At 51.6% G+C, this 57,671-nt stretch carries 57 protein-coding genes (2 of these 57 running past the window's edge); 24 read left to right on the forward strand and 33 right to left on the reverse strand.

Annotation, left to right across the window (positions count from 1 at the left end; genetic code table 11):
• A protein-coding gene (locus tag EDM56_RS11285) for an APC family permease (RefSeq protein ID WP_122918002.1) crosses the window boundary here: on the reverse strand, window positions 1-135 show its 5' portion. It extends 1,203 nt beyond the left edge of the window; 135 of the gene's 1,338 nt are visible here — the first part of the coding sequence; the start codon lies at window positions 133-135; the stop codon falls past the left edge of the window.
• A gap of 141 nt (window positions 136-276) precedes the next feature.
• Between EDM56_RS11285 and EDM56_RS11290 the strand changes: the two genes are divergently transcribed.
• A complete protein-coding gene (locus EDM56_RS11290; RefSeq protein WP_122918003.1) occupies window positions 277-1,515 on the forward strand; it encodes a MerR family transcriptional regulator in 1,239 nt (412 codons plus the stop codon).
• Between the two features lie 36 nt (window positions 1,516-1,551).
• Here EDM56_RS11290 and EDM56_RS11295 read toward each other — a convergent pair whose 3' ends face one another.
• From EDM56_RS11295 to EDM56_RS11320, 6 genes are all read right to left on the reverse strand, one after another.
• Window positions 1,552-3,117 carry a TolB-like translocation protein gene (locus EDM56_RS11295; RefSeq protein ID WP_122918004.1) on the reverse strand — a complete coding sequence of 522 codons (1,566 nt, stop codon included), beginning with the start codon at window positions 3,115-3,117 and terminating at the stop codon, window positions 1,552-1,554.
• Window positions 3,118-3,321: 204 nt separating this feature from the next.
• Window positions 3,322-4,116 carry an undecaprenyl-diphosphate phosphatase gene (bacA, locus tag EDM56_RS11300; protein WP_122918005.1) on the reverse strand — a complete coding sequence of 265 codons (795 nt, stop codon included), beginning with the start codon at window positions 4,114-4,116 and terminating at the stop codon, window positions 3,322-3,324.
• Between the two features lie 197 nt (window positions 4,117-4,313).
• Window positions 4,314-4,577, reverse strand: a complete 264-nt coding sequence (locus EDM56_RS11305; RefSeq protein WP_183192393.1) for a YokU family protein — start codon at window positions 4,575-4,577, stop codon at window positions 4,314-4,316.
• 174 nt (window positions 4,578-4,751) lie between these two features.
• Window positions 4,752-5,012, reverse strand: coding sequence for a metal-sensitive transcriptional regulator (locus EDM56_RS11310; RefSeq protein ID WP_122918278.1), 261 nt, complete (start codon window positions 5,010-5,012; stop codon window positions 4,752-4,754).
• A gap of 60 nt (window positions 5,013-5,072) precedes the next feature.
• Window positions 5,073-5,270 carry a rhodanese-like domain-containing protein gene (locus tag EDM56_RS11315; protein ID WP_425456296.1) on the reverse strand — a complete coding sequence of 66 codons (198 nt, stop codon included), beginning with the start codon at window positions 5,268-5,270 and terminating at the stop codon, window positions 5,073-5,075.
• Between the two features lie 359 nt (window positions 5,271-5,629).
• The gene (locus EDM56_RS11320; protein WP_122918007.1) at window positions 5,630-6,583 is read right to left on the reverse strand and encodes a nucleoside hydrolase; all 954 of its coding nucleotides are present in this window, start codon (window positions 6,581-6,583) and stop codon (window positions 5,630-5,632) included.
• A 95-nt stretch (window positions 6,584-6,678) separates the two neighbouring features.
• On the opposite strand from EDM56_RS11320, the gene EDM56_RS11325 reads away from it, so the two are divergent.
• The 5 genes from EDM56_RS11325 (at window position 6,679) to EDM56_RS11350 (ending at window position 11,606) form a co-directional block, all read left to right on the forward strand.
• Entirely contained in the window at window positions 6,679-7,317 is a 639-nt protein-coding gene (locus tag EDM56_RS11325) for a Crp/Fnr family transcriptional regulator (protein WP_122918008.1), read from the forward strand.
• A 48-nt stretch (window positions 7,318-7,365) separates the two neighbouring features.
• Entirely contained in the window at window positions 7,366-7,743 is a 378-nt protein-coding gene (locus tag EDM56_RS11330; protein WP_122918009.1) for a hypothetical protein, read from the forward strand.
• A 411-nt stretch (window positions 7,744-8,154) separates the two neighbouring features.
• Complete coding sequence (locus EDM56_RS11340) at window positions 8,155-9,105, forward strand: ABC transporter ATP-binding protein (RefSeq protein WP_122918011.1); 951 nt, start codon at window positions 8,155-8,157, stop codon at window positions 9,103-9,105.
• A complete protein-coding gene (locus tag EDM56_RS11345) occupies window positions 9,102-10,202 on the forward strand; it encodes an ABC transporter permease (protein WP_122918012.1) in 1,101 nt (366 codons plus the stop codon). The genes EDM56_RS11340 and EDM56_RS11345 overlap by 4 nt, the downstream gene beginning before the upstream one ends.
• 174 nt (window positions 10,203-10,376) lie before the next feature.
• Complete coding sequence (locus tag EDM56_RS11350) at window positions 10,377-11,606, forward strand: MFS transporter (RefSeq protein WP_122918013.1); 1,230 nt, start codon at window positions 10,377-10,379, stop codon at window positions 11,604-11,606.
• A gap of 68 nt (window positions 11,607-11,674) precedes the next feature.
• Here EDM56_RS11350 and EDM56_RS11355 read toward each other — a convergent pair whose 3' ends face one another.
• The 6 genes from EDM56_RS11355 to EDM56_RS11380 form a co-directional block, all read right to left on the reverse strand.
• Window positions 11,675-12,760, reverse strand: coding sequence for an ABC transporter ATP-binding protein (locus EDM56_RS11355; RefSeq protein WP_122918279.1), 1,086 nt, complete (start codon window positions 12,758-12,760; stop codon window positions 11,675-11,677).
• Window positions 12,761-12,775: 15 nt separating this feature from the next.
• Entirely contained in the window at window positions 12,776-13,585 is an 810-nt protein-coding gene (locus tag EDM56_RS11360) for an ABC transporter permease (RefSeq protein ID WP_122918014.1), read from the reverse strand.
• Window positions 13,586-13,603: 18 nt separating this feature from the next.
• Window positions 13,604-14,524 carry an ABC transporter permease gene (locus EDM56_RS11365; protein WP_246009364.1) on the reverse strand — a complete coding sequence of 307 codons (921 nt, stop codon included), beginning with the start codon at window positions 14,522-14,524 and terminating at the stop codon, window positions 13,604-13,606.
• 171 nt (window positions 14,525-14,695) lie between these two features.
• Window positions 14,696-15,808, reverse strand: a complete 1,113-nt coding sequence (locus EDM56_RS11370) for an ABC transporter substrate-binding protein (RefSeq protein ID WP_122918015.1) — start codon at window positions 15,806-15,808, stop codon at window positions 14,696-14,698.
• A gap of 93 nt (window positions 15,809-15,901) precedes the next feature.
• Complete coding sequence (locus EDM56_RS11375) at window positions 15,902-17,374, reverse strand: aldehyde dehydrogenase family protein (RefSeq protein ID WP_122918016.1); 1,473 nt, start codon at window positions 17,372-17,374, stop codon at window positions 15,902-15,904.
• A 1-nt stretch (window position 17,375) separates the two neighbouring features.
• Window positions 17,376-18,197 carry a carbon-nitrogen hydrolase family protein gene (locus EDM56_RS11380; protein WP_122918017.1) on the reverse strand — a complete coding sequence of 274 codons (822 nt, stop codon included), beginning with the start codon at window positions 18,195-18,197 and terminating at the stop codon, window positions 17,376-17,378.
• A gap of 271 nt (window positions 18,198-18,468) precedes the next feature.
• Between EDM56_RS11380 and EDM56_RS11385 the strand changes: the two genes are divergently transcribed.
• The 3 genes from EDM56_RS11385 (at window position 18,469) to EDM56_RS11395 (ending at window position 21,668) form a co-directional block, all read left to right on the forward strand.
• Window positions 18,469-19,776, forward strand: coding sequence for a sigma-54 interaction domain-containing protein (locus tag EDM56_RS11385; RefSeq protein WP_246009349.1), 1,308 nt, complete (start codon window positions 18,469-18,471; stop codon window positions 19,774-19,776).
• A gap of 14 nt (window positions 19,777-19,790) precedes the next feature.
• Window positions 19,791-20,663, forward strand: coding sequence for a carbon-nitrogen hydrolase family protein (locus EDM56_RS11390; protein WP_122918018.1), 873 nt, complete (start codon window positions 19,791-19,793; stop codon window positions 20,661-20,663).
• Between the two features lie 345 nt (window positions 20,664-21,008).
• Window positions 21,009-21,668, forward strand: a complete 660-nt coding sequence (locus EDM56_RS11395; RefSeq protein ID WP_148040378.1) for a hypothetical protein — start codon at window positions 21,009-21,011, stop codon at window positions 21,666-21,668.
• A 68-nt stretch (window positions 21,669-21,736) separates the two neighbouring features.
• Here EDM56_RS11395 and EDM56_RS11400 read toward each other — a convergent pair whose 3' ends face one another.
• Both EDM56_RS11400 and EDM56_RS31165 read right to left on the reverse strand, forming a co-directional pair.
• On the reverse strand, window positions 21,737-22,957 hold the full coding sequence (locus EDM56_RS11400; protein ID WP_122918020.1) for a M20 metallopeptidase family protein: 1,221 nt from the start codon (window positions 22,955-22,957) through the stop codon (window positions 21,737-21,739).
• A 183-nt stretch (window positions 22,958-23,140) separates the two neighbouring features.
• A complete protein-coding gene (locus tag EDM56_RS31165; RefSeq protein WP_148040379.1) occupies window positions 23,141-23,386 on the reverse strand; it encodes a hypothetical protein in 246 nt (81 codons plus the stop codon).
• Window positions 23,387-23,584: 198 nt separating this feature from the next.
• Between EDM56_RS31165 and EDM56_RS11405 the strand changes: the two genes are divergently transcribed.
• Complete coding sequence (locus EDM56_RS11405) at window positions 23,585-24,142, forward strand: DUF3267 domain-containing protein (RefSeq protein WP_246009350.1); 558 nt, start codon at window positions 23,585-23,587, stop codon at window positions 24,140-24,142.
• A gap of 66 nt (window positions 24,143-24,208) precedes the next feature.
• Here the strand turns inward: EDM56_RS11405 and EDM56_RS11410 are convergent, their stop codons facing one another.
• Window positions 24,209-25,492, reverse strand: a complete 1,284-nt coding sequence (locus EDM56_RS11410) for a transcriptional regulator (protein ID WP_122918021.1) — start codon at window positions 25,490-25,492, stop codon at window positions 24,209-24,211.
• Window positions 25,493-25,715: 223 nt separating this feature from the next.
• Between EDM56_RS11410 and EDM56_RS11415 the strand changes: the two genes are divergently transcribed.
• Window positions 25,716-26,930 (forward strand): MFS transporter, encoded by a 1,215-nt coding sequence (locus EDM56_RS11415; protein WP_122918022.1) that lies wholly within the window; start codon window positions 25,716-25,718, stop codon window positions 26,928-26,930.
• Window positions 26,927-28,357 carry a M20 family metallopeptidase gene (locus EDM56_RS11420; protein ID WP_122918023.1) on the forward strand — a complete coding sequence of 477 codons (1,431 nt, stop codon included), beginning with the start codon at window positions 26,927-26,929 and terminating at the stop codon, window positions 28,355-28,357. The genes EDM56_RS11415 and EDM56_RS11420 overlap by 4 nt, the downstream gene beginning before the upstream one ends.
• Before the next feature lie 89 nt (window positions 28,358-28,446).
• Here the strand turns inward: EDM56_RS11420 and EDM56_RS11425 are convergent, their stop codons facing one another.
• Window positions 28,447-28,782: a DUF6173 family protein gene (locus EDM56_RS11425; RefSeq protein WP_122918024.1), complete on the reverse strand. Its 336-nt coding sequence runs from the start codon at window positions 28,780-28,782 to the stop codon at window positions 28,447-28,449.
• Window positions 28,783-28,947: 165 nt separating this feature from the next.
• Window positions 28,948-29,580 (reverse strand): hypothetical protein, encoded by a 633-nt coding sequence (locus tag EDM56_RS11430; RefSeq protein ID WP_122918025.1) that lies wholly within the window; start codon window positions 29,578-29,580, stop codon window positions 28,948-28,950.
• A 334-nt stretch (window positions 29,581-29,914) separates the two neighbouring features.
• Here EDM56_RS11430 and deoD point away from each other — a divergent pair, with 334 nt between their 5' ends.
• From deoD to EDM56_RS11445, 3 genes are all read left to right on the forward strand, one after another.
• A complete protein-coding gene (gene deoD / locus EDM56_RS11435) occupies window positions 29,915-30,619 on the forward strand; it encodes a purine-nucleoside phosphorylase (RefSeq protein WP_122918026.1) in 705 nt (234 codons plus the stop codon).
• Window positions 30,620-31,133: 514 nt separating this feature from the next.
• Entirely contained in the window at window positions 31,134-32,765 is a 1,632-nt protein-coding gene (locus EDM56_RS11440) for an ABC transporter substrate-binding protein (RefSeq protein ID WP_122918027.1), read from the forward strand.
• Window positions 32,766-32,894: 129 nt separating this feature from the next.
• On the forward strand, window positions 32,895-34,277 hold the full coding sequence (locus tag EDM56_RS11445) for a M14 family zinc carboxypeptidase (RefSeq protein ID WP_122918028.1): 1,383 nt from the start codon (window positions 32,895-32,897) through the stop codon (window positions 34,275-34,277).
• A 280-nt stretch (window positions 34,278-34,557) separates the two neighbouring features.
• Here the strand turns inward: EDM56_RS11445 and EDM56_RS11450 are convergent, their stop codons facing one another.
• Window positions 34,558-34,995 (reverse strand): VOC family protein, encoded by a 438-nt coding sequence (locus tag EDM56_RS11450; protein WP_122918029.1) that lies wholly within the window; start codon window positions 34,993-34,995, stop codon window positions 34,558-34,560.
• Window positions 34,996-35,362: 367 nt separating this feature from the next.
• Here EDM56_RS11450 and EDM56_RS11455 point away from each other — a divergent pair, with 367 nt between their 5' ends.
• Together EDM56_RS11455 and EDM56_RS11460 are read left to right on the forward strand one after the other, a co-directional pair.
• Window positions 35,363-35,959, forward strand: coding sequence for a TetR/AcrR family transcriptional regulator (locus tag EDM56_RS11455; protein ID WP_122918030.1), 597 nt, complete (start codon window positions 35,363-35,365; stop codon window positions 35,957-35,959).
• Window positions 35,960-35,973: 14 nt separating this feature from the next.
• Entirely contained in the window at window positions 35,974-36,285 is a 312-nt protein-coding gene (locus tag EDM56_RS11460) for an EthD family reductase (protein ID WP_122918031.1), read from the forward strand.
• 73 nt (window positions 36,286-36,358) lie between these two features.
• Here the strand turns inward: EDM56_RS11460 and EDM56_RS11465 are convergent, their stop codons facing one another.
• Genes EDM56_RS11465 through EDM56_RS11500 form a run of 8 tightly spaced genes read right to left on the reverse strand, consistent with a single transcriptional unit; the run spans window position 36,359 to window position 45,052 of the window.
• Entirely contained in the window at window positions 36,359-37,600 is a 1,242-nt protein-coding gene (locus tag EDM56_RS11465; protein WP_122918032.1) for a Zn-dependent hydrolase, read from the reverse strand.
• A 47-nt stretch (window positions 37,601-37,647) separates the two neighbouring features.
• On the reverse strand, window positions 37,648-38,334 hold the full coding sequence (locus tag EDM56_RS11470) for a DUF1028 domain-containing protein (protein WP_122918033.1): 687 nt from the start codon (window positions 38,332-38,334) through the stop codon (window positions 37,648-37,650).
• 34 nt (window positions 38,335-38,368) lie between these two features.
• The gene (locus EDM56_RS11475; RefSeq protein WP_122918034.1) at window positions 38,369-38,809 is read right to left on the reverse strand and encodes a RidA family protein; all 441 of its coding nucleotides are present in this window, start codon (window positions 38,807-38,809) and stop codon (window positions 38,369-38,371) included.
• Window positions 38,806-39,378 (reverse strand): FAD synthetase, encoded by a 573-nt coding sequence (locus tag EDM56_RS11480; RefSeq protein WP_122918035.1) that lies wholly within the window; start codon window positions 39,376-39,378, stop codon window positions 38,806-38,808. The genes EDM56_RS11475 and EDM56_RS11480 overlap by 4 nt, the downstream gene beginning before the upstream one ends.
• A 48-nt stretch (window positions 39,379-39,426) precedes the next feature.
• Window positions 39,427-40,881, reverse strand: a complete 1,455-nt coding sequence (locus tag EDM56_RS11485; protein ID WP_122918036.1) for a 4-hydroxyphenylacetate 3-hydroxylase family protein — start codon at window positions 40,879-40,881, stop codon at window positions 39,427-39,429.
• A gap of 31 nt (window positions 40,882-40,912) precedes the next feature.
• Window positions 40,913-42,088 (reverse strand): flavin reductase, encoded by a 1,176-nt coding sequence (locus tag EDM56_RS11490; RefSeq protein WP_122918037.1) that lies wholly within the window; start codon window positions 42,086-42,088, stop codon window positions 40,913-40,915.
• A gap of 30 nt (window positions 42,089-42,118) precedes the next feature.
• Window positions 42,119-43,591, reverse strand: coding sequence for an aldehyde dehydrogenase family protein (locus tag EDM56_RS11495; RefSeq protein ID WP_122918283.1), 1,473 nt, complete (start codon window positions 43,589-43,591; stop codon window positions 42,119-42,121).
• A 36-nt stretch (window positions 43,592-43,627) separates the two neighbouring features.
• Window positions 43,628-45,052: a class-III pyridoxal-phosphate-dependent aminotransferase gene (locus tag EDM56_RS11500; protein ID WP_122918038.1), complete on the reverse strand. Its 1,425-nt coding sequence runs from the start codon at window positions 45,050-45,052 to the stop codon at window positions 43,628-43,630.
• A gap of 202 nt (window positions 45,053-45,254) precedes the next feature.
• Here EDM56_RS11500 and EDM56_RS11505 point away from each other — a divergent pair, with 202 nt between their 5' ends.
• From EDM56_RS11505 to EDM56_RS11525, 5 genes are all read left to right on the forward strand, one after another.
• Window positions 45,255-46,340 (forward strand): endospore germination permease, encoded by a 1,086-nt coding sequence (locus EDM56_RS11505; protein ID WP_122918039.1) that lies wholly within the window; start codon window positions 45,255-45,257, stop codon window positions 46,338-46,340.
• A complete protein-coding gene (locus tag EDM56_RS11510) occupies window positions 46,337-47,755 on the forward strand; it encodes a spore germination protein (protein ID WP_122918040.1) in 1,419 nt (472 codons plus the stop codon). The genes EDM56_RS11505 and EDM56_RS11510 overlap by 4 nt, the downstream gene beginning before the upstream one ends.
• On the forward strand, window positions 47,752-48,906 hold the full coding sequence (locus EDM56_RS11515) for a Ger(x)C family spore germination protein (RefSeq protein ID WP_122918041.1): 1,155 nt from the start codon (window positions 47,752-47,754) through the stop codon (window positions 48,904-48,906). The genes EDM56_RS11510 and EDM56_RS11515 overlap by 4 nt, the downstream gene beginning before the upstream one ends.
• A gap of 152 nt (window positions 48,907-49,058) precedes the next feature.
• Window positions 49,059-49,973: a TIGR01777 family oxidoreductase gene (locus EDM56_RS11520; protein WP_122918042.1), complete on the forward strand. Its 915-nt coding sequence runs from the start codon at window positions 49,059-49,061 to the stop codon at window positions 49,971-49,973.
• Between the two features lie 66 nt (window positions 49,974-50,039).
• A complete protein-coding gene (locus EDM56_RS11525; protein WP_122918043.1) occupies window positions 50,040-50,264 on the forward strand; it encodes a hypothetical protein in 225 nt (74 codons plus the stop codon).
• A gap of 75 nt (window positions 50,265-50,339) precedes the next feature.
• Here EDM56_RS11525 and EDM56_RS11530 read toward each other — a convergent pair whose 3' ends face one another.
• The 4 genes from EDM56_RS11530 to EDM56_RS11545 all read right to left on the reverse strand — a co-directional run bounded on the left by EDM56_RS11530 (window position 50,340) and on the right by EDM56_RS11545 (window position 54,961).
• Window positions 50,340-50,909 carry a TetR/AcrR family transcriptional regulator gene (locus tag EDM56_RS11530; protein WP_122918044.1) on the reverse strand — a complete coding sequence of 190 codons (570 nt, stop codon included), beginning with the start codon at window positions 50,907-50,909 and terminating at the stop codon, window positions 50,340-50,342.
• A 29-nt stretch (window positions 50,910-50,938) separates the two neighbouring features.
• On the reverse strand, window positions 50,939-52,258 hold the full coding sequence (locus EDM56_RS11535; RefSeq protein ID WP_122918045.1) for a helix-turn-helix domain-containing protein: 1,320 nt from the start codon (window positions 52,256-52,258) through the stop codon (window positions 50,939-50,941).
• Window positions 52,259-52,414: 156 nt separating this feature from the next.
• Window positions 52,415-53,752: an APC family permease gene (locus EDM56_RS11540; RefSeq protein WP_122918046.1), complete on the reverse strand. Its 1,338-nt coding sequence runs from the start codon at window positions 53,750-53,752 to the stop codon at window positions 52,415-52,417.
• Window positions 53,753-54,064: 312 nt separating this feature from the next.
• Window positions 54,065-54,961: a DMT family transporter gene (locus EDM56_RS11545; protein WP_122918047.1), complete on the reverse strand. Its 897-nt coding sequence runs from the start codon at window positions 54,959-54,961 to the stop codon at window positions 54,065-54,067.
• A 116-nt stretch (window positions 54,962-55,077) separates the two neighbouring features.
• Here EDM56_RS11545 and EDM56_RS11550 point away from each other — a divergent pair, with 116 nt between their 5' ends.
• Window positions 55,078-55,944: a LysR family transcriptional regulator gene (locus tag EDM56_RS11550; RefSeq protein ID WP_122918284.1), complete on the forward strand. Its 867-nt coding sequence runs from the start codon at window positions 55,078-55,080 to the stop codon at window positions 55,942-55,944.
• Between the two features lie 63 nt (window positions 55,945-56,007).
• A complete protein-coding gene (locus EDM56_RS11555; protein ID WP_122918048.1) occupies window positions 56,008-56,340 on the forward strand; it encodes a DUF2834 domain-containing protein in 333 nt (110 codons plus the stop codon).
• Between the two features lie 68 nt (window positions 56,341-56,408).
• Here the strand turns inward: EDM56_RS11555 and EDM56_RS11560 are convergent, their stop codons facing one another.
• The gene (locus tag EDM56_RS11560) at window positions 56,409-57,038 is read right to left on the reverse strand and encodes a malonate decarboxylase holo-ACP synthase (RefSeq protein ID WP_122918049.1); all 630 of its coding nucleotides are present in this window, start codon (window positions 57,036-57,038) and stop codon (window positions 56,409-56,411) included.
• Window positions 57,029-57,671, reverse strand: partial view of a biotin-independent malonate decarboxylase subunit beta gene (gene mdcD / locus EDM56_RS11565; RefSeq protein ID WP_122918050.1) — the end only. Its footprint extends 1,055 nt past the window's final position; 643 of the gene's 1,698 nt are visible here — the last part of the coding sequence; its start codon lies off the right edge, out of view — the gene reads right to left on this strand; its stop codon occupies window positions 57,029-57,031. Before mdcD ends, EDM56_RS11560 begins: the two co-directional genes overlap by 10 nt.

Consider the following 57,671-nt stretch of genomic DNA (forward strand, 5'->3'; position numbering starts at 1 on the left):
AACGGGAACCATCCCTTGCGTCAGCTGGGCAGCAATGCCATACGTGCTGAACACTGTACCGAGCGCCATGAACGAGATGCCGAATAGGACTAGCGGTGCAAGAGTCAGCGAACGTTCCAAGCGAGTGTTTTCCAATACGTATTCCTCCTCTAAGAATGTAAACGGTTTCGCGTTTCCTGACTCCATAGTAGAGTGAAGACTTATCTATAGGGCAATCGCCGATTTTGGACGTTTTTCAATAAAAGCACGGAGTATACTCCATGGAGGCGAGGACATATGAAAATCGGATTGTTTGCCAAAAAATTCAATGTTTCTATCGATACGATCCGCTATTATACGAACCTCGGATTTTTAATCCCAGTGAAAAAATACGCCTATTATGACTATGACCAAACGTGTGAAGATGATATGACGTTTATTACTCAATTGAAATCTCTTCACTTTACGTTAAATGAAATCGGCGGCATCTTGAAAATCAAACGCGTGACCTTGCTGAGTGACCTGGAGGATCTGGAAAATTTCGTACAGCTCCTGGATACCAAGAAGGAAGAGCTGCGCCGGGAAATTGCCAATCGCTATGAAGCCATCGCAAACATCGACGCAATCATCGATACTGTCCATCAAAAAAAAGAAGAAGAAACCGAAACCGGCATCTCCATTTCGTTCCTCCCTCTGCTTCGCTGTCCCGTCTGTTCAGGTTCACTTCAATTGAAAAACGCCCGCATTCACGGAGAGTCGATCATGGATGCTGACGTGACCTGTTCATGCGGCTTTCAGGCCGAAATTGCAAGCGGAATTCTGTATGCCCCCAATCTAGACAATTCGATTCAAAACAGAGCCTACTTCTATGAACCAAAAACGTTGGGTGAAGTAAGCACCGAATTGATAGAGCTGATGACCAAAAGCGGGCTGTTTATTTATCAACGGCTGAAAAGCTATCCGCTGGCAAACAAGGTGATTCTGGAGCCCAGCATTGATACATTTGTAATGCTGCCAAAATTCCTGCATTTGCTTCAAGACGACGCCATGTATATTTTTTGCGGCAGCAAACGGGAAATGGTAGAGAAACTGAAAGGAAAGCTGACGTTCATCAATCCCAAGCTAAAGGTTCTGTATATCGTAAACACGTCGCTGCATTTGCCGATTGCCGACCAATCTGTCGACTATATCATCGACAGTCTCTCCTTCAACGATTACTCCCTGTTCAATCCAATTTTCCCGCTCGCCAAGCTAAATCGGCATTGCAAGGAAGACAGCACGATTATCGGGATTTATTCTTACTACAAGAATGGCGCGAAATCACTGCAAAAAATGCGAGAGCTCTACCCAGAGGCCTACCCACTGAACTCGGAAAAGGCGTTTATCGAAACCCATATCAAAACTTGCCAGTTTGACCTGGTTGAAACGGTACCCATCGGAGATACCACCCAGCCAGGCATCTACATCGAGCATCACATCGGAGATGAACGCTTGTTTCTAGAGGGATACATTGCAAAAAAACAGCGCGATTTCTGAGAATCACGCTGTTTTTTTGCTTACGCCCCAAGGCACTCATTTTGTCCAATACACGGCAACCCATCCTGGCAAATAGTTGCCGTAATAGCCGTTTTCTCCCGTCACGTTGCGCAGCAGTTCACCCTCCTGTGATGCCCCGCTCTTCATATACAGCGATCCGCGTTCGGCGCTGTCTAGGCGCAAAAAGAGCATTGTCTTGCCATCAGGTGAAACGATCGGCGCGTAATCCGCCGTGTTCGCCGGACCTGTCGTTACGGCATGCGCTTTTCCATCCGCCGTCCGCTGCCAAATCCGTTGCCCCGGCACCAGGACGCGCGTCGAATCGTAGTTCCCCATCCATGACAGATTTTCTTTCCCTTGCTCAAAGCACAGCGTGCTGCCTGCCGCATTGCCCCATTCCGGCTGCAAGGAGAGAAGCTTCTCTTCCCCTGCTTGTGTCGGGCGGAAACCGGTGCGGCGCTCAGCGATCATCAGATGCTTGCCGGTCGTCGCCTCGCGTCCGCCTCCTTCCACGAATGCGAGCCGGCTGCTATCAGCAGACCATGCCAGCCACTGGTTGTACGCGAGTGATCCGCCCAGCTCGATCCGCTTCGCCGGCTGCTGCAGATCGAGAAGCATTAGCGAGACACCGTCTGCCGCAAGCGACGAGGAATTGGGCAGCTGGTAGTAAGCGGCATAGCGCCCATCAGGCGAAACCGCCATACCCGCCGCCTGTCTCATGTAGATCACGTCATTTGCCGTCGGCTTCTCGCCAATGCCAAAGCTTTTCGCGACATTGCCAGCCAAGTCCATTTTCACAAGTCGCGGCGGCACCCCGACGGTCGCTGGTGTCGCAACCAGCAGCGCCTTGCCGTCCGGCATCCAGGTGAAATCGCCTGCATTCACCTGATCGATCCGACTCTTTGCCGTCACTTTGCCAGCGCTGATGGTTGCGATGGTAAGCTGTGTCTGATTGTGCCCTTTCGGATTATTTGTCGCATAAGCGAGCTGCAGCGCGGTCGGCGACCATTTTGCCGTTTGGTACACCGGCATCGTCTCGATCGGATAAGCCCCCGTGCCATCCGCTCTGACTACCCACAAGACCGGATCCGAGCTGTACCGATCCTCGGTCTTGTATTGCTTGTACATCAGCCACTCCCCGTTGTACGACCATCCGACAATCTCCACGGTTCCTTGCGTTGTCACCTGCTTGGGAGCGGCTCCCTTTGCTTTTGCGTCCATTACCCACAGGTGATTTTGATTGGTGAAGGCGATGCGAGCGGGGACGGATTCTGCCGCCACGCGCTGCGGTGATGCTTGCTGTTTCGATGCGTTTGGCTTGGAGGCGGCTGCTGGTTTTGCTAGTGCTGCGCTCGGTGCCGGTTTCGTGGATGCCGCGCTCGCTGCTGGTTTCACAGGCGCTGCACTCGCCGCCGGTTTCACAGGCGCTGCACTCGCCGCCGGTTTCACAGGCGCTGCACTCGCCGCTGGTTTCACAGGCGCTGCACTCACCGCTGGCACAGGCACATTGCTCGCGACAGACGCATCCGCAAAACTCGAAGTCCCGACAGCCGCAGTCATGGCAAGAATCGAAACAAATGGAATTACACCGCTTTTCTTCATCCTGATCTTCCTCCATCAATGTACGATCATTCTGGTTTTCGCATAGTAGACGTCTGAGCCCTTGCAATGTTACAGCTGCGATTTTACAAGTTCAAAAATTAGGCAGCGTACGTTTCGTTCTAGCGTTTTTTCACAGCGAGCAGCCTTTCGTTTTGCACAAAAAAACGGCATGATTCCCAGGAATCATACCGTCTATCCATGTACTTAACGAAGAATAAAGAAATAAAACAACACCGCAATCACAAACCGATAGTACGCAAATGGCGTCAGCTTGAAACGCTGCAGCAGCTTCAGGAAGCTCACGATCGCGAACATTGCGACAACGAATGCCGTGATAAAGCCTGCAATGAAAAAGCCCAAATCATCCATCGACAGGTTTTGGTAGCTTTTCAGCAAATCGAGACCGCTCGCCCCGACCATCACTGGAACGGCGACGAGGAACGTGAATTCAGCAGCCGCTTTGTGCGTGGTCCCAAGCAAAAGTCCTCCGGCGATCGTCGCGCCAGACCGTGAGAAGCCTGGCCACAATGCCAGACATTGAAACAGACCAATTCCAAAAGCTTGTTTATAGCTGATCTCATCGAGCGATTGCGCTGTTGTCCGGCGGGGAAGCTTTTCTGCGACAATCATGAGAATCCCGCCTGCAATCAAACCGATGAGCACTGTTTGTGCACCGAATAAGTATTGCTTGATTACGCCGTGAAGCGCGACGCCCAGCACGCCTGCCGGAATCATCGCCAAAATGATGTGGAGCAGGTTCAACCGCGGCCGCTTGACCCGTTGACGCTCCCAGCCCAGCACGCTCAGGAAACGGCGCCAGTACAAGACGACGACAGCCAGAATCGATCCAAGCTGAACAACGATCTCGAATGTTTTGGCTTTTTCATCGGTGAAATTTAACAGATCAGCCGTCAAAATCATGTGGCCGGTAGACGATACCGGTAAAAATTCCGTGAGTCCTTCGACCATCCCCAGGATAATGGCTACCCAGTAATGCATGCTACGCCTCCATCTCTTTTCTTTCACATTGGTTCTAACATTCTACTATCGAATTGAAGCAGAAATATGGAATAGCTCAATCCACCTTCTACATTATGATGGGGACACTCGTTTTTGGCAATTGGCTTTTTCAAGGCACGAAAATGCCCCGATTTTCCAATAAGGAGCATCGGGGCATGTCAGCGGTATGCGATTGCTTATTTCAAATCGAACAGCCGGATCTTAGGTGCGTGCAAAATCTGGTCGTATGTCAATGTGTCCGGGTATCCGGTCAAGTCCGCGATGACCAGGTTTTCTTCAACCTTTTGATTCATCGGTTCCGATATATAGACGCCGCATTTCGGACAGTCTACCGCAGGGATTTGCAGGATACGCAGCGTACGTTTGCCATCTGGCATCGTCCAGTAGCAATCTTGCGTCGATTCAGTTGTATGTGTTTCATTACACCATTGGCATTCCATCGTATGATAACCTCCCTGTTTGCTCACGCGCATTGCTAGAAGAAGTAGCAAGGAGCATGCCAAACGAGAAATTCCCGAGATTCATGCATCGCAGTGCGTTCATGCCATCCATCAACGCTGAATATCCGGCAGTTTTGTGCCTGATTTCCGGCACTAAACAGCTTTTGTAAACGACTACCTGCTCTTCACCAGCAGCTCGACCGCTTCTTTGATCACCTGGTCAGGATCATTGCCCTTTTCCAGTTCTTCGCGAATGCACGCTTGCAGATGGTTGCCGATCACAAGTCCGATAGACCGGTCGATCGCGGTGCGGATTGCGGACAGCTGTGCGACGACCTCCCGGCATTCTTTGCCTTCCTCCATCATTTTCAGAACACCGCGTACTTGTCCTTCTGCGCGGCGCAATCGATTTTTTACATCCGTACCATATTCAATCATCAGCGGCCCCACCTTTTTTGCAGACTCTACGTTCTTCCCCTCTTTTGCCTAGCTTCTCTAGTCAGCCTTGGCCAAGAGCTCCTTCTCCCGTGCAGCGGCAGCATATGTCTTGTAGCCGCCATCGACATTTTTGACAGCAAAGCCGTTCTCAACCAAAATTCGTGCTGCTTGGTATCCGCGTAGCCCTACCTGGCAGGAGACATGAACGGTTTGGTTTTTGGGCAGGTCGCATAAACGTTCGCGAATTTCGCCCAAGCCGTCGGCGACGTTGGACGCGACACACCCAGCCAGGTTCTATTCTACCAATATACCCCTAAGGGTATTATTAAGAGGACAGGAAGAAAAGTCAAGAAACGATCTGGATTCTTCCGACGATTCGACGAATGTGACAGGTATACACCACGGACGGGTGCAAGTAGACTGAAGGGGAATCGCAACACCTAGGTGAAAGCAAGAAAAGTTTTAGACTGCTCCATTGAACTATCGAATCCCGTTAGCCACTCAAGCAGCGCTGCTCATCAGGAAAAGTGCTGTAATGATGGCGGAGTTATACCTATATCCACTATTCTGAGTGAATAAAACAATGGACATAGTTTTATAGACATGATTTCTCCTTACTGTACAAGCAAGCTGATCAATTTTTCTTTAAATAATTGATTATTAATCGTTTTGCAAACTTTGGCATTAGGGATGTGCCCTGCAAAGCCATCTGATATGGCAAGCTTACTGCCGTCATTGATAATCACTTGACCGTAGGCAGCAGCTTCTATTGTGCAGACATAACAGTAACACAATTTGTCTTCAACTACGATTTCATCCCAAAGTACAACACCCATTGCTACAGCATCAGGCAAGTCAACAATATGCTCATTACTTCTTTGTATATTGTATTCGAGCAAGGAACGGTTGCATCTTACGGAGAACTCGGCTTCCGACTTGCCACTCGATAGAAGCACATCCATATCAGCCTTATTCAAAGCAGCTTCTCCTAAACATACGTCAAATCCAATGATCGTAATAGGTATACCTGAGCACAACATAATACGATAAGCCTCTGCATCGACATACACATTAAATTCAGCAACAGGTGTAGTATTCCCGGGTCCGAAGCCGGAAGTGCCCATGGTATAGATATGTTTGACAAGTTTCATCGTTTCAGGCGCTTTTAATATGGCAAGGGCAATATTGGTAACAGGACCTATGGTTACAATTTCGATTTCTCCAGGGTTATTCTCAATGATCTCCAAGATCGCATCTACGGCATGCTTAGTCTCCGGCAAAAGAGTAGGATGAATTAAATCACAATCTCCCATACCATCTTCGCCATGAACATTCACAGCCGTAACTAAATCACGCATCAGCGGTTTGGCTGCTCCAACATAAAGAGGCGGCTTTTGAGCGTTAGCAACCTCGATGGTCATCAGTGCATTCTTTGTTGCCAATTCCAGCGGGACGTTGCCGCAAACGGTTGTGATTGCTTCCACTTTCACATCCGTTGATTTCAGTGCCATAATTAATGCTACGGCATCGTCGCTTCCGGTATCTGTATCAATAATAATTTTCCTCATAAATAAGACCTCCATTTCTAATTTGGCCTTATTATATCGTTCAACTATAATGATAAATAGGTCAAATGACCAAAAGGTAAAATGAAGGTGAGCATATGAATTTGAAAGATATCGTAAATGTCGCGCCCGAGCGGATTAAGAAAGAATTTATTTACAAAAGGCATAAAAAAGGCAGCCTTATCATTCATCCGCACGAGCACAATGATTATCTCTTTATTCTGACTGCAGGTATCGCCGAAGTGTATCGGCAAACTTACGCCGGAACGATGCTATCCCTCTATATCTATGAGGCGCACAGCTGCTTTGGGGAAATAGAGATTTTTAATGAAAAAATAAAAACGCTTGGCGTTATCGCGAAACAAAATTGCGAAACGATAGCGATCCATAAAGCAATGGTTTACGAATGGATGAAAACCGATTTTCAATTCAATTTTTACTTGATGAAACAGCTTGCCTCGAAATTAATTTTAAGCTCGGACACCGCGGCGCAATTATCCCTATTGACAGCTAAAGATCGCCTTCTGATAAGCATCCATAATCATTATAAAATCGGCGATTTAGATACCCTGACCAAGCAAATGCTATCAAGCGAGGTCTGCGCCCCGATTCGAAGTTTGAACCGTTCCATCGCCCAGTGCATAAATGAGGGTTTTATCAATTATAAAAACAAAAAATTCTCTATCACCTCCATTGAAGCGATTGAAAAACAACTTGAACATTTTTTGCCAAGTTAATGCTACTATGGAAAAGGCACCCTCCCTGGTGCTTTTTTCAGGGGCTGTTTGCTTTGGGCTTCCGGCACCTTGTCATCCGCCGCTGCTTCCGCTTCCTTCAGCATGGCCCGCCAAGCCGGCGTTGTGGAGCACGTTTTGCAGACGTTGCAAACGCCGGAAGCGTACAGCATCCGCGCCGATCCCGTGCTTCCTTCCCATGTGATGGTTGAGCAGCTGCTCTACTCTCGTTCCGCTGCACCATCAAGCCGCATCAACGGCCCTAAGATGCTGCGGGGCAGGAATGTCTTTTTATCTGTCCACAGCCATGCGACCATCCGAATGATCGCGAGTACGTCTTCAACCCGGCTGCATTTTGCCATGATTCAACACAACACCCTCTCGCAAAACATCGTTACCAATGTGCGTGCAGATAAAGCTGTTGGATAGCCCTGTCGACCTTCATCCGACTCACCCTTTTCCGAAATAATCAGATTTTTCTCTCGCCATTGCAAAAATGCATCCCTATCATATGAAAGATGATGTCTGGCAAGCTAGGGGATTTTGTTCAGGACGAAAAGCCTGGGCCGTGATTGCCACTTTCTTTTCCCCCATCCCATCGATCTCCCCCTCCATTCGCGTATTTCGAGCGAAAACAAACGTCCATAACCAACGCATTGTCAGCACGGAAAAAATACTGGACGGTAGAACATGCCGAAAAATCGGCATAGCTTCTTTAACAGCCTCCCCCGAATTTCCACTGCAGCTCATTGCGTTAGCAGGCAGGATAGTTTTACCTTTTTATGGTAATATAAATCCAGGTTTTTCTCAGGCAGGCATGTCGAAAGGGAGGGATCAGCCTTGAACAACGCCATCATAGAAGTAGACGGACTCGTCAAACGGTATGGAAAATTCACTGCAGTGAACGGAATTCATTTCAAAGTGCGTGAAGGGGAAGTGTTCGGATTGCTTGGGCCGAACGGGGCAGGAAAAACCACAACGATGGAAATGATCGAGGGTCTACGACGGCCGGACGAAGGGAGGGCACTTGTCGCTGGCTTCGATACGAAAAAAGATTTGAAAAAGGTTAAAGAAATAATCGGCGTCCAACTCCAATCGACATCACTTTTCGACCTGCTGCACGTTCATGAAATCATCCGTATGTATGCGAGTTTTTATCCAAGCGCAGTGCCAATCGAGCCGCTGCTAGACGATATGATCTTGCGCGAAAAAATGAATGAACGTGTAAAAAACTTATCCGGCGGACAGAAGCAGCGACTCGCTATTGCGCTAGCACTCGTGAATGATCCAAAAGTAGTTTTCCTCGACGAGCCGACAACCGGACTCGATCCTCAAGCTCGTCGTACGTTGTGGGATATCGTGCTTCGTCTAAAGGAGCGTGGTAAGACTGTGGTGCTCTCTACTCACTACATGGAAGAGGCTCATGTGCTTTGTGACCGCATCTGTCTCATGGATAAAGGTCAAATCGTTGCGCTCGATACGCCGGAGCAGCTCGTCCGCAGCCTGCAGTCAGACAGCGCCATCGAGTTTCGCTTGCCGGAGTGGGTTCGAGACGATAAAGCACGAGAGCAAGAGGTGCTGACGCTTGTCCAGTCATTGCCGGATGTGAAGCAAGTTGACCAGCGAAAAGACACGTTCGTTTTGTACACCGATCATTTGCAAAATGCGCTGACCGCTTTTATACAACAAACCGCTGAGCAGAACATCCGGATATCCGATTTGCAAACGCGCACAGCAACGCTCGAGGACGTGTTCATCCACATGACGGGAAGGAGCCTGAGGGAAGAATGAAGGCGTATCGTCAATTGGTTTTAGCCCAGCTACGACTTTTCGGGCGAAATCGGCAAGTATTATTTTGGTCGCTTTTGTTTCCGATCGTTTTTATGGTGATGCTGGGGACATTCTTCGGAAATGGGGACAGCACATCGCTCACCGTCAGTGTTATCGACCAAGATCAGACGACTGCATCGAAGGCGCTTCTCACATCGATGAAACTGCTATCCATTTTAAAAGTAACGGAAAGCGCCGATCTCGATGCGGAGATAAAAGATCTTAAGCATGGCGATCGGCAGCTTGTCGTCGCTATTCCTAAAGGATATGAAACTGCTGTAAACGCGAAATCCCCCTCAACTCAGGGCTCCAAACTCACAGTATACTACGATGAGACGAGCCAAACGACCAATCAGATCGGGCTCCCCATCATATCCCAGGTCGTCGATGGCATTAGCAAACAGATTGTTGGGTACACACCCATCATCACGATTCAATCTGAGGGTGTCCAATCCCTCAAACTGAAATATATCGATTTCCTCGTGCCGGGCATCGTCGCAATGATGATTATGAATAACAATCTGAACGGCGTCGCCGGCCAAATCGCATCTTGGCGCGAGCGTGGTATCCTTCGACGTCTTCAGAGCACGCCGCTCCAACCTGGAAGCTTCATCGCCGCGCAAATCACGGCCCGACTGATGTTAAACGGCGCTCAGGCGATAATCGTGCTGCTAATCGCCAGCATGATTTTCGGAACGCAGGTGAACGGTTCGTGGATACTTCTGCTACTGTTCGTCGTACTCGGTACACTGACGTTCATGTCGATCGGCTTTATCATCGCGGCGCTCACAAAAACGCCGGAAAGCGCTGGCCCGATTGCCGGTTTCGTCTCCTTCCCCATGCTTTTTCTGGGCGGTGTCTTCTATCCGATCAAGAACATGCCTGACTGGCTTCAGCCAATCGTCAATTTGCTGCCGATTTCTCATTTGTCCACAGCACTGCGCCAAATCATGAATGTCGGAGCCTCGTTTGCCGACGTGTGGCGTGAAGCTGCACTGCTCGGCGGCTGGATGCTTGTCGCTTTCCTTATTGCAAGCCTAACATTTAAATGGGAGTAACATATTGCAGCAGGCTGCAAAAACTGTTATGCTTTTAGTAGTGAATAAATCGTACGCCCACAAAAATCTCAGGGTCTGATTCGTTATGAAGGAAACTCCTTCATTTCTGATCAGGCCCTTTATGTTTTTTTATAAGGGACTTAACATGAAACCCTTAGAAGGAGAGACGATCACGTGAGAGAGGTTTTTGGGAATCGTAATTTTCGCAGGCTGTTCTTTTCAAATTTATTTGCCGGGTTTGGCCAGGGTATGACCATGATAGGGATTTCGTGGTATTTAGTGGAGATGACAGGTATGGCCAGATTACTCGGCTCCACGATGCTGATTTCCTCTATTCTTGTGTTTCTTATTGGGCCGTTTACTGGTGCAGTCATTGACCGCTTTTCCCGTAAGGCAATTCTCCAGATTGAGCAGATAGGAGGCTTCATCGTGCTCGCCGTGTTAGCAGCATGGGGATTTTGGGGCACGTATCATGAGTGGATGATGGTGCTCATTTATTTGACCACTACATTCATGCTTCAGATTCACTATCCAACGCAGTCAGCCCTCGTTCAGGAAACTTTTGACCAAAAACAATACAACGCCATCAACTCTTTACTAGAAATTCAGAACCAAACCGCTTTGGTCTCGGCTGGGGCGCTAGCAGGACTACTTTTGGTCAAGTTTGGACTGCAGATTGTACTACTGCTAAACGCATTGACGTATTTACTAGCGTTTGTGCTGTTATCAGGTATGGACTACGTTTTCACGGTGAAACAACCAGCAACAAAGAACATCCGCATATCTTGGAGGCAGCAATTTAATCAGGGGTGGATCTTCATCAGGGAAAGAAGAGGCTTCATGATATTTGGTGTTTCTGCTCTTGTGCCCTTCATTGCGGTTACGCTCGTGAACCTGCTTAACCCGATCTTTGTGAGACAGACATTGAAAGAGGATGTACACATCTACTCACTCGCGGAAGTTTCCTATTCAATAGGCGCGGTTCTGGCAGGAGCATGCATTGCCTGGATTAGTCGAAAATTTGGTGCATTTTCGTCCATGGTGTTCCATTTTATGTTGATGGCGCTCGTTCTTGCTCTCACAGTTGTTCTGCCAACAGGCTGGATTTTTGTGCTGCTGTCTGCCTTTTTAGGCTGGTGCAACGTTTCAACACGTCTTATTAGACAGAACGTTTACATGCAGCTGTTGCCCAATCACTTTATGGGCAGAGTGCTCAGCTCTTTAAATTCGGTGGGTACGTTGATGAGGCTACTGCTACTCGCCCTGTTCACTACAATTATCGACTCAACTGGTGCAGAAGTTGGCTTTCTAGTATTAGCTGGTCTTTTAGTAGTATCGGGGGCAGGGATTATGGTTTCCATGCGCATGTTGATGGAGCAAGTACCTTCGGCCGACGAGGTGTGAAGAATACCCGACCATAAAAAAACAGTGACCACCGCTTCCGAATGGTCACTGTTTTTTTACTCGCAATGCTATGCTGGCAACAATACCCCATGCGCGCCCTCCCACGAGATCGCGACACGCTCGCCTGGCGTGAAATGCTGGCATTGGTGCGCCGTTTCAAGCACCGTAATCCGTTCGTCTGATTCGCAGACGCGGATGATTTGGCGAACGAACGAGCCGACATACACGCGCTCTTCAAAAATGCCGGTAAGCTGGTTGTCCGCAACCTCCCCGTCCGTTTGCGCAGAGCAGCGAATTCGTTCCGGGCGAATTGACAGGTAGACTTTTTGCTCGGGTGTAACCGAGGCTTGCTTTTTTTGTACATGAACCCGCTGATTGAACAGATTGAGAATGACCGAATCACCTTCCACTCCCAGCACGCCTCCGGCGTACAGGTTGGTATCCCCGATGAAATCAGCCACAAACCGCGTTTGCGGCACTTCATATAGCTCCTCCGGCGTGGACAACTGCTCGATATTTCCGCCATTCATCACCGCAACCCGGTCGCTCATCGTGAGCGCTTCCTCCTGATCGTGTGTCACGTAGATGAACGTCATGCCCAGCTGCTGGTGCAGATGCTTTAATTCCACCTGCATTTCTTTGCGCAGCTTCAAATCCAATGCGCCCAGCGGCTCATCGAGCAGCAGGACTCGCGGGTTGTTGACCAATGCGCGGGCAAGTGCGACGCGCTGTTGCTGGCCACCCGATAGCTGCCTCGGCTTATGGTCCTTCAAATGCTCAAGCTGCACGCGCCGCAGCGCTTCGAGCGCCTGCTGCTCCCGTTCCACTTTCGGCACCTTGCGCATCTTGAGTCCGTATGTCACATTTTCAAACAAGGTCATATGCGGAAACAGTGCATAGCTTTGGAAGACGGTGTTGATGTCGCGCTTGAATGGCGGCAGATGCTTGACGTCCTGTCCGTTTACATAGATGCTGCCGCCGGTCGGCGTCTCAAAACCGCCGATCATGCGCAGCGTCGTCGTTTTTCCACAGCCGCTCGGGCCAAGCAGTGTGAGGAATTCGCCATGTTCAATCTGAAGATTCAGGTTATTTACCGCGATGAAACTACCATACGTCTTATTTAAATTTTCCAATTGTACGATCGGGACACCCATCATAGCCGCTCCTCCCTATTTCGCTCTCATTTTCGCTTCATCTTTTCCCAAGAACCATTGCGACATGACGATGATCACCACGGAAAACAGGAAGATGACCGTCGTAATCGCATTGATTTCCGGCGTAATGCCCGTCCGCAGCATGGCCCAGATTTCGAGCGGCAGCGTATTGTCCCGCCCCGTCAGGAAAAAGGTGACCGGCACTTCATCCAGCGAAATCGTGAATGCGAGCAGAGCCGCGCCAATGATGGAAGTCCGGATATTCGGCAGCACTACGTGGAAAAAGGTTTGTATCCGGTTGGCGAAAAGGTCCATCGACGCCTCTTCCAGGGCAGAGTCGATCCGTTCCAGCCGGGCATAGATCTGCGTGATCACAACCGGCACCAAAAACGTAATGTGTCCGATGATCACCGCGGTCAGCGACAGGCGTGCTCCCGCCAGGATGAAAAAATGCAGAAGCGAGACACCTGTAATGATGCCCGGCAGCATCAGCGGCATCGTCACCAATCGACGAAAAAATACTTTCCCGGGAAATTTGTATTTGTAAATGGCGAAAGCTCCCGGAATTCCGAGAATCAGCGCACACGTGACGCCGTAAAACGCAACCATCAGACTGTTTTGCAGCGACTTCCAAATGCTCGTGTTTTCCATCAGCTTTTCGTACCAGCGAATGGAGATGCCCTTCATCGGAAATGAATTGACGACATCCGGGTTAAAGGAGTAAAAAATGATGATCAGCACGGGTAAATAGATGAAGCACATGACGCAAAAGGCAACCGCCCACATCGCGATGGTCAAGCCATCTGTCCGCTGACCAGAAGTCATTGCAGCTTCCCTCCTTATTTAGCGCTGTGTCACGCTGCCATATCGTTTTTCCATCCGCTCCGTCACTTCAAGCACGCCGATGACCAAGAGCAGGATGATGATGCCGATCGCAGAGCCGAGCGGCCAATTGTACGCTGCCCCGAACAGACTGACGACGATGTTGGCGATCATGATTCCATCCGGTCCGCCGATCAATACCGGGGCAATAAAGTCACCCATCGACAGGACGAATGCCATTGTGCATCCCGCAAGCACGCCCGGCAAGCTCAATGGAAAAACGATATGGAAGAACGTCTTGAAGCGATTGGCCCCCAAATCCTTGGATGCCTCAATCAAATCTTTAGGCATATGCTCCAACGACGCATAGATCGGCATCAGCACAAATGGCACGAAAATGTGCGTGAGTGTGATGATGACGGCAAATGGGCTGTAGAGAAACAGCGTCATCGGCTGGTCGATTACGCCGAGCCACAGCAAAAAGTTGTTTAGAATGCCGTCTGTACCAAGGATTACCTTCCAGGCGAAGGCACGCACCAGGTAGCTGGTCCATAACGGGATGATCACCATGACATACAATATCATCTTCCAGCGCTGCCCGACCTTGAATGCCAGCACATAGGCAAGCGGATAGCTGATCAAAAGAGCAAGCGCGGTCACAAGGAGCGCGATGCCTAACGTTTTCAAGAGCGTCCCGAAATAGAGCGGATTCGTGAAAATCGTCACGTAGTTCATCACATTAAATACATGCGCGATCTGGCTGTTTTCGAGCTTCCAAAAGGAATTGATGAAAATGAGAATATACGGAATAAACAGAAAAAATAATGCCCATAAAGCCGCTGGCAGCAAGGCCATTAGCAGCCTGACTTTGTTTTTGTGAAAAAATCGAGCCAGCCGGTTTCGCTCCGCACCGACCCAGGTTGCTTGCTGATTCGTTTCCACTCTCAAACCGGACCGCTCCTTTCCACATCCAATTTGGTAAAAGCGTGCGATTGTGGCAGCCCCATGAGACGCTAGCCGGCTGACAAGCGGATTTTTTCCCCTTGCCCGCCGACTGCATCGTCTCTCATGAGCGGAACACATCGCTCGCAATTCGCGCCCGATGCGCGGACGCTATTGACCTGCCTTCACTTCATTCCAAACCTCGTTATAACGGTTGCGGTCAGGGACGAATTGCCAGAAGTTGATCTTTTTCATCATCTGGTTGTATGTATCTGGATTGTCCAGCATGTTGCGCTTCATTTGATCCGCATCCATGAACTTGGCTGCTTGCGGGTTGGAGACGTAGTAGTTGGTCACGTCATTGAATTTTTTCAGCGTCTCAGGCGAGATTAGGAAGTCGAGCAGCTTCTCTGCCATTTCCTTGTTCGGCGAATCTTTGGTGATCATCAGTAGGTCGATCCAGCCGCTCGTTCCTTCTTTCGGGATCGTTTCCTTGATATTGCGTCCCATCTTTTGCAAGGTATGCGTGGTCAGCGGCCAGCCGTTGGAAATCACGATCTCTTTATTCGCATACAGATCGTTCAGCTCCCCGCCTGTCGCCCAGTACTTACGAATGTTCGGCTTCAGCGCCAGCATGTCGGCTTTTACTTTTTGCAGCTGCTCTGGCGTCATGCTGTACAGCTCATCCGGTTTGGCGGAATCGAGGCTGCCGATCCCGTCTTTTTGCGCGGAAATGTACAACGTGGAAATCTCGTCCCACACCGCGACTTTCCCTTTGTATTGAGGATCCCACAGCACGCTCCAGGAGGTCGGCTCCTCTTTGAGCACATCGGCGTCATAGATGAGTGTGTTGGGGCCCCATGCCATCGGGATGCCGTAGAGCGATCCGTCAGCCTTTTTGGTGTTGACCTGCTTCAACGGCTCGGCGATGTCCTTGTAGTTGCTGATGTGCTCCAGATTGATTGAATCGAGCAGGTTGCTGTCATTCAGCGCCTTTGCCACATCGCTCGACGCGATGATCAGATCGTAGACCGAGCCCCCGCCGCCTTTCATTTTGGCGATGATTTCATCGGTGGAGCCGGCATACGTGGCACTGACCTCGACGTTGTATTTCGCTTCAAAATCTTTGATGAAGGACGGATCAGCATAACCTTCCCAGCCAAGCACGCTAATTTGTGTTTTTTTACCTGACGCCCCTTCGGAAGAACCGCCGCAACCAGCCACTGACAATGTCAAAAGTGAAAGAATGGCGACGCCGATCCCCCATTTGCGCCGTGCTCTCATGTGAACTCCCCCTTATCGTTTACGCTGATCCGATTCTATTTCCGCCTGTTCGGCTTTCTCTCTATCTGTTCACCGGTGTCTATGCCGCTCTTCTTATCCTTCAAACCAGCCTACAGGGCCCACTTGCAGGTTGATGTTGATCTGTTTGATTTCCATGAACTCGTCCAGACCGTATGTGCCAAGTCCACGTCCGATTCCGCTTTGCTTGTAGCCGCCCCATGGCGCTTCGTTGTAAGTTGGATGGTAGGCGTTGATCCATGTGATACCTGCGCGCAGCTTTTTGATTACGCGCATCGCTTTAGCGCCGTCTTGCGTGAACACGCCGCCAGCCAGGCCGTAGACGGTGCCGTTTGCAAGCTCGATCGCTTCCGCTTCGTCCTTGAATTTTTGGATCACGCACACAGGACCGAAGATTTCCTCCTGCACGATGCGCATGTCTTGCTTCACATCAACGAAAGCGGTCGGTTCGACGAAGAAGCCGTTCGCATGCGCTTCGTCTGTCAAGCGGTTGCCGCCGAACAGCAGGCGCGCGCCCTCTTGCTTGCCGATCTCGACGTAGCCGAGGATTTTTTCCATATGGGCTTGGCTGACCACAGGGCCCATTTCGGATTGCGCATCAAGCCCGTTGCCGACGCGAATTTTTTGTGCGCGCTCCGCAAACGCTTCCACAAAACGATCGTAAATGCTCTCTTCTACCAAGATGCGTGAACCTGCCGAGCACACTTGGCCTGCGCCGCAATAGATGCCGAACAGTGCATAATCAACTGCAGCGTCGAAATCCGCATCGGCAAAGATGATGTTCGGCGACTTACCGCCCAGCTCCAAGGAGATTTTTTTGATGTTGCCCGCAGCCGCGCGCATGATGTTGCGTCCGGTTGTCGTTCCGCCTGTGAAGGAAACCAGATCGACGTCTTGGCTTTCCGCCAGCTCGTTACCCACTGTCGCGCCAGCTCCCATGACCAGGTTGACGACGCCTTTTGGCACGCCTGCTTCCTCGATGATTTCAACCAGCTTGGTGCAGGTGATCGGTGTAATTTCCGATGGCTTAATGACGATCGTATTGCCCGCAGCCAATGCAGGAGCCACTTTCCATACCACCATCAGCATCGGGAAATTCCACGGCGTGATCAAGCCGCATACGCCGACAGGCTCGCGGACGACCATCGCTTGCATCGGATCGGCTACGCTATATGTTTGGCCGTGCGGCTTGGTCACCGCACCAGCATAGTAACGGAAGCAGGCAGCCGCATCCGCGATATCGAAGCCGGACTCGCGCAGCGTTTTACCGTTGTCCATCGTTTCCAGGCGGGACAGCTCTTCCTGACGGGACTCAATCAGATCAGCGATTTTGAACAGCACGCGCGCACGCTCTGCTCCTGGCAGCTCGGACCATACGCCGCTGTCAAACGCTTCCTTCGCAGCAGCAATCGCGCGTTTGGCATCCTCTACGTCACCTTCTGCTGCTTTTGCGATAACCTCGCCTGTTGCCGGATTGACCACATCGCGGGTTTTGCCGCTTTGCGCCTGCTGCCATTCACCATTCACATACATTTTCAGTTCCAACATTTCACATCAAGCCTCCTGTAGTTTGATTTGATGACCGTTTTGTTTGATGCAACAGCTGCTCGAACAAGTCCGCTTCCCCGTTCAGGATGCGGCGAATCTTGGGGTCCGTGCCGCGAAACAGCAGGACCGGAAAGGTGACGATCTCCTCTTTGTCACAAAGCAAAGCATGCGTTTTACCGTAGCCGTCCACGAAGGTGCTTTCACCGATAAACGTCATCTCGCCTTCGAATCCGATGCGATTGCACAAGGCGACGGGAATCTCGTTTTCCATCGCACGGCACTGCGTGTAGATGAGCTGATATTCCTTGTATGGCTGCATGTTGGAGGTCGGGATCAGGATCATGCTGGCCCCTTTCAGCCTCAAGATGCGCGCCACCTCGGGAAACTCCAGATCAAAGCAGCTCATGATGCCGATCGTGCCGAACTTGGTTTCGAACACCGGCAGCTCAGACCCGCTGCTGAAAAACACCCGTTCCTCATCAAACAGATGGGTTTTGCGGTAGATGCCGAGCACCTCGCCACGGTCATTGATCAAGGCAGTCGTGACGTAATAGCGCTCCTGCTCCCGTTCGGGAAACGAATACAGCACGTGGATGCCCTCTTCCCGACACAGCGCTTTCATATAGCTCATGCACGGGCCGCCCAGACTCTCCGCCGCTTCTGCGAGCCAGGGACCGATCGAGTAGCCGGTGAGACACAGTTCGGGAAATACGACCAGATCCGACTGCTGCCTGCGGGCTTCACGCACATAGCGCGTGATTTTTTCCAGATTGAAAAACTTTTGATTCAATTGGGTCTCGATCTGAGCAATGGATAATCGCATCGGTTTCTCCTTTCCACTGAAAGTGATTTCGCCATATTATACTTGCAAGCGTTGTGCCAATTCTAAAAACTTTGATTTTTCAATAAAAATGTAGTATTTTAGCTTCACGTCCGTCGAAAACCGATGAATTTTTTCATCGTTGAAAGAGCCAAATCGAGTTCAGTAGACTTTGAATACAGGTTCGGTGGAAACAGATGGAGGGTTATCGTAGTGATGATGATTTTTTTCATCGGGATGCATTTTTTCATCCCCTTCGAGGAGGCGTTTTTCATTGACTGAAAACGAATGGATGAGCAGAGAGGCCGTTTGCTTTCTACTCTTTGTATCCTCTACCTATCAAATCAATCTCGCCATCGGCGACTTTCATCGGGTGTTCCAAACGAAACGGCCTTGCATCTTTCGCTCGCAGGCCTCCATCACGGAGCTGGGCTGGTCCGAGCTGTTCACCGATGAGCCGCGGCTTGACCTGGAACAACAGATTCTTTATACGCATGATCAACAGAAAATGCTGTTATCGATTACGAAAGTGAATGAAAAGGAATATGAATTCGTGCTCGGCTTCACGAATTTGACCCGTTCCTCCAAAGAGCTGCTGGTGCGCGGCCAGCATCATCCTCCGCTCACCCAGCATGAGCTGGTGTGGCATTCGGATAAAATGAAGCAAATTCTCTATATCATCGAGCAGGTGACACACGTCGATTCGACTGTGCTCTTGCTCGGCGAATCCGGGGTCGGCAAAAGCGCGATCGCCAAGGCGATCCATCAGATGAGCCTGCGCAAGGATAAGCCGTTTCTAACGGTCAACTGCGGCGCTCTGCCGGAAAATCTGATCGAGTCCGAGCTGTTCGGCTATGAATCCGGTTCGTTCACCGGCGGCAAAAAAGGCGGACAGGCCGGCTTGTTTGAATCAGCCCACACCGGCACGCTGTTTCTCGACGAAATCGCCGAGCTTCCCTACAACGCCCAGTCCAAGCTGCTGGAGGTGCTGCAGGAAAACACGTTCCGCCGCGTCGGTGGCATCAAGAAAGTGGAGGTCGACGTCCGGGTCATCGCCGCCACCAACAAGGTGCTTCCGACCATGATCAAGCAGAACCGCTTTCGCGAGGACCTGTTTTATCGTCTGAACGTCGTCCCGCTGGAAATCCCGCCGCTGCGCGAGCGCAAGGAAGACATTCCGCTTTTGCTCCGCTATTTCCTCAACAAGTTCAATTTGAAATACAAAAAGGGAAAGCGGCTTTCTGAAGAGACGGTGCAGCGCTTTACCCAGCACCTGTGGCCGGGAAATATCCGTGAGCTGGAAAATCTGGTCGAACGGATCGTCGTTACGGATCAGGCAGAGGAAGTGACGTTTGCCGATGCGACGTCGCCGGCCCCACAGTCGCCAGATGCGCCTGAGCTGGTGATCAAGGGCATCATGCCGCTTAAACAGGCCAAACGCCAGCTGGAGAGGGAGCTCGTTACCCGCGCTTACAGCCAATTCGGCAGTACCTATAAAGCCGCAAAGGTGCTAGAGGTGGACCAATCCACGATCGTCAAGAAACTGAAGGACTACAATCTTGTCCAAGAAACCGAAGAATAAAGGGGAAAAACGAGATGGGGACGCTGCGTATAGCCATAGCCCAAATCAGAGGCAGCAAGGATGATGTGACGCAAAACAAAAAACGGATTATGGAGATGATCGAGCGCGCGTGCAATCTGCAGGCAGATTATCTGGTTTTTCCCGAGTGCTTTTTGACAGGCAGCTCACAGCTACCATGTGAGCTGCCCTCTGCCAGTGAGCTGCCTTCATCCTGTCAGCTGCCTGCTTCCAGTGAGCTCCCACGTGAGCTGCCCGCTTCCAGTGAGCTGCCCTCTGCCGACCTGCTGTCCGACATATGCGCGCATGCGAAGCGCTATGAGGTCGGCGTCATCATCGGGATGGTCGAATCGGACGGCGAGCATCTGTACAATGCGGCCGTCTTGATCGGCAAAGACGGCCGCATCGCAGGGTCATACCGCAAGATCCACCTGTTTGAATACGAACAGAGCCGATTTTCGCCGGGGCGCGAGCTTCCCGTATTCGAGCTGCCGGAAGTCCGCATGGGGATCATGATCAATCACGACATGGAATTTCCCGAGGTTGCCCGCATTTTGGCTATTCGCGGTGCGCAGCTGCTCGTGGTTTTGTCGTCCGGCACCATCCTCGATACCGAACGCGATACGCTTTACTTGCGCGGGCGAGCAATGGAGAACCATCTGTTCGTCGTCGTTGCCAATAAAGTCGGTTTGGAAGAAAATCAACTGTTTGCCGGCAATAGCAAATGGATCGATCCCACCGGGAGTATTCTCTGGGCCTGTAGCCAAAACGAAGAAGTATCGGTGCAGGACATCGATCTGAATGAAATCGAGCATACGAAAGGAGCGCTCGATTACTTGAAGAATCGTCGCCCCGATGTTTATGCCAAGGAAGGGTACCAGCCGATGTAGGATTTTGCGGATCGCAAGCACCGTCGCTTGTGTGGCCCTTAACTCAACGCTTGCAAAAAAAGAAGGTGCGTCTCGTCCCACAGCATGTAACCAGTGGGTCAAGAGACGCCCTTTCTCTTTTTTGGCGATAGTCGAATCGTGTCGGTGTTGCGGCTGGCGACAGGTTCGATCCCCATCACTATGATCGACAATAGGAGAAAAGCGTCACTAGACAAATCGGCACCCACAGAACTATACTAGCTCCATACGTCCAACCGGACATAACGAATCGGAGTAATCGATACCGCAACAACGCGTGCATGCGAAGAAACTATAAGATCCAATCAAATCGGGAGGTGAATCGATGTGGAGACAAGACTCATGGAAGAAGCGTATTTGTACACGGTGATGCAGCTGTTACCCCACGGGATCAATAAGGAGCACGTTTTGCAGGAGCTTCGTTCCCAAATCAGCGAATCGGTGAAACGAAAGCAGGCAAAAGGACTTTCCGAGCGCGACGCGATGCTCGAAACGTTCAAGCAGCTCGGCTCCCCCCGCGAAATCGCCAATCAGTATGCAGGCAACCATAACGTAACGCGGCTTCAGCTCGCTGTTCGGCTGTTTGCGATGAACGTCCTGCTTTTCTTGGTCGGCTCGGCTATCGTCATTTTGCAGGCGTATTTGTCTTCCCCGGCCAAACAGCAATTTTGGCTGTTGGCACAAGAGCACAAGTACCAGATTCTCGGGGTGTACAGCCTGCTGTGGCTCGTCTGCGGTTACGTGATCGGCAAGCTGTACGGCTTTTCCTTGCGGCGCTGGCTGGGCCGGATCATTCACGTGCCGCTCAGCCTCAATTACGTGTTCATGCTGCTTATCCTGTTTCGCTTCATCCCTACCGACTGGTTTGGAGGCGTGTTGAATACCGATTTCGTCATTATCTCCGTCGTCGTCACCGCCTTGCTGTCGGTCTTCTCACTGGTCGGGTTCCATGTGGGCGCCCGTTCCAAATCGGTGCGAAAAGACTAAGAACATAAAAAACCTGCCCCAGCGATTCCAAGTGGGAGCAGGTTTTTTTCGTATTTTTGGGAGATTGCTTAAAAGACGCTCGCCTCGGTTCCGACCCGTTCAGGCACTACCTCACCGTCGGTCAAATAATGCAGCACGGCCGCGATGAACAGTTGGCCAATGCCGCGCATGGAGCGCTCATCCACATCGAATTTGGGGTGGTGGTGCGGATAGGTCGCTTGAATATCCGGGTTCATCCCGCCCACATTGAAGAACGTTCCCGGCACTTTTTGCACATAGTAGGCGAAATCCTCCATCCCCATCGACGGTGGCAGCTGCATCACGTTTTCCTCACCGTACATCACTTTGGCCAGCTCCTCGACACGCTTCGTCTCTTCTGCATGGTTGAACAGTGCCGGATAGCCGCGCGTATACGTGTAGCGCACCGTTGCACCTGCCCCTTCGCATGTGGCTGCAGCCACCTGGCCGATCGCTTCCTCGATCAGATCGCGGACGTCTTCATGAAAAGTCCGCACGGTTCCTGTAATTTTGGCTGTTTCCGGGATGACGTTGTAGGCTTGTCCGCTCGTAAAGGTACCGCATGTGATAACCGCAGGCTTGAGTGGATCGACACGTCTGCTGACGATTTGCTGCAGATTAACGACAAGCTGACTGCCAAGCAGAAGCGGATCGACAGACAGATGCGGATAAGCACCGTGCGCCCCTTTGCCGATCAGCTCGATTTCAAACGAATCGCCCGCAGCCATCATATATCCTTCACCCACGCCAATCTGCCCCACCGGAATGCTGGACGCCACATGCGCACCGAAAATGACATCAACCCCATCGAGGCAGCCGTCTTCGATCATCGGTTTGGCGCCGCCGGGGATCACTTCCTCCGCAAACTGGTGGATAAAGACGATATTGCCGGGGAGCTCCTCGCGAAATTCGCTCAAAACCTTTGCCACACTGAGCAGCGCCGCTGTATGGATATCGTGTCCGCACGCATGCATGACGCCGGGAATCCGCGATTTGTAGGCGACGTCTTTTTCATCCTGAATCGGCAGCGCATCAAAGTCTGCGCGCAAGGCAACGGTCTTGCCCGGTTTGCCACCTGTAAGCAAGCCGACCACTCCTCTGCCGCCGACGCCCGTGCGCACGTCCAGCCCCAAACTGCGCAGCGTATCCGCGACTTTTTCCGGTGTATTCACCTCATGGAAGGACAGCTCTGGATACATATGCAAATCCCGGCGAAACTGCACGGCCTCTGGATATAACTCTTCCAATCTAGCAAAAAGCTTGGCAATCATGTTCATCATCCTCCCCGTTTCTCGCAAGATATGGTGCCGTCTACTACATAAAAACGCTTTCATCCAACTATTTCTCCAGTTCTCCCCTTATTCCTGTCATCGGTATTGTGCATGAAGAATTTGCACAAAAGAACCGCCATGCATTTGACTAGCACGGCGGTTCTTTTCGCTTTCCTGCCCTTCTTATCCGTGTTTCCGGCGACGTTTGAATACAAGCACATCGCCTCTGTGGAAGATCAACCGGAAGCCGTTGTTAAGCAAGCAGCGCTGCGCTGCACCCACACGACCGCCAATGAACAGGAATCGACGGCATGGAAAAGCCGTGCCGATTACCCGAAACGACGTAATGACTCTTACGCCATGTCTATTGCGGCGAAAGATGATTGTAACCACATCTGTTTTAAACCGAGATTTACGTATTGTAAACACCTCACTTCCTCTTGCGATATTGATAGATAATGCAGCAGAGGACAGAGAGGAAACGGACAACTATCAATGCTTGGTAAAATATGCGAATCTATTAATACTGGAGCGGGGCATGTGCGGGTTGAGCGGAAATCAGCCTTTACGCCCTCAGTTCACCGTGCTAACGTTTTCCATATTGAGGAAAGATCAGGGGGGGATTTCATGCTGGACAAAACGTATGAAAAAGTACCGGTGGAGCTAAAGCCATTGCGGGCAAATGTGTTTAGCGTGGTGTTTTCCGTCGTGTTTTTTCTGGCGGCCCTACTCTTCTACGGAAGCGGCGGTGCCATTTCTTTTTCAGTGGACATTTCCGATGTTCTCTTGTTTTTACTGCTCATGATCGCAGGCATCGTTGTACATGAAGCGCTGCATGGGGTTGGGTTCTGGTGCGGGGGAAAGACAGCTTGGAAGGACATTCATTTCGGCGTCGTTTGGAGCAAGCTGATTGTTTACGCCTGTTGCGTGAAGCCGATTTCCGTCGCGCACTATCGGTTTGCGGTGGTGCTACCCGCTATCGCACTCGGACTGGTTCCCTTTTTGCTCGCCTATTTCTCGCAGTCTCTCTTTTGGTATATGTGGGGCATCTTCATGATCATTGGCAGCTGCGGCGATTTTATCATTCTCTGGACGCTGCGCCGCTATAAGAAAGGGACGCTGATCGCGGATTCGCTCGATCGAATCGGCTACGACGCGTTTGTTCCGCGCGAGCGCACCATGTAACTTGAATCAAAAAAACCGACAGGCGATCCTTCCGATGCCTGTCGGTTTTTTTGATTGTCCGTAAAACTAGAACGTGCCGAAATCGATATGATATACCTTTTTTGGGCGTCCTTTCAGCTTCTCCTGTTTCTTGTACGACACTTTGGCCGCTCCGGTTTCCTCCAGCTTATTTAAGATGCGGTTCGCTTGCCGCAGCGTCAATCCCAGATGGTACGCCAATTCCTCTCCCGTTAGCTCGCTGCTTTTCATTTTGGCCAGGACGGCCAGAATCTTTTGGATCTGCAGCACAGAGACGCCGTACGTTTCACTAAGCCGTTCATAGTGCGGCTCGACTGTATTGGTGAAGTGAATGCAGGTCTCATCCCCGAGCGGTCCGATCACATCTTGGTTTTCCGTGATCACATAGGAACAGTCGAGCTCGTGGGAAATCGCTGCTTTGCTAGCATTTTGCGCAGAGGTTTTCGCCTGATACAGCGTGGAGCCGATCCCCCAGCCGATATTGACCGGAAACGGAAGCACCTGATCAAGATATTCATGAATCGCACAATGGGTAAACTGATCGGTCATCTGCTTCAGCTCGCCAAACGACGTAATCACTTCAAAATGACCGTTTTTCTTTTGAATGACCGACAGCGTTTTTTGTGCTTGATTGAATTCCAAGAGCGCCTTGTGCAGCAAAATCTCCTTGAAATCATCAGTTTCAGCCAGCGTGATGATGCCCATGGCCCATTGGTTTTCCAAGAGGCTGGTGATGCGCAGCTCGTTTGTAATCTGATTGATCCGCTCCACGATCGACTCGGTCGACGGCAGCAGCAGTACATTGGGAATCCCGGCTTCATTCAGCCGCTCGACGACGTTGCCCAAGCGGGTGATCGACAGGTCGATTTTTCCCTGCTGCCATAGCGACAGGTGCTTCTCGAACATGCGGTCATAGATTCCATACGTGTAGTCGATTTCCATGTAGTGCGGGAATTCGCGCTCGGGAAGCGCTTCCTTCAATCCTAAGAAGTTGTTTTGCTCGTTGATGAAATCGATGAAAACGCGGGAAAAATCAAGCGTTTTATTAGCATTGCTGATGGTAAATAGCCGTTTATAGAAATCCCCTTCCGTCATATCCAAAAAATACGTCGGGGTATCGAATTCTACTTCTCTTTGGGCGATCAGATAGCCCAGCGGTCCGCTGAACAAAATCCCGTGGACAAACGGGCGATGCAGCTCGTATAGCTCCTTGATTTCGTTCAATTGGTAGTATGGGATCGGAACGAGCTCGCACTGCCCTTGCAGAAACGGCTCCGCTTCTTTTATTCGTTGCATCGAATAATTGGCTGCGATGACACCAATCTTTATCATTTTTCCTGGTTTCCTTTCTGAAACGCTCGAATCTAGCTTTTATTATACATCGAAATGCGGACGAACCAAGTTGCGAAAATTTCTTGCAATGGCGAATCGTTCGTTTTATAATCCATTTTAAGAAATGTCCTAAATAAGTCCAAAAATATAAAAGGAGGGTAACGACACCGCTGCATAGCTGCTTATTCCGGTTCTCCACCAAAGAAGAGGAGGTTTTACTTACATGATTGAAAGCGCATACAACAAAAAGTCGAAAACCATTGTCTTGACTCTTCTGTTCTTAACCTGGATCGTCAACTATCTCGACAAAAACTCGATGAACATTGCCATCGTCGCGATCTCCAAACAATTTCAGCTTACGCCTACCCAATCGGGTATGGTCATCAGCAGCTTTTTCCTCGCGTACGCCATCATGCAGCTGATCGGCGGGTATTTGACCGACAAGCACGGCTCGCGCAAAGTCATCTTGGCCTCTCTCTTGGTCTGGTCCGTCTTTACTGTCTTCACCGGCTTCGCCTGGTCATTCGCGTCACTGCTCGTCATCCGCTTCCTGTTTGGGCTTGGTGAAGGTAGCTTTCCATCGGCCAGCTCTGTCGCCTTAGCTGAAACGTTTCCGAAAGAAGAACGCGCACGGGCAAAAGGCGTGCTGACCTCTGCCACTGCAATCGGTGCCATCGTCGCTTCTCTCTTGGCCGCCCTCATGATCAAGAGCGTCGGCTGGAATGTGATGTTTTATTTGTTTGGCGCAGTCGGGTTCGTTTTCTCCCTCCTTTTGTGGAAATATTTGCGCCCTGCCGGACAAAGCGTGAAGAGCGACCGCCCGAAGGTATCGATGGCAAAAGTGCTGAAGAACCCGCTTGCTTGGAAGCTGATGCTGATCTATTTCGGAATCAGCATGGTCAACTGGGGCCTCAGCTCCTGGATGCCTTCTTACTGGGTGAATGTCCGCCACATCGAACTGGTGAAAACCGGTATGATCTCCATCATTCCCGTCGTCTTCTCCCTGCTGGCCATCAACTCCAGCTCCTGGCTCATGGACAAAATGGGCGCTGGCAAAGAGCGCTTCATCATTATTGCAGGTTCGCTTATCGGCATCATTTCTCTTTTCCTGATGATGAACGCAGGCTCTGTCACGATGGCCGTCACCTACCTGTGCATCGCCAATCTGGGAGTGGGCTTAACGACAGTCGTGCTTGCCATGCCGCTCAAATATTTTTCGCAGGATTCGATGGGCTCCACAGTCGGCATCATGTATTTCGGCGGGCAAATGGCCGGAACGATCGCGCCCACGCTGATGGGCTACATGATCACACTGTTTGGCGGCTCGTATGATGCAGCATTCACCTTGTTGATCGTGTCGCTGGTCATCCCGATCATCACCTGCTTTTTCCTCCGCTTGAACAAATCACACCTTGACGAAAGGACGAAAGCCGCATGAACGATTTGCAAAAGATCATTCAATTCATTGAAAACAAACAGGAAAAGCTGATTCGCATCAGCGACCAAATCTGGGGCTACGCAGAAACCCGCTTTGAGGAAACCCAATCCGCTGCGCTGCTCTGTCAAGCACTTGAAGAGGAAGGCTTCGCAGTCGAAAAAGGAATCGCCAACATGCCGACCGCCTTCGTGGCGAGCTACGGTTCCGGCAGCCCTGTCGTCGCGATTCTTGGGGAATACGATGCTCTCTCCGGGCTGAGTCAGGAAAAAGGACTCCCGACTGAACAAGCAATCCAAGCGGGCGGCAACGGACATGGCTGTGGGCACAATTTACTAGGAACAGGCTCGCTTGCAGCAGCCATCGCCCTTAAAGACATGATGGAGCAGGAAGGGCTTGCGGGAACGGTCCGCTATTATGGCTGTCCGGCTGAGGAAGGCGGCTCTGGCAAAACCTACATGGCTCGTGAAGGCTGCTTTGATGACATCGATTTCGCCTTGTGCTGGCACCCGATGACCGTCAACGGTGTCATGCCAGGGAGCTCGCTCGCCAACTATCAAGTCTATTTCAAATTCAAAGGTAAAAGCTCGCATGCGGCCGCTTCTCCACATTTGGGACGAAGTGCGCTCGATGCTGTCGAGCTGATGAACATCGGCGTCAACTACTTGCGTGAGCACATCATCCAGGATGCGCGCGTTCATTACGCGATCACGAATTCCGGCGGCTTTTCACCAAACGTGGTGCAGGCGCACGCAGAGGTGCTCTATCTGATCCGCGCTCCGAAAACGCCACAGGTGCACGAGATTTACGAGCGAGTCTGCAGCATCGCTAGAGGCGCTGCGCTCATGACCGGAACGGAAGTGGAAATCGTCTTTGACAAAGCCTGCTCCAACCTGGTGCCAAACAATACGCTCGAATCGACGCTTCACGGCGTGCTCAGTGAAATCGGCGTGCCGACATTCACGGAAGACGAGCTCGCATTCGCTAACGAGCTGCAAGCGACACTGGCTGCCGCAGACATCGCCGACGAGCTGTCCAAGTTCCCGAAAGAGCTTGCCGCCGCGCTCAAAGAAAAACCGATGTCCGAGATCATCATGCCGTACTCACCGGCTGTTTCAAACCGCCCGATCGGCGGCTCGACCGATGTCGGCGACGTCAGCTGGCTTGCCCCGACCGCCCAATTCGTCGGCGCATGCTGGGTACTGGGCACCCCAGCGCACACCTGGCAAGTCGTCACCATCGGCGCAACCTCTATCGCGCACAAAGGCATGCTCCAAGCAGGAAAAGTCCTCGCCGGCACCGCCCTGCAAGTAATGAAAAACCCCGAGCTTTTGGCAAAAGCCAAACAAGAGCTCCAAGACCGCCTGGGTGACGATCAGTATCAATGCCCGATCCCGGCAGAAGTGATGCCCGCACGTTATCGGGGGTAATAATGCAAAAGCCGCAAGGGAACTTTCCCTTAGCGGCTTTTGTTTTATATTTTTTTGGTCTTTTATCCCTGCTGTCTGTTGGTGGGTGCTCATTGCGAAATAAATCCAATTTTCTTTTTCGGTTCCTCAGGATTTACTTTTTTGACGGATATAAGTAAAAAATTTATCTGATTGACATGCTGGAGCAATTCGACTGGGTTTCCGTTGTCCAAGAATCCGATAAACTTAATAAGATTCGTTCCTACATGCCCTATTCCTGTGATATTAACTGTTATTGCTTGACCAAATGATGCTAGCATTAGCCCAACTTCATGATCGGCATCCAGTTGATGATGATAATCTAGGGTTGCATTATATAATTCTTGTGCAATTGTTTCAGCATCATCTTTTAATTTAATATCTTGAATTTCCGGCATATTAAACATGATTTCCCCTCCTTGGTGTCTATTGGCATCTATTTCGCCACCAAAAAGCAGATTCCTGTTGTATTTTTTATTTCCCTACTTGCCCCGGCAGGGTCCGCAGCCGCTTTTCACTTTTGGAGGTGGGGGTTTGGGCCGACAAATTGTCGCCCGTTAACTCACTCTTCGTTACACGAGCCTCAACGATTCTAACTCTCGATAAACTTCCTCTGCAGCACATTCGGGATTTAGCATTTGAATCATTTCTACTGTAATGGGGACACCCTCATAAACTTTTTCTACAACATCTACTGGCAGTGCTAATTCAAAAAAATCTTTTGCGAATTGCACGAATTCCCCTGGTGTCTGGTAAATCGCACCGATCAAAAAATCCGAACCATCATCAGCGCCTTCTGACATTTTAACTTTTCCCTTCTGCCAGCTTGCATCACTATTTTTACGCCATATACAAAAAGTCACAACTTCTTTTTCAATTCCCTCATGTTCAAGTAGAGGTAATAATTCGTTCGGAACGTTATCATAGATACCTGGCCATACGCTATGTTCATCTTGTGCATATGGACTTAAAAGAGATTCATGATCAAACCCCTTAATGATTGATCCTTCAGCGGAAAACAAGATGATAAGATGATCACCTGCCCCATTATCTATTTTCGCCATACACACTCCTTTATCCCATTCTTGAACAAAGCTATGATAACGAAGCCATTCAGTCTCACAAAGAATCGTATTTAGAGTTGCTTGAACGATCATCAGCTTTTTTAAGCTTTCCGGTCCTGGTAATTGTTCTAATGCACTCATACCTTCCCACCCGCCCTTTACTCATCCATTTTTTTGAGGTACCCCTCGAGAGGTGCATATTTTCGTACATGTAAAAGAGGCTACCTAACGTATTCTTGAAAATGTTCTACCATCCTGCCCTTTAGCGTGGAAAAGGCAGCCCGTTTTAATCGGTTCCCTTTTCGTTGAAATGTCGAACTCATGAACCCGTTAGGTTATCTCCCACCGCCTTGCAGGACTTTCCCCACCCAGCCAGAATACTTCTATCGTTGAAGTCATGCATAAAGTTCGTCGCAATGTGCAACGATTTTAGGATGCTTCTGCCACCAAATCTACATTATTGGAGGAGTTACACATGAGTGTTCATATCGAAGCCAAGCAAGGAGAAATTGCCGAGATCGTCTTGATGCCGGGAGACCCTTTGCGTGCCAAGTACATTGCTGAAACTTTTCTTGAAAACGCGCAATGCTATAACAACGTGCGCGGCATGCTCGGTTTTACCGGAACGTACAAAGGACACCGCATCTCTGTTCAAGGATCAGGCATGGGGATTCCGTCCTTTTCCATCTATGCAACCGAATTGATTAAAGATTATGGCGCGAAAAAGCTCATTCGCGTCGGCACATGCGGAGCGATCCAGGAAAGCGTAAAAATCCGCGACGTGCTGATCGCCCAAGCGGTCTGCACCGATTCTTCCTTTAACGACCGTACATTCCCTGGCTACACGTTCGCGCCGATCGGCGATTTCGAGCTGATTCGCACCGCTTACGAAATCGGGACATCCAAAAACATGAACATCCGCGTCGGCAACATCTTCTCGTCGGATGTGTTCTATTCCGAAGATCAAGAAATGACCTTCAAGCTTGGCCGCTACGGCGTCATGGCTGTAGAAATGGAAGCGGCTGCGCTGTACACGCTCGCTGCCAAATACGGCATCCAAGGCTTGACGATCCTCACCGTCAGCGACCATCTGGTCACAGGCGAGCTGACGACCTCCGAAGAGCGTCAAACGACGTTCAACGACATGATCGAGGTCGCTTTGGAAACCGCGATCCGCTAATGCATGAACCCAAAACCAGCCCTGACGCCATATGGCACGGGCTGGTTTTTTTATAGGCTCGTCTGTTGTTCAGTGATAATAAAGTATAGTGATGGATCATCCTCCGTAATTATTGCTACATTTGTACCGCAATCAAGCTGATAGTGGAAGCGATTGAGAAGCTGTAACTCCCGGCTTTCGGAATCACTTTGAACTACAGGTCATACAGCGGTACGAGCGTATAGCAACGGGAAACCGGATAAACCCAAATCAAGGTCCCATCTGCATCGCTCTGATCACTCGAACAATACGATAATAAAATGAGATTGAGCTGGAATTTCAGCATGCGCAGGGAGCTTCTTAAACAAGCTCCCTATTCTTTTGAAGAAACATATTGTCGAAAACTAACGATTGAATCTCCTCTTGCTTGAGGTTTTATAATCGGGACCGGGGGCTGATGCGTTAGGTCAGATATCTTTCAAAATTATGTCGTCATGTAGATTTTTTAAACAACACAGAACAAGGGGGCTGTAACATGGTAAAGAAGAAACAGAGATTTCATGGCCTTATTTTAGGATTACTCATTATGATATGTACGTCGTTGGTGGTTGCATGCAGCGCACAATCAACCACACCTGAACCAAATCAACAGCCAGAGGCTGACAAACCAAAGACAGGCGGAACCATCACTGTGGCTTACGCAAGTGAACCAGATACCTTAGATGTTCACAAGTCAAGTGGCGGCGATATGGGTATTACTTTGAATATGGGTGGATCGCTGGTCTACAAGGATCCTGTTACAAAAGAATTCAAACCTTATCTCGCAAGTGATTACAAGATTTCGGAGGATGGAAAAACGTACACCTTTACCATTCGTTCTGGTGTTACGTTTCACGATGGAACACCTCTGACTGCCAAGAGTTTTAAAGATACCTTTGAACGCATTAAGAATCCGAAAACAAAAGCAAAACAGGCAGGAATGGTTATGATGCCGGTGAAGAGCATCAGTGCCCCTGATGATAAAACCCTCATCCTTGAATTACATGAACCCAATGTGTCGATTCTTGAAGATTTGGCCTCTAGTATAACTCAACCACTATCCATGAAGGCCATTGAAAAATATGGCGAGGAATATGGTCGAAATCCTGTGGGAATGGGTCCATGGAAGTTTGAGAGTTGGAAGCCTGAGGGGGTTACATTGGTTCGCAATGAAGCCTTTAAGTGGCCCATGCCGCTCAATGAAAATCAAGGACCTCCAAGAGCTGATAAACTGGTGATCAAAACAATTCGAGATAAAAGTGTTTTGTTGCCCGCTTTGGAAAACGGTACCATCGATGTTGCATTCGATGTACCCGCAAAAGATATCAAGAAGTATCGAAATAACCCAAAATATCAGGTTATGGAACGCTTACGTGCTGGGATACCTTTTAGTTTATATATGAACTTGACAAAACCGGAGTTCCAGGATATCCAAGTCCGAAAAGCAGTCAATATGCTGGTTAATAAACAAGCGATGGTCCAGGCGGTTTTGATGGGTGAAGGAGAAGTTGCCCAATCGTTGTTATCCTCTTCAACTTTAGGGTATGATAAGTCATTGGAAAAATACGGGTACCAATACAATGTGGAAGAAGCGAAGAAACTCCTTGACGCTGCTGGATGGAAGGTAAACGGAGAAGGTCTGAGAGAAAAGGATGGAAAAGTATTTACCCTTTCCTTTTTGATTTCGGCTAGGTTTGAGAAGCAAGCTCAGTTGTTGCAAGCAATGATGGGCGAGGTGGGTATCAAAGCCACCATTCAAAATTTAGAGGAGTCAGCGTATATTGATGGACTATTTAAAGGAAATTTTGATGTGACGCTGGCTAATTTTAGTTACGATGACCCTGATGCTTTATACCAAAGTTTCCACTCTAGCCAAATTGGTGCTGGCTTTAACATAATTGGTCTAAAAGATGGCAAGCTGGATGCCTTATTAACAAAAGGACGTACAACCGCTGAAACGGAAGCCAGAAAACAGGTATATGTAGATGCCCAACAACATCTCCTTGAGCAAGCATATGTTGTTCCCATCTATAGTGACAAAATCTTTGTGGTAGTAAGCTCGCGAGTAAAAGGAGTGAAATGGACGTCTAATCTTCCCGATTACCAAGATAGTTGGGTAGATAAATAAACGGCGTCTTTACGTCTGCGTCAAGAACCTAATCGATACGTTACAGGAATAGCATCTTTTTTAGAATGACTTGGAAGATTGCAACCGAGACAAGATTAAAATATTGCATCAGACGAGGGTGAATGATCGATGAATTTTCAACATGTGATTGATAAGGTGCCAGACTACAAGGTTTTTCTAACAGTAGATGAAATGGATGAAAGCACCAGAAAGCTAGCTGAAGAGTTTCCTGATGCTGTAACCGTATTTGAGGCGGGAAAGTCCCGCGATGGACACCCTATTCAATGTATCAAAATCGGAGACGGGCCAAAAAATGCGTTATGCTTTGCCTGCCCGCATCCTAACGAGCCAATTGGCGCGATGACGATGGAATATCTCTCCCGCGCATTGGCAGAGGACAAAGCTCTGCGCGACGAGCTGGGCTTCACGTGGTACATCATCAAATGTGCTGACCCCGATGGTACGCGGCTTAATGAAAATTGGTTTAAAGGACCATACAATATTTTTAACTACATGAGAAATTACTATAGACCTGTCGGCTACGAGCAGGTGGAATGGACTTTTCCGTTTGAATATAAAGAATATCGCTTTGACAAACCAATGCCTGAAACGCAAGTGCTCATGAAAATCATAGACGAGACTAGACCTGAGTTTATGTATTCTCTGCACAATGGGGGGTTATGCGGTGCTTATTGGTACATTTCGCACGATTTTCCAGAATTATACGAGGGATTTCACAATTCAGCGAGGAAGCAGGACGTGCCTTTAGATCTAGGAGAACCAGAGACGCCATTTGCGACAGAGTTTGCTCCGGCCATCTTCAGTTTAAACGGGCAAGACGAATACTATGATTATATGGAGAAACATACAGGAAAACCTCCGACACTTGATGTGGGGGCAGACAGCCACACATACGCCTCTGCGAAAGCGGATTGTGTAACATTAATCGCCGAGCTGCCATACTTTTTCGATCCACGAATAGAGGATCAGAGTGACTCAGATATCTCCCGCAGAGAGGCAATTCTGACCGAAGCAGATCAAAGTGAGGCTTTTAATGAAATGCTGGAGGGACTTGTGGGTGTCATAAGGCCCTATATTTCGCAGGATAACCCGTTTTTCAAGTTGATGGACCCCTCTTCCCCGGGACGCAAAGAAGGGAACGAAGCAAAGAGAAAAAGGGCAATGAGCGATCCTGATTTTGAAAAGCCGGCAAAGGGTTCCCAAGTTTTTAGCAGTTTCGTGGTATCGAAGTTTTATCGAGGATTGAGATTAGGACTGGCGGTCCGCACTTTCGAATTTGAGCTAGAGCGGCTAGCAAAGGAAGGCTCAAACGACAAAGAGGCAATTACAAAATTGAAAGCAGCGCTGCAAGAAGGGCTGAGCAAATTGCAACAGCTTACCGACGAACTGGAACGAGAACTAAACTACACAGTTATTCCCATTCAGAAATTGGTACGTATTCAGTTGGAAAGCGGTTTACTAGTTTCCAATCACATCGGCAAGAATCGGTAGTCTTGCTGATTAAAAGCAAATAGGAGGGGGCACTCCCCTCCTATTTGCTATTAAAGGTTGCTTAATTCGCCAGCACTTCTATAACGATAACCACCACAATAACAAACATGAAAGGTGGCACCATGAGAACCTTGCCTATTGGTCTCCCTATGCTTACTGTACAACCGATACCTACTGTCTTCTCTATGAATAGGGATGGATCATCTGGATTGTAATAAAAAGTCCCCAGCTTCCATGTTACTTACTTCAAACAAAACAGTTTCATCTTGATCTGTCGGGGTTATTTGATTTTCTCAGCCAGCTCCAAAATAATTCCTTCTGGCCCACGAACATAACATAACTTATAACTTTCTTCATATTGCTGTATCTCACTAAAGATTTCCGTGCCCTTCTTTTTCAATTTTGCAACAATGGCTTCAATATCATCAACAGCAAATGCAATATGTCGGATACCCAGCGTATTTGCAAAGGGTTTCTGAATATCTTGTTCATCTGACGGCGTATAAAATTTGACTAGCTCTATCCATGCCTGACCGTCTGGCGTTCGCAATCCTACACATGCTGTTTTAACGTTAGTAAGCCCAACTACCTGACCCACCCACTCTCCTTCCATTTCCCATTCCCCGTGCACTTCAAGTCCCAAATCCAGAAAAAACGCTTTAGCTGCTGAAAGATCATTTACGTTTACACTCACATGATCTAATCGATGGATCCTCATATCCCATACCTCCTAGACCTAAAATTAACACACGTGTATTATAAAGATTTCTTCTCGATTGCTAATAGATTTTCCTCTTGATCCAACAAACTGGGGCGTTTGTTGGAAGACTAGAAGCATCTGTTCAATTCAGTTTTACTACTAATAAAACCTGTTTAGCGCTCAATTGTCCTGCCAGTTCGCTTAACGCGCTTCCGGTCTACAACATTATTATCCAGTCCAATACTTTATTAATCCGTCTAAGACTTTATTATCTCTGCAATCTGTTAGTCCAACTACCCTATCACTTTCCCTCTTGATAAATTTCCCAACATCAATTACAATACGTTTCGTATCGTATTAAAAATAAACACAAGCGAGGTTCCTCATGTCCCAGGATCATATTCACTCACAAAAGCCATCACCCGGCCGTCCCCGAAGCCAAGAGGTGACCCATGCAATTCTTTCAACAGCAATTCGTTTGATGGAACAACATGGATACAAAAAGCTAACGATGGAATCGATTGCCAAAGCTTCGGGAGCCGGAAAACAAACCTTATATCGTTGGTGGCCAACGAAAGCGGCGCTGGTTCTGGAAGCCATGAAATCGCAATGTGAGTTGGAAATTCCCGTTCCTGATCACGGAAATGCCAGACAGGACCTTTGGGAATACATCCAAAATACATGCAATCTCTTAAACGGGCCAACAGGCAAAATGATTGCCGCGTTAATTGTTGAATCACAGTTTGATGAAGATTTCTCTCACATGTTCCATAAAGAATTCATTTCTTCACGGAGAGAAGCGCTTACAAGCATTTTGCAGAAAGGGGTGGACCGAGGGGAGATTCACTCTTCACAGGAATTGAATTTTCTCGCTGACCTTTGCTACGGGCCCATTTGGTATCGACTCTTAAATCGCCATGCTCCATTGGACGAAGCATTTACTCAAGAGATTGTAACCACGATACTCTCATTAAAAAATTGAAAGGTGTGTATGAAATGATCGTTCTATCTTTCTATTACAAGCACGCGGTACCTTTTGACGCAGAATATTATATGAACAAGCATGTTCCTATGGTAAAAGAAGCAATTGTGGACATGGGAGCAACGAAATGCGAGGTGAAAAAGTTTCTGACGGCACCAGATGGCTCAACCCCGCTCTATCAATATGCATTCAGCATATTTTTCGAATCGCGGGAGGCTTTGGACCTCTTTTTCGCCCATCCGAAACTGCCAGAGTTTCAGGCAGACGTTCCCAACTACTATGAAGGCAATCCAGACGTGTATATCGAAAAACTGCTTCAAGCATAAACTCCTCCGGATGAAACCGAAAAACAGCCCTGCCGCCATATGGCAGCACGGGCCGTTTTTGCGGGCTCGCCTTTTAGTCCAGCTGTCGGTCTAGCTGCAAAACCGCCTGCAAAAAGAAATTGGCGACCGTCTCGATGTCCTCGGGCAAGCTGTATTCCTCGGGGCAATGGCTTTTCCCGTCGATGCTTTTCACAAAGATCATCGCCGATTTGGTGATGGCCCCCATGTGCACCGCATCATGGACAGCCATGCTGGCGAGCGTCAGGCACGGCTCCCCGATCGATTGAGCCGTCTCCTGCAAGATCGAGACGAGCTGCGGATCGAAAACGGCGGGCTTTTGGGCTTGCAGCACGCGCTGTTCGACCTCGACGCCCCGCTTCCGGGCGATGTCAGCCCAGCGTTCTCGTATCCGGGCCCCCACGGCTAGCATTTCCTCCTCGTTTTCACCACGAATCTCCAGCGTGAATTCCACTCGTCCCGGCACGATGTTGACGGCATTGGGGAACACCTGCAGCTGACCGACGGTACCGACCAGATCGGATGGCGTGCTTTTGCACAGCTGTTCCACCGCCAAAATCATTTCGGCTGCCGCTACCAACGCATCAAAACGGTGCCCCATCATGGTCGTTCCCGAATGATTTGCTTGTCCGCTGACCGTAATTTTGCTTCGGTAAATGCCGACTGCCGTATTGACGGCGGCGATGGCGATATTTTTTGCTTCCAGTCGCTTGCCTTGTTCGATATGAAGCTCGAGGAACGCCTTTTTCTCCTCCTGCAACGACCCCAGCTCGGCAAACCGTCCTAAATCTCCACCTGCCTCTTGCAGCGCATCCGCGAGCAAACGTCCCTGCGAATCGCGCGCGTGCTGCAGCTGTTCGGCGGTCAAGCGCCTGACAAAGGCGCGGCTGCCAAACGTCGAATAGCCGAAATCGTTCGACTCCTCCGCCGTAAACGAGACGATCTCCAGGTCATGGGACAGCGTCACATCGGATTCGATCAATGTTTTCATAATTTCCTTTGCGACCAACACACCGAGAGCCCCATCGTATTTGCCGCCGTTTGGCACAGTGTCCAGGTGCGATCCGATAACGATCGCCCCTTGTTTTTGCCCGCTGCCCTTCCGTCTCGCCCAAATGTTGGCCGCCGCATCGATTGTGACGGCGAGCCCCATCGCTTGGAGCTCTTCGACAAAAAGCCGCCGCACCTCCAGATCGGCTGCTGAAAAGCTGGGGCGTGTCACCCCACCACGCTCATCTTTGCCGTACTGCGCGTAGTTTTCCAAATCTGCGGTTAACCGCTCCATGCTGATCCGCATAGATGTCTTGCTTCCTCCTGCCTGTGTCTCCCTATGGTGTGGCATCCTTATTCATCGCCCTTCACCCCATAGGATGGCGCAAGCATCGGCGTGAGCGCCCGCGTTTTGTAGGCGTCGGCCAGCGGGCGGTACATCGTCCACAGCTGCTTCATCGCTGCAAGTGGATTTTCGCTGTCATCCACGCGCAGGTCGATATACGCAAACGGGTCGTCGGTATAGACGATCAGCGCGATGGAGCGCTCCTGATCCAGCTCGCCGCCCAGCTCATAGCCCGTTTCAATCGATGCGAGCAGCCTGTCGGGCAAGGACTCCCCTGACAAAGCCAGAAAGCGGCGGCCCATCGCCTCGGGGATCGAAGAATCGCACAGCAAATTCCCTACGCTCGCCACATTCGGGGCGCAAAATTGCCCATGAATGCCGAGCGCCTTTTCGCCGGAAAACACGGCGGAGCTTCCCGCTGCGTCCACGACCGCAAGCTGCCTGTATTCGGGATAAGGGGAAGCGGCTTTCATCGCTCTTAGCGCGGATTCGGCATCGTACCCCTTTTCTAACATCATAAGGCCGATTTCGGACAGCCGCGGATCGGTCACGTTTTGCGACAGGATCGCCCCAGTCCTCGCTTTGATTCGCGGGCAGCGCGCGCCCACCGCCGGACTGCTGGAGGTTACGATAATCCCCAGCGCCCCGGTCGACTCGCATCGTCCCGCGACGGAAAACGTGCTGGTTATCAACATTTGCTACACTCTCCTTCCGTCTGAGAGCGGCGGATTATTCGCCACCGCTTCCTCCGCCGACCACAGCTTCCACATCGATCTCAACCAGCATTTCCGGCAAAGCTAGGCCGTTGACGATCAATCCGGTGCTGCACGGGTACACGCCTTTGAAATGCTCGGCGATCACCCCATACGCTTTGCTCCGATAGGAACGATCGGTCAAATACACGGTGATTTTGCAAACATCGTTCATGCTGCCGCCAGCTTCCTCCAGCAGCTGCTTGATGCAGCGGCACGCATTATGGGCTTGTGCCTCCACGTCCCCTTCCCCGTGGAAGTTGCCGTCCAAATCAAACCCGGTTTGCCCGCGCATGATAATGTGGTTTCCGGCCCGCACGACCATGCAAAATTCATTTTTGATATGGTGACTCTGTTCGCCCATATGGGACGGATAAAAGTTTTTGGTTTCGAATTTGCGAAAGCGTTGGATGTTCATGATTGCTTTTCCCCCTCAATTGATTGTTTGTATGTGTGCGGAAGCGGCCAGCCTAGCAGCCACTCCGCTTCCGCCGTTTTGTTTTGCATGAGCAGCGTGCGAATTCTGCTCGATGAAATGACGGTGCCTGCCTCACACAGGACCGGGTCCAGCACGCGGACCGAAAAGCGCTGGCGCAATGTCTCGATGTCGCCATCCCGATCCCGGCCAAACCGGAAATCGGAGCCTTCCCATATTTCCAGCGGATTCAAGCCCGCCAATTCCTCGAGAAAAATCGGCACTCCGCGCGTCACGTAATTGGCGTCAAACGGAGCGATGACGACATGATCGACCCCGAGAAGCATTAGCCTGCGGATTTTTTCCACTACCGTCGTGAGCAAAAGCGAATGCTGAAAATAAATGCGCGGCGGAGGATCGAACGTATAGACAACCAGCGGCACACCCAGCTCTCTGGCGCGTTCACGCCCGTGACGGATCAATTCCTGATGGCCCCGATGCACGCCATCCAGTGCGCCGATCGTGAGCACCGATGCAGGCAGCTGCAGCGTTTGGGGTGGATGAACATGCATCTGAACCACTCCTGTTCGTGTTCGGCGTGTTTTGCGGCGCCGGAATCCTTACACCTTGATCTTCTGCGGCATCAAATCCGCCGCTTTGCGCACCATCTCGCGTGCTGGCGAAAGATCAAAGCTTTTGAAGGCGTGCAATGCTTGCGCGAACGGCGGGCTTTGCGCAAACAGCTCAAAGGTGACCTTGTGCCCGGCATATGAGGAGTTGAGCAGATCGCGGGCAAAGTACAACAGCTTGCTGCGCTCCTCCGCGCTCCATTCGCCGACGGAATAATACTGGTCGATGTACTGCTGAATTGCTGGATCGGAGATGGTGGCGGCATCGGGCGTGACTGCCAATTGTCCGCCCACCAGCTCGCGGGTCAAATGCGCCATCGCTGGGAAGTTCGCCAAGGCGAAAATCCTTCCCGTATACAAGAGCGACTGATTCGGCATCATCAGACCGCCCGGACTTTTTTGCGCGTCCGCTACCGCTGCGGTCAAATGCGCATTGATCGTCTCGCGGTAGCCGATCAAGGAAACCAGCTTCTCCTTAACCGCCGGCAGCTTGGTCAGCCCGGTCTGTTCGACATTCAAGAGCGCGGTGCCTAGCAAAAGGTCAGCGCGGCGCAAAATGCGCAGGACGTAATTGAACGCGGAGTATCGGTGCAGCGTCTCGCGGATATATTGGGCAGACTCGATGGAGCGGTGGAACAGCACGTTTTCCCACGGGATCAGCACGTCGTCGAAAATCAGCAGCGTGTCGATTTCATCGAACTTGGTGGACATCGGGTAATCTTTGGGGTTGCGTCCCTGCCCCAGTGAGGAGCGGCAAATATGCTTCAGTCCAGGTGAGCCCATATCGCAGATGAAGCCGCAAGCGTACGGTGCCATATCAGAGGCATCGTCAGACCAGTTGGCGATGGTCGGCTTGACGAACGCCTGGTGGGCATAAGCGGCGGCCGTTTCGAACTTGGCGCCGCGCACGACGATCCCTTTGTCCGTCTCCTTTACCACATGCAGGAGCGTATCGCTCGTTCCACTCAACACCTTGCTGCGGTCGCCTTTGGGGTCAGTATTGGCGGAAACGTGGAACAAATCTTTGCGTGCGACCCGATCGACGTGCCGTTTGATATTGTCAGCATAGGTTGGATCGATTTGATTCAGCCGCTCCTGCGCATCGTAAAGCGACCACATTTCCCCGATGGTCTCATCGCCGACACGATACACCACGCCGCCCAAATCATCGAGCACCGTCTCCACATAGCGGCGGATTGCGGTCAGATCTTCTTTTTGCGTCGGCAGCTTAAACGCGCGACAAATCGTATCCCCATCCGGCAGCTTCGCCGTGACGATGTCGCGGTAGCGCCCCTCATGGTTGATGTCATACATCCGCGCCTTGGCGTCGACAATCGGCTTGAACGCGGGATGCTCCGCCACGTTTTTCACTTTCTCCCCATCGATGTAAACCTCTCGCCCGTCCTGCAGCGATCTGCGATACTCATCGCCTGTCAGCAATGCCATACTCTCTCTCCCCCTCAATTTTGCGTTTTCGTTAAATGCTGCCTCCTGCGCTGTCGATCAAATAGCGCCCAAGCCGCTTTGCCTCCTCGCTGTGGCGTCGAATCAAGCGTTTGGCGGTTTCCAGCTCGCCGTTTTTAAAAGCAGCGGCCAATTCCACATGGTCGGCAGCGAGTTTGCCCAGCTCCTCGCGCGCCAGCGGATCATTCGCTTCCAGCGCGATGCGGAGCGCACCCGTCATGACGGCCTCGGCGGTGAGCCGGCGGTATGCTTGAAGCAGCGTTGCATTTTTCGCGACGGCGACCAAATAATCGTGAAACGACGTATTCGCCTCGATGTAACGATCGATCGCTGCCGGGCTGTCATCAGGCTGCACCATCGTTTCGCGCAACCGTTTGGCGAGCTCCGCCAGCTCATCGGCAGACAGCTTGCCTACGGTCTGCTCAGCCGCAGCAATTTCCAATGCGCAGCGCGTATCAAGCGCATCGTTGAGCGAGCGGGCATCCAACGGATTGATCAAATAGCTTCCATCCGCTTCCCGTGTGACCAGCCCTTCCGCCTCTAGCCGTGTCATCGCATAGTAGATGGCCTGACGGGGCGCATCCAGCTTGGCGGCGAGCTTGGTGATCCCAAGCGGCTTCGCCAGCTCTACCTCCCGGGCCAGCACCAGTCTGCGGATCGTGCGATACACCGCCTCGTCGCCCGCGCCTTGGAAGCGGCCGAACTTGCCACGATAGTATGCGAGGGGCTTCCCTTCCTCCGCCGACGCGTTCTGTACCTCGGCAAGAAAGATGGAGTGCGTGCCGCCCGTCACTTCCTCGACCATGCGGCATTCCAGGTTCGCCAGCACGCCTGCCAGAAGCGGCTCGCCAAGCTCACCATAGCGGATCGCGACACCGACGAATTTATCCGTATTCGGTTTGGAAAACTGAATCGCCACTTCGCCCTGGTCTTCATGCAAAATGTTGACGCCGAACACCTTTGACTGCGCGATGGCTTCACGCGTACCCGTCTTCCGGTTCACGCAAATGAGCAGCATCGGCGGATCGAGCGACAGGCAGGTGACCGCGCTAGCCGTCAGGCCGTAATCCGTCTCATTGTGCCGCGCCGTGATGACCGTGACGCCGCTTGCGAAATGACCCATCACATGCTGGAACACGTCCCGTTCCACAAACCGGCTGTTATCGTTGCTCTCGTTTGCCAGAGTCATGATTGTCACCCCCTTTTTTGTGCGATGTGCTTATGATCCGAACCAGCCGCTCGGTTTCACCTGCAGGCTGATGTTAATTTGCTTGACTTCCGTGAACTCGTCAAACCCGTATGTGCCGAGCCCTCTGCCCATCCCGCTTTGCTTGTAGCCGCCCCATGGCGCTTCGCTGTAGGCAGGGTGGAAATTGTTCACCCATGTGATGCCAGCGCGCACTTTTTTGATTACGCGCAGCGCTTTTGCTCCGTCGTTCGTAAACACACCCGCAGCGAGGCCAAACACTGTGTCATTTGCCAAGCGGATCGCCTCGGCTTCATCCCGGAAGCGCTGCACAACCAGCACCGGGCCAAAAATTTCTTCCTGAACGATTTTCATGTCGGGCGTCACATCGGTGAAGATCGTCGGCTCGACGAAAAATCCTTGATCGTAGCCCGGGCCTTGCAGTCGCTTGCCGCCGCATACCAGTCGGGCGCCTTCCTTTTTGCCCGTCTCGATATAATGAAGTACCGTCGCCAGCTGCTCCTGGCTAACCAGCGGTCCCATCTCGACCTGTGGATCGGTTCCCTGGCCAACACGGATGTTTTTCGCCCGCGCGATAAGCTCTTCCATGAAGCGGTCATAGATGGCATCTTCCACCAGAAGGCGAGACCCTGCCGAACACACTTGCCCTTGGTTGGCAAAAATCCCGAACAGCGCGTAATCGACGGCGGTGGCAAAATCGGCGTCGGCGAACACGATGTTGGGCGACTTGCCGCCCAATTCCAGCAGCAGCTTCTTCAGGTTGCCTGCCGATCCGTGCAGAACGGAGCGCCCTGTCTCCGTACCTCCTGTGAACGAGATTTTGTCCACGAGATGGCTCTCCACCATCTCATTACCGACCGTCCGCCCGCTGCCCATCACCAGATTGGCGACCCCTTTCGGCAGTCCGACCCTATCGATTATTTCGAATAGTTTGACGGATGTGATCGGCGTGACTTCCGACGGTCGGAACACGATCGTATTTCCGGCAGCAAGCGCGGGCGCGATTTTCCACGCGGCATTGAGCAAAGGAAAGTTCCACGGCACGATCAAGCCGACCACACCGATCGGTTCGCGCACCGTCAGCGCTTGCGTGTTCGGGTCGGGCACCGGATATGTTTGCCCGTACGGCTTGGTCGCAAGCCCGGCGAAATAGCGGAAGCAGGCGATAGAATCCGCGATGTCATGTCTGGATTCGCGCAGCGGTTTACCGTTATCAAGCGTTTCTAGCTGGGTGATTTCTTCTGCTTGCGCCTCCAATTCGTCGGCGATCGCAAACAGGTAGCGCGCCCGTTCGACGGCTGCGATCTCCGTCCATTCCCCTTCATCAAATGCTTTTCTCGCAGCTAGGATCGCTTCCTTTGCGTCCCGGGCATCACCGGAGGCTGCATGTGCGATTACCTCTCCTGTCGCCGGATTGATCACCGTCTTTGTTTGGCCGTTCTGCGCATCCACCCATTCTCCGTTTACATACATTTTCAGCAGCATGTTCATCTTCACTTCCTTTTTCGAATGTGATGCCACTCAACTTTCCTGCAGCACTTGGCTTTCGATATAGGTGAGTGCGTAATCAAGCGCATCCATCGCTTTGTCGACATCCTCCCGGGAGACGTTGAGCGAGGCGCCGAGACGCAGCGTATTCGGCATCGCGCCGCCCATCAGCACGCCTTTTTCCAATGTTTTGCGGCCGATGATTTTGGTCGGGAACGACTTGAGGTCGGCCTGGTGCGAGAAGTTACGGTCGCTTTCGATAAACGGTGTCAGCTTTTCGTCTTTGACGATCTCCACCAGCCACAGCACGCCGTTGCCGGAGATTTTGGCGATGGACGGATGCTTTGCTTTCAAGGCGTACAGCTTTTCCTGCATGTAGGCGCCCGTTTTCCGCGCCTTCTCTACAAGGTCTTCCTCGATGATGTACTCCAGATTGGCGCATACCGCTGCCATCGCGACCGGATGTCCCGCATACGTCGAAATCGTCTCCCAGCGGTGCTGGTCCATGAAATCGGCGATCTCCTTGCTGACGATAACCGCGCCAGCAGGGATGCTTGAGCTGGACAGCCCTTTCGCAGTGGTGATGATGTCAGGATGCACGCCATAGTGCTGGTAGGCAAACCATTTGCCCGTGCGGCCGAAACCAGTCAGTACCTCATCGGCGATCCACAGTATCCCCATGTCCTTGGTCAGCTTGCGGATTTGCGGCACATACTCTTCAGGTGGATGGACCGCCCCTGCGCCCTGCACCACTTCCGTAATGACGGCGGCAACCCGGTCTTTGCCATAGTTTTCGATCATGCGCTTCGTGTACTTCACGCAAGCGAGCTCCCCGTCTGCGTCTTTGCATGTTTCGTAGTTGTGGCCGAGCGAGCAACGCATACAGTTGGGCGAGGGTGCCGTCAGCACAGAACCTGTCAACGTGCCCGGCACCTGGCGCACCGTCGTTTCCGCATTCGCCTCCGCGATGCCGCAGTTGTTCGCGCGGATGCGGGTCGCGGCATTCGATCCTCTCGTCCAGCCATGATAGGCGAATTCGCGCGTCACGATGATCGGACGATTCGTGTACACTCTGGCGATCAAAAGCGCCGTTTCGACCGCTTCGCTTCCGGTCGAGACGAACCGGACTTTTCCCGCCCAGCCTTCTTCACCCAAAATGTCCTCGATGATCATTTTGGCGGCCTTGGATTTGTAATCGGTTGCATAAGCGTCCCAGACAAAACCGTAGCGATCGAGCGCTTCCTTGATTGCGTTATTGATTTTTTCGTTGCGCTGTCCGGCATTCACACAGTAAAGCTGGTTGAAAAAATCGAGGATCCGCGTGCCGTCAGGGGTGATGAGGTAGTCGCCTTCCGCTGATTCGATCGGAAACGGCGTGTACTCATCCTGTGTGGCAAACGTACGCATAATATACTTTTTGTCCCATTCTTCCACTTGCGACCAATTCATTTTGCTCATCTTCTCCCTCATTTCGCTCGTTGATTTTGATCAGATTCTATACTGATGGATTTACTTGACGAACGTTCGTAAGTTTGATTATAAAGAGGGGTCAATTTAAATGCAATAATTTTTCGAAAATTTATTCGATTATAATCCAGAATAAGGATTTTCCTTCCAGCGCACGATATGGATACTACATGCAACCAAAAGGAACCAATGTATGAACTCTCACACGATCTCAGTTCTGCAACTCGGGATGCTGCTCATTACCGGAACCGGCTTGTTGAATCACGTGACGATTATTCCTGTTTTGCTCAATGTGGCTGGCAAAGATGCTTGGCTCTCCGTTTGTTTCACGGCAATCTGCGGCTTCCTCTGGCTCGTCCTGCTCCACCGTTTGATCAAGGCTACTGATGGACGCCCTTTTGTCCAGTGGCTTTGGGAACGCTGGGGCGGTTGGGCATGGCTCGTGCTCCTTCCCCTTCTTTTCGCCTTATTTGGGGTGGGTGCCACGACGCTAAAGGAAACAACAGACTGGACGCGCGTGAATTATTTGCCTTCCACTCCGGTCATCGTGGTGGTCAGCACCTTTGTTCTCGCCTGCATGGCGACCGCTCGGTCCGGGATTAAAGTGCTCGCCATCACCAACGGCATCCTCCTCCCGTTCATCGTGGTTTTCGGCTACTTCGTGGCGATCGGCAATTTTCCTCACAAGGACTATTTGTTGCTGCTGCCCGTCTTGGAAAACGGGTTCGGACCCGCCCTGAACGGCATGCTCTATGCCGGAAGCGGGCTTTGCGAGCTGTTCTTTGCATTGCTTTTGGGCCATACCGTCAACGGGCGAGTACGGTATCGGACGCTCCTGTTGCTGCTCGTCATACTGGTTGGCTTGACCCTCGGCCCGCTGACCGGCGCAATCGCCGAATTCGGAACGGTGGAAGCGAGCAAACAGCGCTATCCGGCCTATGAGCAGTGGAGAATCCTGCAGCTCGGACGCTTCATCGAGCATGTGGACTTCTTTTCGATCTATCAATGGTTGTCCGGTGCTTTTGTGCGCATCTCCCTTTCCCTTTGGCTCATCGCTGATTGCCTGTCCGTTTTCTGCCAAAATCGGCGGGGCATCGTGCTGCTTGCGAGCGGTGCTGCCATGGCTGCATTCGCGTTGGCGCCGATTCCTGATTCCATTCTTTTCGAGCTGCAACTCACTTCATTTTTGCCTGCTAACCTAGCAATTTTCGCAGGCATTTCGCTTATCCTTTTCATCGTCCGGCTATTCTTTCCCCGCCACGGAGGTGTACAGCCATGACCGACGTTGATTTCGGCAAATGGTTTGCCGATTGTCCCGATGTGAAGGTCGATCCACACATTTTCCCTGCAAACCGCACGGTCAGCCTGATTTATTGCGTCAACCTGTGCGATCTCCAGCAAATCAACGAAACCGTACTTCCCGCCTTGTATCGGGCATCCCCGGAGCTTGATATGCGGACGCTTCCGTTTCAGATGCTCCCGTACACGGCCCCGGTCACGGCCACCGCATTCGCTCGTGAAATTTTTGCAGGAATGCTGATTGTGGTGATTGGGGATGTGCAACAAATCTACATGGTCCCCCTCTCCAAATCGCCCAACCGTAACATCGAGGAGTCTGCGATCGACATTTCGATCTATGGGCCGCGCGATGGCTTCGTCGAGGATTACGGCATGAATCTGGCTCTGATCCGCAAGCGATTCCGCTCCCAGTCGCTTGCGGTTGAAGAATATCTCGTAGGAAAACGCAGTGCGACAAAAGTGGGCTTACTATACGTGCAGGATATTGTGAACCCCTCCTTTGTGCAAAAAGTCCGCAGCCGGCTGTCGGCGATCGATATCGACTCGTTGATCAGTGCGGCACAGTTGCAGGACCTGCTGGGCGGGCGCCGATTTTCATTTTTTCCGCTGTTTATTTTTTCCGGGCGTCCGGATTTCGCCGTCGATTGCCTGAGCCGTGGCCGATTCCTACTGCTTGTGGAGGGATCGCCGCTTGTGATCATCGCTCCAGCGAATCTGTTTCTTGTGCTCAAAACGCCTGAGGATTCGCATTTCCCGTTTTGGATTACCTCGGTGAGCCGCGTGCTTCGCATTTTCGGCTTGCTGATTTCGATATTGCTGCCTGGGTTCTGGATCGCCCTCACTCAATACAACCAGGATCAGCTGCCATTTCCACTGCTCGCTACAATTACCCAGACACGGATCGGACTGCCTTTCCCTGCATCGATGGAGCTGTTTCTCATGCTTTTTTTGCTCGACTTGTTCCGTGAAGCAGGGTCGCGCCTGCCGCGCTCGATCAGCCAAACATTGACCGTGGTTGGCGGCATCGTCATCGGGGATGCAGCGATTCGCGCGGCGCTCATCTCGCCGTCCTTGCTGATCGTCGCCGCCCTCTCATCCGTCGCGAACTACACGCTATCGAATCAAGCGTTGGCCGGGGCTGTCAGCATGCTGCGCATTGCTATTTTTCTCGCTTCTTCCATTCTCGGCATGTACGGGTTTGTTTTGTCGGTTATCGTGCTGATCCAGCATCTCGCGGCGCAGCAATCGTTCGGGCTCCCTTATTTGACGCCCATATCGCCCTTGTCTGTCCGCGACGCCGTGTATGGCATCGTCGCCAAAAACTGGCGCTTGCTCCGGAGACGACCTGACTTCCTCGACACTCTCGATTCCACGAAGGAAGATGGACGACGATGAAAAAGAGACGAATGTTCGTTGCTGCGTTCGCCTTCGTGAGCCTATTCTCCCTTACCGGCTGTTGGGATGCGAAGGAGATCCAGCATATCAATTACATCACGGCGCTCGGCATTGATTATGAGAAAAACAGGTTTATCGTGTACGCCCAGATGCTCGATTTCACGAGCGTTGCGAAGCAGGAAGGCGGCAAGCCGAGTGAACCCGCGCATGTATGGGTCAGCAAGACCTCCGGCATTTCGATCAACGAGGCGATTGACAAGCTGTATCAAAGTGCGCAGCAACTCTTTTACTACAGCCATATCAATGCGATCATCTACAGTGAAAACGCCTTGCGGAATGCAGGTGACGTCCTTTTCGACTTGACCAACCGGTACCGTGAAATCCGCTATACGAAATGGGCATTCGGCAGCCGTGCGCCGATGGAGCAGTTGTTGAGCACGACTCCGTTTTTTAACGAATCGCCGCTCTCCTCGGTCCTCCACGAGCCAAAAGAAACGTATCGGCAAAATTCATATATCATGCCCCTTCAATTTCAGCGCTTTATCTCGTACTACAATGAAAAAGGCAAGACAAGCTATTTGCCCACGCTCGCCTTAAATCACTCCACCTGGAAGGATAATCTGAAAAAGCACACACTCCTTGAAGTGAACGGTAGCTTCTTCCTTGATCATCAAGGCCGGCTGAAAGGTTTTTTGTCGCACGCAGATTTGATCGGTCTCCGCTGGTTCAATCCAGATACGACCCGCACTCCGCTTTTCCTGACCAAAAACGGCAAATTCGTCGCCACCATCGTGCTCCGCAAGCCAAATGTGAGCATAGAGCCTGCCAAGGATGTCGGTAAATTGGCCTTTCGCGTTCATATTCGCTTAACCGGAAGCGTGAACGAGCTGGGGCAAACGATTGCGGAAGCCGAGCTGCGGGAGCTTGCCCAAAAACAGGTCATCAAGGAAATCAAAGAAACCTATGCGAAAGGACTCAAGCACCAAATCGACTTGTACCAGCTCGGCTACTCGCTGTATCTGCATGACCCTGCGACCTGGAAGACATATTTCGGTTCCAAACAGGCATTTCCCCTGCAGCCAGACTCACTTGAACCATTGACGGTAACGGTCATGATCGAAAATACCGGCAAGTACCATTTGCGCAAATGACAACAGGCCAAAAGCCGATCCGGCATGCTTCCAAGTCGGTCGGCTCTTTCGTGTTTTCCTTGCGAATATTCCGTCGTTGCAGGTAAAATTTGTCATGTCACCTGTTAAAGTGTCTCTACATCAACCGAATCAAACGAGAAAGGAGTGACACGATGAAAAACAAGATCGTGCTCGCAGGCGGCTCCGGCTTTTTAGGCCATGCCCTTGCCAAATGTTTGACAGCAAAGGGCTATGAGGTCGTCATCTTGACGCGCGGCTCTGCCGGGACAAAAGCGTATGGCCGCAGCGTCCAATGGGACGGTCGTACGCTGGGGGAATGGGCGCAAGAGCTCGACGGCAGCCTCGCCGTCGTCAACTTTACCGGCAAAAGCGTGAACTGCATCTATTCGGAAAAAAATCGCGAGGAAATCGTCAGCTCGAGGCTCGACTCGGTTCGTGTCATCGATGAGGCCATTTGCGCTTGCAGCGAACCACCCGGGGTTTTGGTGCAAGCCGGATCGCTTGCCATCTTTGGCGATACGACAAGCTTGTGTACGGAAGAATCCCCGCACGGCACCGGGTTTTCGGTGGAAGTCTGCGAACGGTGGGAAGCTGCTTTTTTCGCGCGGCAGCTCAACCGTACACGGAAGGTGTTGTTTCGCATCGGCTTTGCATTAGGTCGGAATGGAGGCGCGCTGGAGCCATTGATTAAGCTGGCAAAGCTGAATTTGGGCGGCACCGTCGGCTCCGGTCGCCAATACATCAGTTGGCTGCATGTGGACGATTTGAACGAAATGTTTTTGGCCGCCATCAAGGAAGAAGCCATGAGCGGTATTTACAATGCGACAGGACCTGCCCCCGTGACAAACCGTGAATTCATGGCCACGCTCCGGCGGGTGATGAACAAGGGCTGGGCCCCTGCCGCACCTACTCCGCTGGTCAAGCTCGGCGCCTATCTGTTCATGCGCACCGAACCGGACCTTGCCTTGACGGGAAGAAATTGTGTGCCGCAGCGCTTGCTGGACTATGGATTTGCTTTCCGTCATACGAATTTGGAAGAAACGTTGCGGGATTTGTTGCGGGGGTAAGCTTTGGCAAGACGCGTTTTCGCCCGCACCAGCCTTCCAGCCAAAAAAGTGCAGGTGGTGGGAGTTATGTGGAAATATGTACAGTTTCTAGTCGGCCTCGTTAACCTCGGATTGGCGTTCCGGTGTCTGTATACGCCGTACGCCGCGCGGATCGGCCCGATCGGAAACGGCCCGAATGAAAAAGTCGTGTGGTTTCAGTTCTCTCTCTATCTGCTTGGCGCCCTCTGCTTCATGGGCCTTGCCTTCATCACGTTTTGGCACGAAAAAAGGCGCGAAAGCGAAAACGACTAGGCATCACGGCGCCGCACCTCATACAAAAAAGGCACAGCCGCTGCTTTCACTCAGACGGTTGTGCCCCTCGGTCATTTAGTTGCTGCTGATTCCCCGCCAGTACACCTTCCATGATACATCCAGCCGCGTGAAAAACTTGTCCACCCCTTGATAGATCAGCTCGACAATCAAGCCGTCAAGCAGGTTCATATACGAGATGGCGCCTTCCTTTTCCGTGACGGCAAGCGGGGTGGCTGTCGAGGAGAATTGCTGCTGCAGCACGTGCTCCAGCGCCTGCAAATATGTCTCGAACGCCCCCATCACACGCTCGTGCAAATGAACGGGCGGGTAAAAGGCCATCCGCAGCAGAAAGCTGAGATGGTAATCGTTGAAATAGCGCTCTTTGATTTGCTCCAGAAACCGGTACAAGATGTCATGGAGCGAGCTGTCCATGTTCTTTTCAAAATATTCGTTCATCCATTCGATTTCGTGCCGGATCGCTTCCTCGAACACGATCAGGAACAAGTCATCCTTGCTTTTGAAATGAGAGTAGATGGACTGCTTCTTGATCCCCACCTCATCCCCGATATTCGCCAGCGACGTGCCGGCGAACCCATGATCCACGAATTGCTTCAAAGCGACGAATTTGATTTGATTGGCAGTCATTTGTCAGGCTACACCTTTCTTTTCGCGAACTAGAGATCGATTTTGAAGATTGCGCGCGGACGTCCGCTGCTCGAAGGGCTTTCCTCGCCGATTCGCCGCGCCACTCCCGCGTTTTCCAGATTGGTCAAAATCCGCCGCGACGCCCTGGGGGTGATTTTTAGATGCTGGGCCAGCTCGGCGGCCGACAGTTCCGTCCGCTCCAGCTTTTCCATGACATGCTTCACCTTGCCGAAGGTCGCCGGGCTGACACCGGCTTGCTTGGCAATCGCCAAGAGCCGTTCGTCAATCTGGTAGGCGAATGAGAGCGGGCTATCGTGATCGAGCGGCCCGTTGACCTCCCCAGCCGCCGTCACCAAAAAGCAGCAGCCTCCCCCGGATTCCTGCGCATACTTGAGCGCGATCCTTGCGTGCGTCTCCGCTTCAATCCCGGTCTGGCCCACGCCGATGCCTACGCTGATGTGCACAGGCAAATGCTCGAGCACCCATTCCGGTATCGGATTCGTCAGCTTGCCGTCCGTATAGCGCTGATACGCCCCCTGTGTGGTGACGAGCAAAAACAAGTCTTTGCCAAGCGAGGTGAACGAGCCTTCGATCTCCTGTGCATAGTCCAGCAAACGCTTGTACAGCTCCAGCTGCACCTTTTGCGCCTCGTATTCCGATCCCAAATGTGCTACGAGGTCACCGAACCGGTCGATGGTGATCAACTGGATGAGAATCTGGCCTTTTTGCGCGTATTGCAGCATGCCGATTCGCACGGCTTTTTCCAAACACTCGCGGATGATCGATTCGGTCGGACGAATGCGGAACACCGGCACGTCATGCTGCTGCAAAAACCGATAAACAGACCGCATCGTGGTCAGCGCCGTGTCGACCTTGCCTTCCTTCCACAGACGCAGATGAAAGCGGCCCCACTCCTCCGAATCCGTGCCGCTTGTTTCCAGAGAACGGACATGCACCTCGGAAAACGGAACGCCGAGCTCCTGGTACACGTCCCGCACGTCCTGCTCCGCCAGCGTGTCCACACTGACTCGCTGCAGCGATTTTTGATGGTGGAGCGCCATGTCAAACAAGCTCCGGTACAGCGCCACCCCTGTGTGCGGTATGTAGAGCAGCGGCTTGGTGCCTTCGTACTCGCTGTTTTGGACGATTTGAAACGGGACCTCCCCGGAAAACAGAAACACATCCACATCGCCTGCATGCGCTTCTACGAGCTTCGGCGCATCATTGACATCCTCGTACTCCCAGAACGACCATGTGGCCTCGGGAAAAGAGGCGGCGATTTTTTCGATGATTTGCAAAGAGTCTTTGGGACCGATCATGCCTACGCGGATTTGTTTATTTTTCGTCATAAGGGTCCTCTTTCGTTCGCATGCGCCGTTTTTTGAATACCCCCATTATACAAAAAAAAGGCAGGATGAAACCATCTCACCCACGCTGAAGTTTATCCCTCGATGGAGAAGAGCCCCCCTTGCCGGCTGACGAGGGGGGCTTTCGTGCTTCCGAGTCTATTTGGAGATTTCGATGGCAGCTGGCTTTACCGTAAACATTTTCGTCAAGTAGAGCAAATAGACAAAACCGATCACGACCCACACGATCCCCAGCAGGAGCGAATCCAGCTCAAGATGGTACCACAGCACGGCGACGCAGGCCGCCCCGATCAACGGCATGATGACATGTGCGAAGCAATCTTTTGGTGTCTTGTACCGTTTCAGCTTCACAGCATAATGCGCGATGACCGACAAATTCACGAAAGTAAATGCGATGAGTGCACCAAAATTAATGAATTCGGTCGCCGTTTCCAGGTCGAACGAGATCGCCGTCAGCGTCACAACCCCAACCAGCACGACGTTGAACACCGGGGTCTGCCAGCGCGGGTGCAGCTTGCCAAACAGCCTGTTCGGCAAAACATGGTCGCGGCCCATGACATACAGAAGACGCGAGACGCTCGCATGCGAAGCGAGCCCGGAGGCGAGCGATCCGGCAAAAGAGGCGGCCAGGAAAAACAGCTGGAACAGCTTCCCGCCGATCAAAAGCGATATTTCCGGCGCAGTCGCAGTCGGATCCTGAAATTTGGAATTGTCCGGAAAGAGCGCTTGCGTAAAATATGCGCCGACAATGAACAGCAAGCCGCCGATCAGCGCGGTCAAAAGGACGGCACGTGGAATGTCCCGCGTCGGATGCAGCGCTTCCTCCGTGTAGTTCGTAACCGCATCAAAACCGAGAAACGAGAAGCACAGTACCGTGGCGGCTGCGATCACGCCGGAGATATGAATGTCCGGCTTCACGAACGGCTGGACCGTAACGGACGTTCCTAAACCGACTCCGCTGTTCAGCTCTTTGATGGCAAGCACGATGAAACAGACGATCACAAGCACCTGGTAGACGACGAGAAAGCTGCTGATGTTGGCCGTAATATTGACGCTCCAGATGTTAATGACGGTCGCGACGATCACGTACCCGACGATCCACACCCATGTCGGGACATCGGGAAAAATCGCCGTACAGTAAATCTGGATCAAGAGGGCGCTAATCATCGGGATCAAGAGATAATCGAGAAGCGAAGCCCAGCCGACGAGGAACCCGAGATGGGGACTCATCGTTTTTTGGGTGTAGGTGTAGGACGACCCCGAGGTCGGAAAAACCTGCACCATCTTTCCATAGCTGTAAGCGGTAAAGAGCATCGCAACCAATGCGACGACATAGGCGAGCGGGACTAAACCATTGGAATAATCAGAGGCGATCCCGAATGTGTCGAACACGACCATCGGTACCATCCAGCCCATGCCAAGCATCACGATTTGGAACAACCCCAGAGATCGTTTCAATTCCACTGTTTTTTCCATTTTGTACACACCTCCTGCGATCTCAAAAGCATCGATAAAAACCCCTTTTTCACTTGCATCGTGAAGAAACGAATGACGCTATTCGTGTAAGCGCTTGCGTATCTCCCCCTCCGATTCGTTATGGATTGCTGTATTCATTGCATTATTTCGGCATATATACGGACACGTCCTTAATAGATCGTACTTCCGCTTTTGAACTTTGTCAATATTTAGACTTTTCTGATCAGTGGTTTCTTTTTGCTTCTATTCGCGCCCCATTACCTACGCCAAAAAGGCCAAGCAATTCCCTTGGCCTTTTCTTGTTTCGTTCTTTTATCCGCACTCGACAGATGCCTCGCGCTTCCGCTTCCGCAGCATTTTTACCCAGTCAAGCTCCGCCACTAAAACGCCTGCCAGCGCAGTCGCTGCCCCGACATAGCTTCTTAGCGTAAGCGTCTCGTCAAGGAACAGGATGGCGAACAGCGCAGCGAAAATTGGCTCAAGCGAAAAAATCAGTCCCGTATGCGTAGGCGTCGTAAATTTTTGCGCCGTCGTCTGCACGATGAAGCCCACACCGCTGCATAAAATGCTTAACGCCATTACCGCTGTCCACGATGCAGTCGTTGACGGGAGCTGCGGTGTCTCCATACAGAAGGAAAACACCAGTGCAATTGCGGCCGTAACACCCAATTGCCAAACGCCCAGCGCGATCGAATCGACATGCTTGGTCAATGCGCCCGTGGTCAAAATATGCAGGGCGTAGCAAACAGCAGTCACGATGCAAAGCATATCGCCTGTTCCGATTGCAAGCGAGCTGGTGACGGTCATGAGCCCGATTCCGACAATGGCCAGAATCACCCCGACGATTACCTTCCCCTCCGGAATTTTGCGCCCGATAATAGACGAAATAATCGGAACAATAATGACGGTGAGGCTGACGAGAAACCCGGCGTTTGCGGTCGTCGTCATTTTCACCCCGAACGTCACGCTGGCAAACACCCCGAACAAGATCACGCCCAAAACAAGGGCAGAGCGAATCGTCCTCCAATCGCTTCGCAGCATGCGCCGGTAAAAGATCAGCCCAGCCAACAGGAATGCAATCCCGAACCGGAGCGCGATCAGATTGAATTCCTGCAGGGCGGTGAGCCCCATTTTCATGAACAAATACGATGACCCCCAAAATAGCGTCACGATGACCAGCATTCCATCCGCTTTTGCCTGTGTCCTCATCCCTTATCTGCCTCTTTTCCGCTTGCTTACTGCTAAGTATACGAGTAGGATTTAGATAAGAAAAATGAATGTTTATCATGGCATGTTTTAAAAAAATTCATGTGTTGGTGATGGGAATGTCTTTGACCAAATTCGAGGTATTCAGCACGATCGTTGAGCTGGGAAGCCTGACGAAAGCCGCCGAAACGCTCGGGTTGACCCAGTCGGCCGTCAGTCACGCGATTGCGAGCCTGGAGTCGGAGTGGGGCTTCTCCCTTCTCGTTCGTGGACGCTCCGGGATCAGCTTGACCGCCAATGGCGAGCGCGTGCTGCGACATGTCCGCGAAATTTTACGCTGGCGGGAGCAGCTGGCGCAGGAAATCGCTACGATCAACGGGCTGGAGAGCGGGACCGTGCGAATCGGGACGTTTTCCAGCGTCTCTGTCCAGTGGCTGCCTGAGATCATGAAGCAGTTCCAGCTCAACCACCCCGCCATCGAAATCAAGCTGTTGGAGGGGGATTACGAGGATATCGATCATTGGATCAGCAGCGGCGCCGTAGATTTCGGCTTCGTCTCCCTGCCTGTAGCCAAAGCATTCGACATTTTGCCGTTGCGTAAAGACCGGATGCTCTGCATGGTGCCAGCCGGACATCCGCTCGAGCAGCAGACACAAGTTCAAATCGAGCAGCTAGCACACGAATGGTTCATCATGCCAACGGAAAGCTGCGATAACGATGTACGGCGCATTTTCCAAAAGCATAAGATCGTCCCGCGCATCCGCTTTGAGCTGGCGGATGACCAAGCGATCATCTCCATGGTACAGAACGGATTGGGCGTCAGCATTTTGCCGGAGATGGTGCTGTTCCGCATCCCGGACAACGTGAGCATCCTCTCGCTGGAGGGCGAGCCGTATCGCTCCATCGGGATCGCGGCGCAAAATTTGGAGACGATTTCGCCGGCGGCCAAGACGTTCATCCGCAGCATCCAGTCTTGGCTGGCGTAAAAAATAGAAATACCTTTTCCACAAATTGTATAATTGTGTAAAAAAGACAAGGTGGATGCTGAAATGAAAAGCTTGTACTTGCTTCTGGCTGCCGCCGGAGCTGTTTTGCCTTACCGTCATTTCATCCCGTTCCTTCGCTCAAACGGACTCGATTTCAAGGAATTTGCCGCCGAATTGTTCGCAAACAACATTTCCTCGTTCTTCGCCACCGATTTCCTCATCTGCTGTCTCGTCTTCTTTGTGTTTCTGGTTCGGGAATCGAGGAAACTGCAGATGCAGCATTGGTGGCTTTATATCGTGGCAACGTTAACGATCGGGTTGTCTTTTGCCCTTCCCCTCTTTCTCTTTTTCAGGCAAAAAGCGTGCGAACGCGCGAAGACGTCCTCGCTTTTTTAGGTGGACATAAAAGTGAAAAAACAAAACACAGCCGACTCGCGTGGTTTGGCTGTGTTTTGTTTTTTATGTCAAACCGATGCGTCCCACGGATCGGCTGTCAAACGTGGACCGTGAACGGTTTTTAGCAACAGCGGACGAACGGGGCTGGCATATTCGGCGAGCGCAATGGCGCCAAGCGGCGTCTCGAGCTGCACATCCACCCTTGCTGGCGCCTTGCCAAGCTCGTCATACAGCTCTGCTGCGATTTTCCAATCCAGCGGTTCCGGCACCCGTACGACAACATCCAGATCGCTGGTGGCTTTCGCGGTCACAAGCCCGCTTGCCAGCTCAAACCCGACGCTGCCAACAGGCCCCCATGGCAGCGCATTATCGGCGAACAGTCGGGCGATGAAGGGAAGCGACTGCAGCGCCCCGATTTGGTGAGTCCGGTCACGCTTGTTCCACGCTTGCTGCACAGCAAGCTGTTCAGGCGTTATGATTTCGGCGATATTGCCATCGTCTACAAAGGCCGCGAAGCGCTCCGAGCGCGCCTCACCGCGCACACCGATGGGGACCATCCCCGGCATGAGGGGAACGCGGCGAATGACGGCATACGGGGCGCGCCCAAGTGATGGGGCCACCCATTCCGGCTGCTGGCTATGGCTGATGAGGGCATCGGGGCGCGCCAGCCTGACCAGATCGTGCGGCCTCAGTCCCATTGGGCCGCTAGCTTGCTACGCACCGCAATGGATGCGGATCGTCCGCCTGCGATGGCGGCTTCTGTGGTGAACCTGCTGCTCAAATCGCGCGGACCGTTGGACGCATCCGCGATCGCCTCACGCAGTTTAGCTTGAATGGTTCGAATATCCGCTGCTGTCGGTTCCTCCGCGTTGATGCCTTCAATCAGCTCATACAGGGCGCCCAAGCTGGCAAAGGAACGGATATCATACGCCATCGCAGGCACCTTTTTCGTCGCTTCCTCTAGCTCGTCGATGGTCCGACGGGTGATGCGGCTGGCCGACTGCTTAGACATCGCCTGCACGCTGACGCCAGGGTCATCCAGCGCTAACAAGCGGTTGGCCTGGAAGCCGTGGGCGAGGAAAGCACCGGAAATGGCGTTGCCGACCAGTAGCCCGATGACCGGATGACCTGCCATTCTGGCGCTTGCATACGCATCTGCCGCTGCTGCCAGCGCATAATGAATCCCGAGCAGCTCTTCGCGATAGCCATATGCCTGGCTCGGCACATCAACGATCGCCACGATGGCACGCTGCTCTTTCCCTTGATCTTCTGCGATTGCTTGCCGTACAGCGCGAGCGATCGCCCAGCCTTCCTCGAGCCCCACTTCCCCT

The organism is Brevibacillus fluminis, from assembly GCF_003710825.1.
Lineage (GTDB): Bacteria > Bacillota > Bacilli > Brevibacillales > Brevibacillaceae > Brevibacillus_D > Brevibacillus_D fluminis.

Coding starts and splice junctions, on each gene's coding strand:
- EDM56_RS11290 (WP_122918003.1), top strand. CDS start 277: ATGAAAATCGGATTGTTTGCCAAAAAATTCAATGTTTCTATCGATACG.
- EDM56_RS11295 (WP_122918004.1), bottom strand. CDS start 3,117: ATGAAGAAAAGCGGTGTAATTCCATTTGTTTCGATTCTTGCCATGACT.
- bacA (WP_122918005.1), bottom strand. CDS start 4,116: ATGCATTACTGGGTAGCCATTATCCTGGGGATGGTCGAAGGACTCACG.
- EDM56_RS11305 (WP_183192393.1), bottom strand. CDS start 4,577: ATGGAATGCCAATGGTGTAATGAAACACATACAACTGAATCGACGCAA.
- EDM56_RS11320 (WP_122918007.1), bottom strand. CDS start 6,583: ATGAGGAAAATTATTATTGATACAGATACCGGAAGCGACGATGCCGTA.
- EDM56_RS11325 (WP_122918008.1), top strand. CDS start 6,679: ATGAATTTGAAAGATATCGTAAATGTCGCGCCCGAGCGGATTAAGAAA.
- EDM56_RS11345 (WP_122918012.1), top strand. CDS start 9,102: ATGAAGGCGTATCGTCAATTGGTTTTAGCCCAGCTACGACTTTTCGGG.
- EDM56_RS11355 (WP_122918279.1), bottom strand. CDS start 12,760: ATGGGTGTCCCGATCGTACAATTGGAAAATTTAAATAAGACGTATGGT.
- EDM56_RS11360 (WP_122918014.1), bottom strand. CDS start 13,585: ATGACTTCTGGTCAGCGGACAGATGGCTTGACCATCGCGATGTGGGCG.
- EDM56_RS11370 (WP_122918015.1), bottom strand. CDS start 15,808: ATGAGAGCACGGCGCAAATGGGGGATCGGCGTCGCCATTCTTTCACTT.
- EDM56_RS11375 (WP_122918016.1), bottom strand. CDS start 17,374: ATGTTGGAACTGAAAATGTATGTGAATGGTGAATGGCAGCAGGCGCAA.
- EDM56_RS11380 (WP_122918017.1), bottom strand. CDS start 18,197: ATGCGATTATCCATTGCTCAGATCGAGACCCAATTGAATCAAAAGTTT.
- EDM56_RS11390 (WP_122918018.1), top strand. CDS start 19,791: ATGGGGACGCTGCGTATAGCCATAGCCCAAATCAGAGGCAGCAAGGAT.
- EDM56_RS11400 (WP_122918020.1), bottom strand. CDS start 22,957: ATGATTGCCAAGCTTTTTGCTAGATTGGAAGAGTTATATCCAGAGGCC.
- EDM56_RS11405 (WP_246009350.1), top strand. CDS start 23,585: ATGCTGGACAAAACGTATGAAAAAGTACCGGTGGAGCTAAAGCCATTG.
- EDM56_RS11410 (WP_122918021.1), bottom strand. CDS start 25,492: ATGATAAAGATTGGTGTCATCGCAGCCAATTATTCGATGCAACGAATA.
- EDM56_RS11415 (WP_122918022.1), top strand. CDS start 25,716: ATGATTGAAAGCGCATACAACAAAAAGTCGAAAACCATTGTCTTGACT.
- EDM56_RS11420 (WP_122918023.1), top strand. CDS start 26,927: ATGAACGATTTGCAAAAGATCATTCAATTCATTGAAAACAAACAGGAA.
- EDM56_RS11425 (WP_122918024.1), bottom strand. CDS start 28,782: ATGTTTAATATGCCGGAAATTCAAGATATTAAATTAAAAGATGATGCT.
- EDM56_RS11430 (WP_122918025.1), bottom strand. CDS start 29,580: ATGAGTGCATTAGAACAATTACCAGGACCGGAAAGCTTAAAAAAGCTG.
- deoD (WP_122918026.1), top strand. CDS start 29,915: ATGAGTGTTCATATCGAAGCCAAGCAAGGAGAAATTGCCGAGATCGTC.
- EDM56_RS11440 (WP_122918027.1), top strand. CDS start 31,134: ATGGTAAAGAAGAAACAGAGATTTCATGGCCTTATTTTAGGATTACTC.
- EDM56_RS11445 (WP_122918028.1), top strand. CDS start 32,895: ATGAATTTTCAACATGTGATTGATAAGGTGCCAGACTACAAGGTTTTT.
- EDM56_RS11450 (WP_122918029.1), bottom strand. CDS start 34,995: ATGAGGATCCATCGATTAGATCATGTGAGTGTAAACGTAAATGATCTT.
- EDM56_RS11455 (WP_122918030.1), top strand. CDS start 35,363: ATGTCCCAGGATCATATTCACTCACAAAAGCCATCACCCGGCCGTCCC.
- EDM56_RS11460 (WP_122918031.1), top strand. CDS start 35,974: ATGATCGTTCTATCTTTCTATTACAAGCACGCGGTACCTTTTGACGCA.
- EDM56_RS11465 (WP_122918032.1), bottom strand. CDS start 37,600: ATGCGGATCAGCATGGAGCGGTTAACCGCAGATTTGGAAAACTACGCG.
- EDM56_RS11470 (WP_122918033.1), bottom strand. CDS start 38,334: ATGTTGATAACCAGCACGTTTTCCGTCGCGGGACGATGCGAGTCGACC.
- EDM56_RS11475 (WP_122918034.1), bottom strand. CDS start 38,809: ATGAACATCCAACGCTTTCGCAAATTCGAAACCAAAAACTTTTATCCG.
- EDM56_RS11480 (WP_122918035.1), bottom strand. CDS start 39,378: ATGCATGTTCATCCACCCCAAACGCTGCAGCTGCCTGCATCGGTGCTC.
- EDM56_RS11485 (WP_122918036.1), bottom strand. CDS start 40,881: ATGGCATTGCTGACAGGCGATGAGTATCGCAGATCGCTGCAGGACGGG.
- EDM56_RS11490 (WP_122918037.1), bottom strand. CDS start 42,088: ATGACTCTGGCAAACGAGAGCAACGATAACAGCCGGTTTGTGGAACGG.
- EDM56_RS11495 (WP_122918283.1), bottom strand. CDS start 43,591: ATGCTGCTGAAAATGTATGTAAACGGAGAATGGGTGGATGCGCAGAAC.
- EDM56_RS11500 (WP_122918038.1), bottom strand. CDS start 45,052: ATGAGCAAAATGAATTGGTCGCAAGTGGAAGAATGGGACAAAAAGTAT.
- EDM56_RS11505 (WP_122918039.1), top strand. CDS start 45,255: ATGAACTCTCACACGATCTCAGTTCTGCAACTCGGGATGCTGCTCATT.
- EDM56_RS11510 (WP_122918040.1), top strand. CDS start 46,337: ATGACCGACGTTGATTTCGGCAAATGGTTTGCCGATTGTCCCGATGTG.
- EDM56_RS11515 (WP_122918041.1), top strand. CDS start 47,752: ATGAAAAAGAGACGAATGTTCGTTGCTGCGTTCGCCTTCGTGAGCCTA.
- EDM56_RS11520 (WP_122918042.1), top strand. CDS start 49,059: ATGAAAAACAAGATCGTGCTCGCAGGCGGCTCCGGCTTTTTAGGCCAT.
- EDM56_RS11525 (WP_122918043.1), top strand. CDS start 50,040: ATGTGGAAATATGTACAGTTTCTAGTCGGCCTCGTTAACCTCGGATTG.
- EDM56_RS11530 (WP_122918044.1), bottom strand. CDS start 50,909: ATGACTGCCAATCAAATCAAATTCGTCGCTTTGAAGCAATTCGTGGAT.
- EDM56_RS11535 (WP_122918045.1), bottom strand. CDS start 52,258: ATGACGAAAAATAAACAAATCCGCGTAGGCATGATCGGTCCCAAAGAC.
- EDM56_RS11540 (WP_122918046.1), bottom strand. CDS start 53,752: ATGGAAAAAACAGTGGAATTGAAACGATCTCTGGGGTTGTTCCAAATC.
- EDM56_RS11545 (WP_122918047.1), bottom strand. CDS start 54,961: ATGAGGACACAGGCAAAAGCGGATGGAATGCTGGTCATCGTGACGCTA.
- EDM56_RS11550 (WP_122918284.1), top strand. CDS start 55,078: ATGTCTTTGACCAAATTCGAGGTATTCAGCACGATCGTTGAGCTGGGA.
- EDM56_RS11555 (WP_122918048.1), top strand. CDS start 56,008: ATGAAAAGCTTGTACTTGCTTCTGGCTGCCGCCGGAGCTGTTTTGCCT.
- EDM56_RS11560 (WP_122918049.1), bottom strand. CDS start 57,038: ATGGGACTGAGGCCGCACGATCTGGTCAGGCTGGCGCGCCCCGATGCC.